Origin of the sequence: Polaromonas sp. A23 (assembly GCF_002001015.1) — a bacterium.
Classification (GTDB): Bacteria; Pseudomonadota; Gammaproteobacteria; order Burkholderiales; family Burkholderiaceae_C; genus Polaromonas.
Window position 1 is genome coordinate 57,362 of the sequence record NZ_MUNO01000017.1, and the last position, 50,139, is coordinate 107,500.

The 50,139-nt window shown below is 62.0% G+C and carries 52 protein-coding genes; 28 read left to right on the forward strand and 24 right to left on the reverse strand.

Annotation, left to right across the window (positions count from 1 at the left end; genetic code table 11):
• Window positions 1-244: 244 nt before the first annotated feature.
• The 3 genes from B0B52_RS07735 to B0B52_RS07745 all read left to right on the forward strand — a co-directional run bounded on the left by B0B52_RS07735 (window position 245) and on the right by B0B52_RS07745 (window position 3,339).
• The gene (locus B0B52_RS07735; RefSeq protein WP_077593049.1) at window positions 245-1,855 is read left to right on the forward strand and encodes a B12-binding domain-containing radical SAM protein; all 1,611 of its coding nucleotides are present in this window, start codon (window positions 245-247) and stop codon (window positions 1,853-1,855) included.
• A 24-nt stretch (window positions 1,856-1,879) separates the two neighbouring features.
• Complete coding sequence (locus B0B52_RS07740) at window positions 1,880-2,719, forward strand: creatininase family protein (protein ID WP_077593050.1); 840 nt, start codon at window positions 1,880-1,882, stop codon at window positions 2,717-2,719.
• Window positions 2,720-2,856: 137 nt separating this feature from the next.
• Entirely contained in the window at window positions 2,857-3,339 is a 483-nt protein-coding gene (locus B0B52_RS07745) for a cupin domain-containing protein (RefSeq protein WP_077593051.1), read from the forward strand.
• Between the two features lie 88 nt (window positions 3,340-3,427).
• Here B0B52_RS07745 and B0B52_RS07750 read toward each other — a convergent pair whose 3' ends face one another.
• Both B0B52_RS07750 and B0B52_RS07755 read right to left on the reverse strand, forming a co-directional pair.
• On the reverse strand, window positions 3,428-4,852 hold the full coding sequence (locus B0B52_RS07750; RefSeq protein ID WP_077593052.1) for a hypothetical protein: 1,425 nt from the start codon (window positions 4,850-4,852) through the stop codon (window positions 3,428-3,430).
• Window positions 4,852-6,111, reverse strand: a complete 1,260-nt coding sequence (locus tag B0B52_RS07755) for an SPFH domain-containing protein (RefSeq protein WP_077593053.1) — start codon at window positions 6,109-6,111, stop codon at window positions 4,852-4,854. Before B0B52_RS07755 ends, B0B52_RS07750 begins: the two co-directional genes overlap by 1 nt.
• Window positions 6,112-6,319: 208 nt before the next feature.
• Here B0B52_RS07755 and B0B52_RS07760 point away from each other — a divergent pair, with 208 nt between their 5' ends.
• The 5 genes from B0B52_RS07760 to B0B52_RS22555 all read left to right on the forward strand — a co-directional run bounded on the left by B0B52_RS07760 (window position 6,320) and on the right by B0B52_RS22555 (window position 10,473).
• Complete coding sequence (locus tag B0B52_RS07760; protein ID WP_077593054.1) at window positions 6,320-7,042, forward strand: response regulator; 723 nt, start codon at window positions 6,320-6,322, stop codon at window positions 7,040-7,042.
• Window positions 7,039-9,168: a HAMP domain-containing sensor histidine kinase gene (locus B0B52_RS07765; RefSeq protein WP_077593055.1), complete on the forward strand. Its 2,130-nt coding sequence runs from the start codon at window positions 7,039-7,041 to the stop codon at window positions 9,166-9,168. Before B0B52_RS07760 ends, B0B52_RS07765 begins: the two co-directional genes overlap by 4 nt.
• 84 nt (window positions 9,169-9,252) lie before the next feature.
• Window positions 9,253-9,537 carry a hypothetical protein gene (locus B0B52_RS07770; protein ID WP_077593056.1) on the forward strand — a complete coding sequence of 95 codons (285 nt, stop codon included), beginning with the start codon at window positions 9,253-9,255 and terminating at the stop codon, window positions 9,535-9,537.
• Between the two features lie 132 nt (window positions 9,538-9,669).
• Complete coding sequence (locus tag B0B52_RS07775; protein WP_077593057.1) at window positions 9,670-10,065, forward strand: GFA family protein; 396 nt, start codon at window positions 9,670-9,672, stop codon at window positions 10,063-10,065.
• Between the two features lie 126 nt (window positions 10,066-10,191).
• Window positions 10,192-10,473: a hypothetical protein gene (locus B0B52_RS22555; RefSeq protein WP_077593058.1), complete on the forward strand. Its 282-nt coding sequence runs from the start codon at window positions 10,192-10,194 to the stop codon at window positions 10,471-10,473.
• 40 nt (window positions 10,474-10,513) lie between these two features.
• Here the strand turns inward: B0B52_RS22555 and B0B52_RS07785 are convergent, their stop codons facing one another.
• Window positions 10,514-11,182, reverse strand: a complete 669-nt coding sequence (locus B0B52_RS07785; protein ID WP_077593059.1) for a histidine phosphatase family protein — start codon at window positions 11,180-11,182, stop codon at window positions 10,514-10,516.
• 158 nt (window positions 11,183-11,340) lie between these two features.
• Between B0B52_RS07785 and B0B52_RS07790 the strand changes: the two genes are divergently transcribed.
• Window positions 11,341-12,201 (forward strand): cupin-like domain-containing protein, encoded by an 861-nt coding sequence (locus B0B52_RS07790; RefSeq protein ID WP_139351858.1) that lies wholly within the window; start codon window positions 11,341-11,343, stop codon window positions 12,199-12,201.
• Between the two features lie 46 nt (window positions 12,202-12,247).
• Window positions 12,248-13,027, forward strand: coding sequence for a hypothetical protein (locus tag B0B52_RS07795; RefSeq protein ID WP_077593061.1), 780 nt, complete (start codon window positions 12,248-12,250; stop codon window positions 13,025-13,027).
• Window positions 13,028-13,076: 49 nt separating this feature from the next.
• On the opposite strand, the gene B0B52_RS07800 is transcribed toward B0B52_RS07795, so the two are convergent.
• The 3 genes from B0B52_RS07800 to B0B52_RS07810 all read right to left on the reverse strand — a co-directional run bounded on the left by B0B52_RS07800 (window position 13,077) and on the right by B0B52_RS07810 (window position 16,598).
• A complete protein-coding gene (locus tag B0B52_RS07800) occupies window positions 13,077-14,021 on the reverse strand; it encodes a TAXI family TRAP transporter solute-binding subunit (RefSeq protein WP_168173499.1) in 945 nt (314 codons plus the stop codon).
• 124 nt (window positions 14,022-14,145) lie between these two features.
• Window positions 14,146-15,600 (reverse strand): amidohydrolase family protein, encoded by a 1,455-nt coding sequence (locus tag B0B52_RS07805; protein ID WP_077593063.1) that lies wholly within the window; start codon window positions 15,598-15,600, stop codon window positions 14,146-14,148.
• Window positions 15,597-16,598, reverse strand: a complete 1,002-nt coding sequence (locus tag B0B52_RS07810; RefSeq protein WP_077593064.1) for a tripartite tricarboxylate transporter substrate binding protein — start codon at window positions 16,596-16,598, stop codon at window positions 15,597-15,599. The genes B0B52_RS07805 and B0B52_RS07810 overlap by 4 nt, the downstream gene beginning before the upstream one ends.
• Window positions 16,599-16,696: 98 nt before the next feature.
• On the opposite strand from B0B52_RS07810, the gene B0B52_RS07815 reads away from it, so the two are divergent.
• Window positions 16,697-17,599, forward strand: coding sequence for a LysR substrate-binding domain-containing protein (locus B0B52_RS07815; protein WP_077593065.1), 903 nt, complete (start codon window positions 16,697-16,699; stop codon window positions 17,597-17,599).
• Here the strand turns inward: B0B52_RS07815 and B0B52_RS07820 are convergent.
• The 14 genes from B0B52_RS07820 to B0B52_RS07885 form a co-directional block, all read right to left on the reverse strand.
• Window positions 17,575-18,612 carry a threonine dehydratase gene (locus B0B52_RS07820; RefSeq protein ID WP_077593066.1) on the reverse strand — a complete coding sequence of 346 codons (1,038 nt, stop codon included), beginning with the start codon at window positions 18,610-18,612 and terminating at the stop codon, window positions 17,575-17,577. The two genes, B0B52_RS07815 and B0B52_RS07820, sit on opposite strands and share 25 nt — an antisense overlap.
• Window positions 18,609-19,247: a LysE family translocator gene (locus B0B52_RS07825; RefSeq protein ID WP_077593067.1), complete on the reverse strand. Its 639-nt coding sequence runs from the start codon at window positions 19,245-19,247 to the stop codon at window positions 18,609-18,611. Before B0B52_RS07825 ends, B0B52_RS07820 begins: the two co-directional genes overlap by 4 nt.
• Complete coding sequence (locus B0B52_RS07830; protein WP_077593068.1) at window positions 19,248-19,964, reverse strand: VOC family protein; 717 nt, start codon at window positions 19,962-19,964, stop codon at window positions 19,248-19,250.
• A complete protein-coding gene (locus B0B52_RS07835; protein ID WP_077593069.1) occupies window positions 19,961-20,884 on the reverse strand; it encodes a PhzF family phenazine biosynthesis protein in 924 nt (307 codons plus the stop codon). Before B0B52_RS07835 ends, B0B52_RS07830 begins: the two co-directional genes overlap by 4 nt.
• Before the next feature lie 25 nt (window positions 20,885-20,909).
• Entirely contained in the window at window positions 20,910-21,530 is a 621-nt protein-coding gene (locus tag B0B52_RS07840; RefSeq protein ID WP_077593070.1) for a glutathione S-transferase family protein, read from the reverse strand.
• A complete protein-coding gene (locus B0B52_RS07845; protein WP_077593257.1) occupies window positions 21,531-22,739 on the reverse strand; it encodes a PLP-dependent aminotransferase family protein in 1,209 nt (402 codons plus the stop codon). It lies immediately after the preceding gene.
• Between the two features lie 123 nt (window positions 22,740-22,862).
• On the reverse strand, window positions 22,863-23,324 hold the full coding sequence (locus B0B52_RS07850; protein WP_217349788.1) for a DUF6196 family protein: 462 nt from the start codon (window positions 23,322-23,324) through the stop codon (window positions 22,863-22,865).
• Window positions 23,325-23,343: 19 nt separating this feature from the next.
• Complete coding sequence (locus B0B52_RS07855; protein WP_077593072.1) at window positions 23,344-23,988, reverse strand: DJ-1/PfpI family protein; 645 nt, start codon at window positions 23,986-23,988, stop codon at window positions 23,344-23,346.
• Between the two features lie 49 nt (window positions 23,989-24,037).
• The gene (locus B0B52_RS07860; RefSeq protein ID WP_077593073.1) at window positions 24,038-24,367 is read right to left on the reverse strand and encodes a DHCW motif cupin fold protein; all 330 of its coding nucleotides are present in this window, start codon (window positions 24,365-24,367) and stop codon (window positions 24,038-24,040) included.
• A gap of 5 nt (window positions 24,368-24,372) precedes the next feature.
• Window positions 24,373-24,840, reverse strand: coding sequence for a RidA family protein (locus B0B52_RS07865; protein WP_077593074.1), 468 nt, complete (start codon window positions 24,838-24,840; stop codon window positions 24,373-24,375).
• Entirely contained in the window at window positions 24,837-25,169 is a 333-nt protein-coding gene (locus B0B52_RS07870) for an antibiotic biosynthesis monooxygenase (RefSeq protein ID WP_077593075.1), read from the reverse strand. The genes B0B52_RS07865 and B0B52_RS07870 overlap by 4 nt, the downstream gene beginning before the upstream one ends.
• Window positions 25,170-25,182: 13 nt before the next feature.
• A complete protein-coding gene (locus B0B52_RS07875; RefSeq protein WP_077593076.1) occupies window positions 25,183-25,818 on the reverse strand; it encodes a LysE family translocator in 636 nt (211 codons plus the stop codon).
• Complete coding sequence (locus B0B52_RS07880; RefSeq protein ID WP_077593077.1) at window positions 25,815-26,780, reverse strand: DMT family transporter; 966 nt, start codon at window positions 26,778-26,780, stop codon at window positions 25,815-25,817. Before B0B52_RS07880 ends, B0B52_RS07875 begins: the two co-directional genes overlap by 4 nt.
• Entirely contained in the window at window positions 26,777-27,397 is a 621-nt protein-coding gene (locus tag B0B52_RS07885) for a LysE family translocator (RefSeq protein WP_077593078.1), read from the reverse strand. Before B0B52_RS07885 ends, B0B52_RS07880 begins: the two co-directional genes overlap by 4 nt.
• A 121-nt stretch (window positions 27,398-27,518) precedes the next feature.
• Here B0B52_RS07885 and B0B52_RS07890 point away from each other — a divergent pair, with 121 nt between their 5' ends.
• The 12 genes from B0B52_RS07890 (at window position 27,519) to B0B52_RS07945 (ending at window position 38,060) form a co-directional block, all read left to right on the forward strand.
• Window positions 27,519-28,979, forward strand: coding sequence for a PLP-dependent aminotransferase family protein (locus B0B52_RS07890; protein WP_077593079.1), 1,461 nt, complete (start codon window positions 27,519-27,521; stop codon window positions 28,977-28,979).
• 118 nt (window positions 28,980-29,097) lie between these two features.
• On the forward strand, window positions 29,098-30,132 hold the full coding sequence (locus B0B52_RS07895) for a LacI family DNA-binding transcriptional regulator (protein WP_077593080.1): 1,035 nt from the start codon (window positions 29,098-29,100) through the stop codon (window positions 30,130-30,132).
• Between the two features lie 152 nt (window positions 30,133-30,284).
• Complete coding sequence (locus B0B52_RS07900; RefSeq protein WP_077593081.1) at window positions 30,285-31,247, forward strand: tripartite tricarboxylate transporter substrate binding protein; 963 nt, start codon at window positions 30,285-30,287, stop codon at window positions 31,245-31,247.
• A gap of 25 nt (window positions 31,248-31,272) precedes the next feature.
• Window positions 31,273-32,607 carry a glucarate dehydratase gene (gene gudD / locus B0B52_RS07905; protein ID WP_077593082.1) on the forward strand — a complete coding sequence of 445 codons (1,335 nt, stop codon included), beginning with the start codon at window positions 31,273-31,275 and terminating at the stop codon, window positions 32,605-32,607.
• A 231-nt stretch (window positions 32,608-32,838) separates the two neighbouring features.
• Window positions 32,839-33,297, forward strand: a complete 459-nt coding sequence (locus B0B52_RS07910; protein WP_077593083.1) for a hypothetical protein — start codon at window positions 32,839-32,841, stop codon at window positions 33,295-33,297.
• 127 nt (window positions 33,298-33,424) lie between these two features.
• Entirely contained in the window at window positions 33,425-33,895 is a 471-nt protein-coding gene (locus B0B52_RS07915) for a hypothetical protein (protein ID WP_077593084.1), read from the forward strand.
• Between the two features lie 28 nt (window positions 33,896-33,923).
• Window positions 33,924-34,454, forward strand: coding sequence for a GNAT family N-acetyltransferase (locus B0B52_RS07920; protein ID WP_077593085.1), 531 nt, complete (start codon window positions 33,924-33,926; stop codon window positions 34,452-34,454).
• A gap of 14 nt (window positions 34,455-34,468) precedes the next feature.
• Window positions 34,469-34,879 carry a low affinity iron permease family protein gene (locus B0B52_RS07925; protein WP_077593086.1) on the forward strand — a complete coding sequence of 137 codons (411 nt, stop codon included), beginning with the start codon at window positions 34,469-34,471 and terminating at the stop codon, window positions 34,877-34,879.
• A gap of 199 nt (window positions 34,880-35,078) precedes the next feature.
• On the forward strand, window positions 35,079-36,233 hold the full coding sequence (locus B0B52_RS07930; protein ID WP_217349789.1) for an acyltransferase: 1,155 nt from the start codon (window positions 35,079-35,081) through the stop codon (window positions 36,231-36,233).
• Window positions 36,234-36,430: 197 nt separating this feature from the next.
• Entirely contained in the window at window positions 36,431-37,375 is a 945-nt protein-coding gene (locus B0B52_RS07935; protein WP_077593088.1) for a PHB depolymerase family esterase, read from the forward strand.
• 48 nt (window positions 37,376-37,423) lie between these two features.
• Window positions 37,424-37,750 (forward strand): type II toxin-antitoxin system RelE/ParE family toxin, encoded by a 327-nt coding sequence (locus B0B52_RS07940; protein ID WP_077593089.1) that lies wholly within the window; start codon window positions 37,424-37,426, stop codon window positions 37,748-37,750.
• A complete protein-coding gene (locus B0B52_RS07945) occupies window positions 37,743-38,060 on the forward strand; it encodes a helix-turn-helix domain-containing protein (RefSeq protein WP_077593090.1) in 318 nt (105 codons plus the stop codon). Before B0B52_RS07940 ends, B0B52_RS07945 begins: the two co-directional genes overlap by 8 nt.
• Window positions 38,061-38,214: 154 nt before the next feature.
• Here the strand turns inward: B0B52_RS07945 and B0B52_RS07950 are convergent, their stop codons facing one another.
• Window positions 38,215-39,006, reverse strand: coding sequence for a DUF3800 domain-containing protein (locus B0B52_RS07950; RefSeq protein ID WP_077593091.1), 792 nt, complete (start codon window positions 39,004-39,006; stop codon window positions 38,215-38,217).
• 62 nt (window positions 39,007-39,068) lie between these two features.
• The gene (locus B0B52_RS07955) at window positions 39,069-39,956 is read right to left on the reverse strand and encodes a LysR family transcriptional regulator (protein ID WP_077593092.1); all 888 of its coding nucleotides are present in this window, start codon (window positions 39,954-39,956) and stop codon (window positions 39,069-39,071) included.
• A 95-nt stretch (window positions 39,957-40,051) separates the two neighbouring features.
• Here B0B52_RS07955 and B0B52_RS07960 point away from each other — a divergent pair, with 95 nt between their 5' ends.
• The 3 genes from B0B52_RS07960 to B0B52_RS07970 are packed head-to-tail and all read left to right on the forward strand — an operon-like array spanning window position 40,052 to window position 42,789.
• A complete protein-coding gene (locus tag B0B52_RS07960) occupies window positions 40,052-41,416 on the forward strand; it encodes an acyclic terpene utilization AtuA family protein (RefSeq protein WP_077593093.1) in 1,365 nt (454 codons plus the stop codon).
• The gene (locus B0B52_RS07965; RefSeq protein ID WP_077593094.1) at window positions 41,413-41,781 is read left to right on the forward strand and encodes a hypothetical protein; all 369 of its coding nucleotides are present in this window, start codon (window positions 41,413-41,415) and stop codon (window positions 41,779-41,781) included. Before B0B52_RS07960 ends, B0B52_RS07965 begins: the two co-directional genes overlap by 4 nt.
• A 24-nt stretch (window positions 41,782-41,805) precedes the next feature.
• Entirely contained in the window at window positions 41,806-42,789 is a 984-nt protein-coding gene (locus B0B52_RS07970; protein WP_077593095.1) for a tripartite tricarboxylate transporter substrate binding protein, read from the forward strand.
• Between the two features lie 328 nt (window positions 42,790-43,117).
• Here B0B52_RS07970 and B0B52_RS07975 read toward each other — a convergent pair whose 3' ends face one another.
• Both B0B52_RS07975 and B0B52_RS07980 read right to left on the reverse strand, forming a co-directional pair.
• Window positions 43,118-44,713: a phosphatidylserine/phosphatidylglycerophosphate/cardiolipin synthase family protein gene (locus B0B52_RS07975; protein ID WP_254425668.1), complete on the reverse strand. Its 1,596-nt coding sequence runs from the start codon at window positions 44,711-44,713 to the stop codon at window positions 43,118-43,120.
• Window positions 44,714-45,080: 367 nt separating this feature from the next.
• Window positions 45,081-47,009 (reverse strand): ATP-binding cassette domain-containing protein, encoded by a 1,929-nt coding sequence (locus tag B0B52_RS07980; protein ID WP_077593096.1) that lies wholly within the window; start codon window positions 47,007-47,009, stop codon window positions 45,081-45,083.
• 141 nt (window positions 47,010-47,150) lie between these two features.
• On the opposite strand from B0B52_RS07980, the gene B0B52_RS07985 reads away from it, so the two are divergent.
• Entirely contained in the window at window positions 47,151-47,720 is a 570-nt protein-coding gene (locus tag B0B52_RS07985; protein ID WP_077593258.1) for a (2Fe-2S)-binding protein, read from the forward strand.
• Entirely contained in the window at window positions 47,717-49,981 is a 2,265-nt protein-coding gene (locus B0B52_RS07990; protein ID WP_077593097.1) for a molybdopterin cofactor-binding domain-containing protein, read from the forward strand. Before B0B52_RS07985 ends, B0B52_RS07990 begins: the two co-directional genes overlap by 4 nt.
• The last annotated feature ends 158 nt before the right edge of the window (window positions 49,982-50,139 follow it).

Below are 50,139 nucleotides of genomic sequence, written 5' to 3' on the forward strand. Positions count from 1 at the left end.
CTGCCAACTATTTTGCCAACATTGTTGCTGACTAAAGCGCTTTCCCGTTAGTGTTCTGTCCCGCAAATAAGGTGATGAAATGAAATTGTCCAGTCAGCTGTCAGGCAAGGCGCGAGGAGGCGACATAGCCGTAGCTATGGCAACGACGAGCAACGCCGCATGGCGGCTGAATGGGCGATTTCATATCGCCTTTATTTTCGGGACAGGACACTAGCTGCCGTTGCATGCTATTGATAATGGAGAGATGGATTCCTCCCGCGTTGCCCGCTCATCCGCCATTGTCCTGGCCACGCTCAACGCCAAATACATTCACGCCTCGCTGGGCCTGCGTTACCTGCTGGCCAACATGGACAAGCATGGCGGCGCCGGCCTGCGGGCGCAGACGCAGCTGCGTGAATTTGTGATCGGCCAGCCAGCCACGCGCATGGTTGAAGAGTTGCTGGCGCTGCAGCCCGAGGTGATTGGGCTGGGTGTGTACATCTGGAACGTGGTCGAGACCACCCAGTTGGTGCGCTTGTTGAAGACGCTGAAGCCGGAAATCAAAATTGTGCTGGGCGGCCCCGAGGTCAGCCACGAGGTGGAGCAGCAGGAAATCTGCCGCCTGGCCGACCATGTGGTGACCGGCTGGGGCGACGTGAGTTTCCCCAAGCTCTGCCGCTCCTTGCTCGACGGCCCGAAGCCGTTGATGAAAGTGATTCCCGGTGAGCAACCCGCGCTTGACGAACTGGCACTGCCCTACGCCGAGTACACCAGCGAAGACCTGGCCAAGCGCCTGCTGTATGTCGAGGCCTCGCGCGGCTGTCCTTTCAAGTGCGAGTTCTGCCTGAGTTCGCTCGACAAAACCGCCTGGGCTTTTGATCTGGACCTGTTCATGGCAGAGATGGAGGCGCTGTACCGCCGGGGCGCGCGCAACTTCAAGTTCGTGGACCGCACCTTCAACCTGAAGATTGACAACTCGGTGCGCATTCTGCAGTTTTTCCTGGATCGCATTCAGGAAACGCCCGATGTGTTTGTGCATTTCGAAGTGGTGCCCGACAGCCTGCCTGACCGCCTGAAGGAATTGATTGCGCGGTTTCCGGACGGCTCGCTCCAGTTCGAGGTGGGTATCCAGAGCTTCAACCCCGAGGTGCAGCAGCGCATCTCACGCAAGCAGGACAATGGCAAAACTGCCGACAACCTGCGCTGGCTGGTCAGCCAAAGCCGGGCCCATGTCCATGCCGACCTGATCTTCGGCCTGCCCGGCGAGACGCTGCAGAGTTTCGCCGAGGGCTTTGACCGCTTGTACGAACTCGCGCCGCACGAGATCCAGTTCGGCGTGCTGAAACGACTGCGCGGCACGCCGATCACCCGGCACACGCAGGACTTTGCGATGGTCTACGACCCGCAAACGCCGTACACCATTCTGCAAAACTCCACAGTGGACTTTGCGGCCATGCAGCGTATCAAACGGTTTGCACGTTATTGGGAGATGGTTGCCAACTCCGGGCGTTTTGCCCTGGGCCTGAGGCTGTTACTGGCGCCGGGCTCGGCCTTCCATCATTTCCTCAACTTCAGCGACTGGCTTTGGGAGACGACGGCCAAGACACACGAATTTGCGCTGGAAAAACTGGTTGACCTGCTGTTTGATCACCTGACGCAGGTGCGTGGGCTCAACGAGCAGGATGTGCGTGCCGCCTTGCTGACGGACTACCAAGCCAGCGGCGCACGAGCCCGGCCTCGCTGCCTGGCAGGTTTGCTCGGCAGCGGGCAAAAGCCGCAATCAGCCGGAAAGGGCCTGAGCGAACGGCAAAACCGTCATCTGAGCCAGCAGAAAAACCTGCGCGAAGACATCCGCCAGGCCGCTGCGGCTGCCTGATACCGCAAGCGGCACAATACGGCCATGACAACGCCAAGCCAGCACCGTTACTTTTGGGCCGATCTCAAAAGCCCCGACTTCGCCCGGCTGGACCTGGCGCGCACCATCGCCGTGTTGCCGGTGGCCGCCATCGAGCAGCATGGCCCGCATTTGCCGCTCAATGTAGACGCGACACTGGTCGACGGCGTGATTGCCTCCACCTTGCCGCACCTACCGCCAGCGCTGCCGGTGCTGTTTTTGCCCACCCAATCAGTGGGCATGAGCCCGGAGCATGGCCGTTTTGGCGGCACGCTCACACTCAAGGCCGAAACCGTGATCCACCTCTGGACCGAGATTGCCGAGTCCGTGGCGTGCAGCGGCGTCAGGAAACTGGTGCTGCTTAACTCCCACGGCGGCCAGGTCGGTTTGCTGGATGTGGTGGCGCGCGACCTGCGGGCGCGGCTCGATATGTTGGTCTACAGCGTGAACTGGTTCAACCTGCCACTTGTTGATGCGCAAGGCGGTTCGGTGGCAGATTTGTTCAGCGCTGACGAGCATCGCTTTGGCATTCACGCCGGCGAAATTGAAACGTCCATGATGCTGGCCCTCAAACCGGAGCAGGTGGACATGGCGCAGGCGCAGAATTTCCATTCCACCTCGCAGGACAGGGCGCAAAAGTTCAGCATCCTGGGTGACGGCCGCAGCGCAAAGTTGGGTTGGCAAATGCAGGACTACAACCCGCAAGGCGCGGTGGGTAACGCAGCTGCAGCTACTGCCGACAAGGGTCGCGCGTTGCTGGATGCAGCAGGCCGCAGCCTGGCGCAATTGCTGACCGAAATTGACCAGCTGCCCGGTGACACGCTGAGCAATAAAACGGGGTTTTGAACAGCGGGTGCGCAGGTCTTCGCGCTATAGCTCACTTATTGATAGCGAACTATTGCCGTAACTAAAGGGCGGAGTGCCAATTTGATCTTATGTCTTGGCCGCCGACTGATATCACCACAGATCCTATCTCCATACCCATGTCAAGCCTCACTCCCAAGCCGCCCCTGAAAGCCCTCGACATCCTGCTGCACGAAAAGCAGACGAATTACCCCGAGCCGTTCGCGGCCATGGTCCGTGGCCGCGAGAAGCGGCGTTTGGGTGAAGCCTTTGGTTTGACGAACTTTGGCGTCAACCTTACGCGCCTCAAGCCTGGCGCTGTTTCATCTGTCCGTCATAGCCACTCCCGTCAGGATGAGTTTGTCTACATTGTTGAGGGCTTCCCGACACTGGTCACCGATGCCGGTCCCACGCGGCTTGAGCCTGGCATGTGTGCCGGATTCAAAGCGGGCACGGGCGATGCACATCAACTCAGAAACGACACGGCGGGCGACGTCTTGTACCTCGAAGTGGGTGACAGGACGGCGGATGACCGCGTTACCTATCCTGACGACGACCTTGCAGTTTCGGGGGCGGTAGGCAGCTTCATTTTTGCGCGCAAGGACGGCACTCCGTACAAGTAGCGTGCTGAGCTGATCGGTCCGTCTGCGTTGTGCCAGCATGGATCCCGGATCGAGTCCGGGATGACAGCAGGGCTAGCACACAGGGCGCTCAACGCAAGCTCACCGTCTGCCGCTTCCACGCAGCATCTTGCCCTTTGCCAAAAGCTGCCAGCATGCCCGGTTGACTGGCCTGCTTCTCGGTGGTGAGCGTGTCCATGCGCGCCACTTCAAAGCTGCGCTTGATTCGGCCAGCAATCCTTGTTTCGCGGACAAGCAGCATGTTCGGTGTGCCTCGCGCCCAGCCTGCGAACTCGATGTAGCCCAGCTCGGGGCCGCTGCTCGATGGCGGCAACACGTCGATGCTCCATTGGCCCGCGGTTTTGCGAAACACCCACAGCTCGCGCCAGCTGTCCAGCGGTTGCACTGCTAACGCCAGGGCCTGGCCGTTGGGGTGTGCACTGGCTGAGGCTGTCCACACAATGCCGTAGGTGCAGCGTTTGGCTGCGGCGTCTTTGCCGGGTTTGCCGTCGGCCTTGTTTTCAAACAGCGCTACACAGGTTTCGCCGGCCTGACCTGCTTCGGCAAGCACCGTCAGCTTGGCAAGCTTGGGGCGCGCAGTTTCAGCGGCCCAGCGTGATGCACCCACGCGGATGGCGGCGTCGCTGTACTCCTGCTGATCGTTGTCGGTCAGCTCGGTCTTGTTGACGCCCGCCAGTTCAGCCAGTGAGCGTTGCGCCGCTGCCGTGGGCAGTTCCGCGCGGCGGGCCTGCTGAAATGCCAGACTGGCGTGCACGCCTGCGCGGCGCAGCCGCAGGCGGTTTTTGCTGATCTCTGGCAGTTGCGCAAACTGCGTGTCGCTGACCTTGTCCAGCACCTCGGCGCGCCACTGGTCGTGCACCAGGCGGTCTTGCGGGTGCATGTCTGCGCGCATGCAGTCGTGGCGGGTCAGGCTCAGCGCGGCACGCGCCCGCTGCTCGGCGTCAGAAGGCAAGGCCAGCACGCGGCGGAAGGCCTCGCCGTTGTAGCAAAGCTGCATGGCGCCTTCGCGCTCATAACCCTTGAAAGTCACGCCATAAGAAGCGGCCACTTCCATGTGGGCCGAGATCACATCGCTGACTGCCTTGGCATGCTTCATGGACGCGCGCCGTGCCAGGCGGTCGGCCATGGTGCCCAGCGCATCGAAAGGTTCCGCGCCAATGGCTTCTGCTGGCGCGGCCTTGAGGTAGGCGGCGGTGTAGGCCATGCCCAGCGCCTCGGCGCCGGGGCGGTCGCGCAGAAAGCGCACCACTGACAGAAGCTCTGACGCATCGGCTGGTTTCAGCGAAACGGTTTGCACCTGGCTGATGTGCACAAAACCTGCGCGTTCACGCCTGTGGTCGTACACCTGCAGGTAATCCATGCGCTGGCCGCGAATTTCCAGCGCGTCGCCCTGCCACAGGGCGGCTTGCTGGGGCGCTGCGTCGCGCGGCGCAGCGCGCAGGGTGGCCTGGTCCTGGGTCACGATGGCCAGTGTGAGCAAAGTGGCGGCAATCATTATTCGGCCTCTTTGCCGTTGGTTTCTTCGGCAGGGCGGCCGGCTTTGGCCTGGGTCGAACCACCCAGCAACCCGGCAGCGATGAAGCCGCCGCTGGTTGAAGGCGGGGCAATGATCACCGTGATCTTGTCGCTGAGCTTGTCAGCCATGGTTTTCTGGATCAACAGCGGGTGGCGGCTGATTAGCACGCCTTCGCGGGCCATTTGTTCGCTGTTGATCTTGCCCACGCGGTCCAGACGGTAGGCCTCGGCGTCGGCCAGCTTTTGGCGGGAGTCAGCCTCGCCCACGGCTTCAATGCGGCGCGCCTGGGCGTTGCCTTCAGCAGAGCGGATGTGCGCCTGCTTTTGCGCCTCGGCTTCCAGCAGGCGTTGCTCGATCTGCTTTTGTTTGAATGGCAACACATGCTTCATCGCTTCTTCCTGCGCCTTGGCGGCAATCACCTGCTCGCTGGCCGCCGCTTGCGCGTTGGTTTCGCGGCGCACTTTCTCTGCCTGGGCGTCGAGTTCGGTTTCCTTCACACGCTTTTCTTTCAGTGCCAAGGTGTAGCGCATCTTCTCGGTGGCCAGCTCTTCCGACAGCAGGTTGTCCATGCCGCGGCGATAGTCCTCGGGCAGGTCCACCTTGCCCATCTGCACGGCGCGCAGCAAGATGCCATCTGCGGCCAGTTTTGTTTTCAGCTCCGCTTCAATGATTTGCTGAATTTCAGCGCGCTTGCTGGAAAAAATCTCGCGCACGGTGTAGCGGGTAAACACCTTGTAGATCACGCCCTGCACAGCAGGCTGCAACACCTGGCCGGCAATGTCGTCGGGCAGGGTTTTCGACAGCGCGGTGATTTTGCTGGGGTCCAGCGCATAACGCACGGTCAGGTCCACCCCCAGTGACATGCCTTCGATGGACTGAAACGGAGCCGGGCCGTTGGCTTTGCTGCTGTCGGTAGGTTGGTAGACCTGGTCGCGCAGCGAGAAGGCGCGCACTTCATGCAGGCCGGGCAGCGCCATCAAGGTACCGTCGCGAAACTCCCCCACGCTGCCTGTGAGCTGGTTGGTGCGAATCGCCACGTCTCCGCGTGCAACGTTTTGCACGGGCGGGTGGGTCCACAGAAAGTACCCGACGGCGCCTACCGCAGCCGTGGCGATCAGCAGGCCGCGCGCGCTGCCGGCACGGCCGGCGGCTTGGGTGCCTATGTTTTGAGCGCCGTGCAAGGCGCTTGAGAAAGCGGCGGAAATGCTTTGTGCGATGTCGGTCAAACGTGGGTTCATGTGAGGCTCCTGGGTTGTGTCAGTGAGAGCCACGGCGTGTGTTCTCTCTGACCTCTATTGTTCGAATGACGCCGGGAGCGTTCAATGCCGGCACGCGGTGTCTTCGCTCGTTTGGGCGGCAGCTACCCTCCGCCAACGGAAGAAAAACTCACAGCCCCGCCAATAGCCAGCGCCCATAATGGCAACACCTCATTTCCCAGCGTCTGCCATGACAAAAATCGCCGTGATCGAAGACGACCTGCCCATGAGCAACCAGCTCAAGGGCTGGATCCTGTCGGCCAGGCCAGGCATACAGGTGGACCAGTGGTTCAACCGCGACGATGCCGAGGCCGCCATTGCCCGTGAAGACTACGACGCCGTGGTGCTGGACATCGAACTTGGCCGTGAACGCCATGCGGGTGTGGCCATCATCAACGCCATCAACAAGCAGCGCGCCACCCCGGTGTTGGTGGTGTCGGCCATGCCGGCCGCCATTTACCGCAGCATCATGAAGGCGCTGGACGCTTGGGACTACCTGCAAAAGACCACGTTCGAAGAAAACGACTTCATTGAGACTTTTCTGGACATCCTGCGCACGGCCAAGCCCAAACCCGAGGGCAAAGCCCCGGTGGTGGGTGGTGATGAGTTGCAGTTGGATCCGTTGCGCCAGAACACGGCCCTCTGGCGCGGCCAGCGGGTGAACCTGCCGCTGACGGCGCAGCGCATTCTTGCCGCGCTCTATGCGCACCGCGGTGAGGTGGTGAGCTACGAGGACCTGTACAAGGTGGTCAAAAGCGGACGCAACCGTGACAACATCCGCAAGCATGTGAGCACCATTCGCGATGCGTTCAAGGAAATGGACGCGCAGTTTGACAGCATAGAAAACGTGCCCATGCGCGGCTTTCGCTGGGCCGGCACGGTGAGCGCCCCGCCCGCCAAAGGCAAGGCGTGAAGCTCCCCACCGGACTGGACGTGAACCGCCTGCTGCCGGCACGGGTGCCGTTTCGGCTACGGGTGTTTTTTCGCGGGGCATTCCTGCTGCTGGCGCTGGCCACCTTGGGTCTGGCGGTGGCCGTGCTGCAGGATGAAAAAGAGCGCAGCTACCGCAATTACCAGGATGGTTTCAAAAAGAACCAGGCGCAGATTGCAGCCAAGCTGCGCCACCCCACCGGCCAGCTGGTGTTGCTCAACCCCAGCACCTATGACCATGCCGTGACGCCGCTGCGTCCACTGGTCCTGCCGTTTTCGGCGATTGACTTTGACGACAAAAACAAAGCGCAGCAAGCTGTGGAAATGGCCGGCTGCCTGGTGCAGTACCCCGACGCCGCATCCATGTGCGTGGCTGTTGGCAGCAATCCTTTTGTCGGTGGCTTTATTTATGCGGTGGGCAGCTTCAACAGCACAGCGCTGGCGTCGCACACCTCGGGCGAGCTGGACTTGAGCTTGGCGCACCGCGCCCGCATCACAGTGGACATGCGCGGGCAAAGCTACCGCTGGATTGCGCCCTACCAGGCCATGGACGACGGCGCCAGGGCCACAGGCCCGCGCAATGCAAGAGGTCGCCTGGTGGGCTTTGTGGACAACGGAGCAGTTACGCCCGCTACCCGCCCCGTGCGGGATTTTCGCGGCTGGCTGTGGCAAGACGGCCGCTGTGTGGACGGCCCGTCTGCACCGCAGGAAAGTTGCGCGCGGCGCGCCTTTCTCAGCGTGCGTTTGCCGGTCGACCTGTTTCGAGAAGCCCTGTTTGAAAAGTCTCCCAACGCCATCGTCTGGCCGCCCGCCGACCTCGACCAGATCAAGGTTCGTGTGGAGCTGCTGGCGCCGGGCGACGGCACCGTGGTGTTTGACAGCAACACCGCCGGCGCGACCGCGCCATTTTCATGGGCTGAACTCACGCCCTTGCTCTTGCCCGGCGAAAAAATGCACGTGCGCAAAGTAGGCGCACCGGCTTCCGTTGCAGATATCGTCAATCTGTCGGGCGCTGAAAGCACCGAGCAGTCCTCACCGTTGCTCGGCTACCTGATCCGCCGGCTGAAGGTGGAGGGGTATGACGCGCCCATCAGCAACTCGGAAGTCATCAGCACGCCGTTGGGCCGGTATGAGCTCACGTTGACAGGCGACATTCGCACGGTGAACAAAGTCCTGACCGCCGTAGCCACGCGTGTATCGTGGTTTGTGGGGGGCATGCTGCTGGCTATTTTTGTGACCTGGCTGGCCATTGAGCTGCGCATCATCCGCCGCATCACTGAGCTCACACGCCGCGCCGCCACTGTTTCCAAAGGCGTGCGTGCCAGCGACAGCCTAGCCACGGTTGATCTGGCCGACCTGCGCGGCGGTGACGAGTTGGGTGTGTTGGCCGGCGGCCTGCAAGACCTGCTGCAGCGCGTCAACGAAGACGTGCGCCGCGAGCAGATTCGCATCGCGCAAGAAAAAGACACCTGGCACGCCGTGGGCCATGAGATCATGTCGCCCCTGCAGTCGCTGATGGTGTTGCACGGCAGTACGGACGATCCGGCGCACCGCTACATCGGCCGCATGCAGCAGGCGGTGCGCGTGTTGTATGGCAGCGCCTCGCCAAGCGAGGCTTTTGAATCCACGGCGCTCAATGTGCAAACGCTGGATGCCAACGAATTTTTGAATCATGTGGCGCTGAACGCGGAGGCGGCAGGCATCCCCGGTGTGGTGTTCACGCCCGGCCCCCTGCCCGTGATGGTGCGCGCCGACGAGTATTCGCTGGAAGACGTGGTGTCCCACGTGCTGCGCAATGCCCAGCGCTACCGCCTGCCCGAAACACCGATTCGCATGACGCTGACCGTGTCCACCGACGAGGGAGCGGCGCCAGAAGCCGTGGTGACCATCAGCAACCAGGGCGCGCAGATAGAGTCCGGCATGTTGGACAAGATATTCGAGTACGGCGTTTCCGACCAGCCCGACACCGGCGCACTGGGCCACCGCGGCCAGGGCCTGTTTGTGGCCAAAACCTACATGGCCAAAATGGGCGGCACGATCACTGCGCGTAACGTCGCAGACGGCGTGTGCTTCGAGTTGCGCTTGCAGTACGCGGGCAGGGCGGTGTGAGTGGTCGCTCATAAAAACCAAATGCATCAGTTGATTCGCTGTAAGCGCATATAACGTTCCAGCATTCAACAGTTAGGGGAGAGAATGATTAATCCGCTCGTGGTTGCCGTTGTCTATGCGGTTGTGGGAACAGTTGTCGTTTCGGTGGTGCTGTCGATTTGGGGGGAGCCGCAGAAGCTCCTGGATGTCGGGATCGCTTCGACAGGAGCCGCTCTCGTGTCGCTGGTTCCGACAATCGGTGGGCCGCTCTCTCTGCTGGTAATGCTGGGCTTGCTCTATTGGCGGTGCAGCACAAATGTGGCAGCCATCGCCGCATCCGTAGCGCTCGCGCGGCTCGCCATGGTTCCCGTTCTATTTCTGTTCAGGTAGTTCGCGATGCATAACTGGTCCGTCGCAGCCCCTGCATGGGGTGACAACTTTTTCTACTTGCACAAATAACTGTATTTATGTACAGTATTTCGATCAGGCGCAGGGTTGCGCTCAATCGAAAGGAAGAAATCCATGTTCAAGGGAAGTTGCTGTTGCGGTGCCATCCGCTTTACCCTGATGACGCCGCCCACCATGATGGGCACTTGCCACTGCACGCGTTGCCGAAAGGTCGGGGCCAGCACCTTTGTTTTTGTGAAGCGCGAGGGATTTACTCTGGATGCCGGGGCGGACTGTGTGGCCACCTATGCGCCCGAATTGCCCTACAAATACAACCGGTGTTTCTGCAGGAAGTGCGGCACCGCGCTTGGCGAGATCAATTCCTCCAGCGAGTCTTTTCCGGTTGCGGCCCATTGTTTTGATGATGAACTCCCTGTGAAAAATCTGTTCCATGAGTTCGTGAGCGAGAAACCAGGTTGGTACAACATTTGTGACGACGCGAAGCAGTTTTCTGATCATCCGCACAAGTAACAGGCTGCTCATCTTCGAGCCTGCCGTGCGCTGACACACACTGAAGCGTCTGGCTGACATATGGCCGTGTTAGCCGTGACTCGGTGACAGGGTGGCTCTTTGTGGCGCGACCCAAGGAGTCACTTCATGGCAGTGGCAAAACATTTGATTTCCGGCCACCCCCTGCCGGCGACGGCGACTCTGGCCATGCTGCTAGCCGCAAGCCTGACGGCCTGCGGCGACACGTCCAGGCTGACCCCCGGCGCCGATGTCGGCGCCACTCCCACCCTGATGTCGCCGTTTGGGATGGCACTGGTCGGCAAGGCGCTGTTCATTGCCAACGCCTACGCGCCGGTGAAGGTGCCTTACGAAGAAGGCCAGACTTCCATCAGTGCCACACCGGTCGAGGTGGTGATAGCAAAAACCTGACGCGGTGTGACAAGGTGGGGCACCAGGCCGCGCGACTTCTTTATGAGTAGGTGATCCAGTCCGCGTGTTCCGGCGCATCCAGATGAGGCAGCGTGTTGTAGGTGACCAGCATGTGCCGCTTGGGCGTGAAGGCGAATTCGGTGACCGAGCAGTTGCGTATGCGCAGATTGAGTTCGATGGTGGCTTCCGGGCTGGTACCCAGTACATGGCCGACCGCAGTGGAAATCGGCCCGCCGCTGGAAACAATCAACACGTTGCCGGTATAGCTTTTCTTGATGTGGTCCAACACGCCGGTGATGCCCGCCACGAAGTCGGTATAGCTGGGCATGCCGTGCGGGCTGACCACACCCGCCATCCATTGCGTCAGGCCGTCCTTGAGCAGGCGGAAGTGGCTGCGGTACATCTCGGGCGAGGTCGGCTTTTCAAGCTTGTGCGGGTGGATGGCGCTGATGACGGCTTCGCTGTCATATTCATTGAGCCCCGGTCTTGCAACGGCTGGAAGCGGGCTGTCCATGCCTTCGCAGATGCCTGCAAAAGTTTTGATCTGCCGCTGCAGCGTACCGGTGAAGGCTGCCTCGAAAGTCATGCCCTTGTATTTGAAGTACTCACCCAGGCGCACGCTTTGCCGGTAGCCCATTTCACTGAGCACGTCATAGTCATCAGCGCCAAAGGAGGCTTGGCCGTGACGCACGAGGTAGAGGGTTCCCATGCGCAAATTGTGACGAGTCACAGGCCGCATGCCAGTCGCCCGGGTGACCGGTGAAGTTCTGCGCAGTGGTTGATCTTCAACTCACCGAAAAAATCGATCGCAACGAATCGAAATTTCGATCTGTGCAAAGCCAGCTTGTCACCAGCGTGACATGAGGGGTGCCTACGCTTGTCGTCAATCACACGCGAATTCCAATGACGCTACACATTGACCATAGCTTTCTGACCCCGGTTGCTGAACACCGGGGGCCGCACACCATCAACCGACATGCGAGGGTTCCCTGCGTTATTCGCGGCGCCGCTTTGCAATGGCCGGCGACGCGTAACTGGACATTTGACTACCTCGCGAAATTGGGTGAAAACCGGCCGGTGAAGCTTGTCGTCGGCAATCGGGAGCTGGGTGAAACAGGGTTCACCCAGTCGACGTTCAGCGAGTGCGTTGGCAGCCTGGAGTCAAACGGATCAATCTGGGGAGGCGGGGCCAGGGTCGCGCACCTGAAAGAGTTTGATCTGCTCAACGAATTCCCCGAGTTGCGAAAAGACGTGCGTGCAGACGCGTTGTTTCCCCCGCGCCAACACGTCTCCAGCAGCGCATGGATCGGGCCGGAAGGCGCTCACACCGGCCTGCACTATGACCTCCTGGACAACCTTGCTGTCTTGCTCCGGGGATCAAAGCGGTTTTATCTGGCGCGGCCTGGTGTCGTTGAGTCGCAAGGGGCTGTGTCTTCAAAGTACGACCGCTGGGCACGCCTGGCCGATATCGGAATTCAGGGCCTCGCCGAACGCAAGCTGCCAGAAGCATCCCTCTTTGTCGCCGACCTTCACCCTGGCGATGCCATTTATGTTCCCAAAGGCTGGTGGCATGAGGTCGTCAATCTGAAAAGCAGCATCTTCCTCAGCGGGTTCTTTGGACCGATGCCGTATGTCGTTGGCCTGTGGCTTTTGACAGGCACGCGCCAGCTCATCCACGACGCGATGCCTTTGCATGGCCGGCGGTGCACTTGCCACGCGGTCACCTGAATGTGCGTCTCTGTCTTCACCCTCACTCAATGCAAGGAAAACCATTTTGATCAAGGCTTTGACACAAAAAAAACGCAGCTTCATGACCCGCTTCCTGCGAGTGGGCGACATCCCCGCACTGCTGGATCTGGAGCGCAGGCAATGGACCGCTGAACAGGCGGCAGACAGCGCGGACTTCCGCGCGAGAATCGAAGCGCATCCCGACCTTTGCGGTGGCGCATTCTGCACTCGAACCGGCGAACTGCTGGCCTCTGTTTTTGCGAAACCCACCGATGATGCCGAGTGGACTGCCCCCGGAAGTTGGGCGCAAAGCGCAAGCCTGGAGGGACGGGTTGCAGAAAGGTTGCCGCGACAACGGCGGGCGCGATGCATGTTTGGCATCAGTCTGACCAGTGTCGATCCGGGCGCGGCCGTGCAGCTTCTTGCGTTCTACTACCTCTATCTGCTCAAGCGCGGATACAGCGAAATCTTCCTGGGCTCACCCATGCCCGGTTTGAAGCGTTACCTGGCGCGTCATCCCGATGCATCTGTTGAGACCTATGCGCGGACCACAAGGTCAGGGCTGCCTATTGATCCCCAGTTGCGCTACTACCATGGCAAAGGATGGAAAGAGATTGTTGCTGTGAAGGAAAACTATTTCCCGCACGAGGCCTCCTGCGATTACGGCGCGATCCTGAAAGCACGCGTGCCGTTCCGGCATCTTGCTCTTCTGTTCAGGTTTGTTCCGGTTCCCCTGTTGCGAACGGTGTCGGCTCTGGCGCCCCGTTTTACGCTACCCACGGAAGAGACCCGTTCAACATCCGACGCACCTGCCGGAGCGACCTGAGAAAGGCCGGTTCAGGGTGCGGTCAGTGCCGCTCAGATGGGCATTTTACTCAGGGATTGAGTAGCACGCCGAGCTCACGCAGTGCGGCCAGTGCGCCGGGGTGAAAGGGCATCACACCATTGGCCTGCGCGTTGCCCGCCTGGGTCGCAAATGCGGGCCCAAACAGGGCGGCCATCTCTTTGTGGTTTTTCATGGCTGCGAGCGCGATGGCTTTCACCTCGCGCTCCGGTAAATCAGCGCGGCCCACTACAAAGTTCCAGATCGCCACTGTCTGCACGGGCGTGGTTTGCCCGCGGTAGGTCAGGGCGCCGATGGTGTTGGGTGCCGCATAGGGAAAGCGTTTGCGAAAGGCGCTGACCTCCTGTGCCGTCAAGCCAAAAACCGTGGCGTCGTGCTGGTCTGCAATGCCCTTGATCACCGGCACCGGCGTTCCGGCGCCTATCCACAAGGCGTCAATCTCCCGTGCGAGCAACTGCCTGCCGTGGTCGGCGGGATCCCCGTTCACCAATGTTGCCGACACGCCGGTTTCAGCCAGCAAACCGGCCAGAAAGATCTCGCCTGGTCCGCCCTTGGGTCCCGCGCCCACCCGCTTGCCGGCCAGGCCGCCGAGTGTGCTGATGCCGCTGCTGCGCAGGGCGACCAGGTGGAACGGCGTTTCATACATGGGCGCAATAGCACGCAGGCCGGTGACTGGTTTGCTGCTCCAGGCGCCCTTGCCAGTCATCGCATCCAGGGCCGGCCCCAGGTTGACCAGGCCTAGCGCTGTGGTGCCGGCCACCATCAGATCAATGTTCTCGTTCGATCCTTTGGTAACGCGGGGCTTGATGTCGACATGGCTGTTGGTTGCCACCACTTTGGCAAAAGCCTCGCCGTAGGGAGAGAACGCGCCCCCGGCGCCGGCGGTGCCCATCTCCATGGCAACCCTCGGCGTGGACGGGGTGGCGCAGGATGCCAGCAGCGTGACCAACAAGGTCATGATGAATCGGTTGAGCATGTTGTTCCTCATCGGGATGTGGCGATTCGCTGACCGTAGCAGGCCCGCACCACCGCGACAAGTGATCGATGGGAATGAAATCAGTCCGGGCCGGAATGAGGCGAGTCGGTATAAAAGTGGGGGTTCATGGGGCCCGGGACGGGATAAGGCGCCGACCCGCGTGCGAAGCCATGGGCTGGCCGCGCCACAAGGCCAGCTGGCCGTTGACGTACACGGCGTGGATGCCGGTGGAAGGCCGCTCGGGTGTTTCATAGTTCGCGTTGTCGCGCACCTCCAGCGGGTCCAGTAGAACCAGGTCTGCATGGTGGCCCGGTGCAATGACTCCCCGGCCTGCCAGGCCAAAGCGCTGCGCCGGCAAGCCGGTCATTTTGTGGATGGCACTCTCCAGCGAGAACAGTTTTTTGTCGCGGCTGTAGTGGCCCAGAACACGGGGAAAGGTCCCCCACAGCCGCGGGTGGGGCAGGCGGTCATGGGGCAGGCCGTCAGAGCCGATCATGGTCAAGGGGTGCTGCAGCACGCGTTCAACATCCTCCGCAGCCATCGCAAAATAAATGGCACCGCCGGGCATCAATCGCTCGGCCGCCTCGTGCAGGCTGAGGCCCCAGCCCTGCGCAATACGCTTGAGGTCTTTGCCACTGTGCTCGGGGTGCGGCTGCGACCAGGTGATCAGCACTTCCTGTGCACGGCTGGCCTTTTCGGCGATGAGCATGGTGGACGACGCTTCGTACGGATAGCAGTCCAGGCAAACCGATTGGCCAAGTGCCGCCTGTTCAATGGCCTGCAAGGTGTGCCGCGTGCGGCCGTGGTTCTGCGGGTCCACCACCTTGTGGTGCGAGATGACCAGGTCCGCCTCGCTGGCGGCGCCCACATCGAGCGCTTCCTTCAGCGCGGCGTCAATGTTGTCGCCTTCGTCGCGCAGGTGCATGGCCAGCATGGCGCTGCGCCCTTTGAGCGCGGCGCAGACGCCCAGCAGCTCTTCGGTGCTGGCCGCTTTGGCGGGCGGGTAGTACACGCCGGTGGACAAACCGAACGCGCCCGCGTCCAGCGCCTGGGTGAGCTCGCCGGCCATGGCGCTCACTTCCGCGGCAGTCGCTGGGCGCTTGAGGTCGGCCACATGCCGCACGCGCAGCGTGATGTGGCCGATCAGCGGGACCACGTTGACGCAGGGCTGCTCCCGATCGAGCGCGGCCAGGTAGTCGCGAAAGGTCTTGTAAATAAAAGCGTCCGCGCCCAACAGGTCCAGCGGGGCCGGCGGCGTGCGGGTGACCAGTGGCGCCAGGCTGATGCCGCAGTTGCCGGTGACCACGGTGCAGACGCCTTGCGTCAGCTTGGGATGCGGCAGCGTGGGCTGGAGCAGCAACTGGTCGTCATGCGTGTGGGTGTCTATGAAGCCGGGGCACAGCACCAGTCCCGTTGCGTCCACCACTTCGCGCGCTTCGCCTTGGCCCGGCGGAGTGATCGCCGAAACCAGGCCGTTGGCAACCACCACGTCGGCGTTGAAACGCGCGCTGCCCGTGCCATCAATGACATCGGCCCCACGGATTACGAAATGCTGCGGGGCAGAGCTGCTGTCGTTCATTCCACTTTGGCGCCGGACCGCCTGACCACCTCGGCCCAGCGTGGCGATTCGATCTTGGCCATGGTCATCAGCAGGTTGGGCGGAGAGGCCATGGTTTCAAAGGCCATCTGGGCGTACTTTTCCCGCATGGCTGGTGTCGACAGGATGCGGTTGATCTCGACATTGAGTCGCTCGACCATCTCTGGCGGCAGGCCTTTGGGCCCGACGATGCCGCCCCACGCGGTGGTTTCATAACCCTTGACGCCAGCTTCGTCGAGGGTGGGCAACTGGGGAAAGAGCGGCGAGCGGCGTTTGCCGCTGACCCCCAAGGCGCGCACCCGGCCATTCTTGATGTGCGGGCCTATGGACGACAGGTTGTCAAACATCATGTCGATCTGGCCGCCAATCAGGTCCTGAATGGCTGTGGGGCTGCCGCGATAAGGCACGTGCGTGATGAAGGTACCGGTGAGCGACTTGAACAGCTCTCCGCCCAGGTGGCCGGTGGTGCCGTTGCCTGCAGAACCCATGTTGAGCCGGCCGGGCCGGGCTTTGGCATAGTCGATCAGTTCCCGCACTGTTTTGACGGGGAGCTCGTTGCGCACCACCAGGGCGTTTTGCACCGTGCCCATCAGGGCAATGCTGGTCAGCGCGTCAGGGTCGTAGGGGAGCTTGCTGTAGAGCGATTTGTTGATCGCCAGCGTGACCACGTTGCCATAACCCAGCGTGTAGCCGTCAGGCGCTGCGCGGGCAATCTCGCTCATGCCCAGCGCGCCGCCTGCGCCGGGTTTATTGTCGATGACGACAGGTTGGCCCAGTGCGACGCTGAGCTCGTTGCCGAGCAGGCGGCAAATGACGTCGGGTGAGCCGCCTGCGGCGGATGGCACGACGAGGCGTATCGGCTTGCTGGGGTAGCTTTGGGCAAAGACCGGGCTTGCCACCATGGCAGAGCCCATGGCTGCAGCCGCGTCACGAAGAATATCCCGCCTGCGCAGTGCTGAAGTATTATTGATAATGCTCATGCCTGATCCTTGTGTATTGAAGGTGAAGCGAATTTATTACAGTAAAGCCGACCAGACAAACGAATAGTTTTATCTGTTGCAATAGTTTTATTAATGCAATGACCACACTTCCTTCCTTGATGGCGCTGCGCTGCTTTGATGCCAGTGCGCGCCATGAAAGCTTCACCAAGGCTGCGGCGGAGATTCATCTCACCCAGGGGGCGGTGAGCCACCAGGTGCTGGGGCTGGAGGCGCATCTGGGTGTGTCGCTGTTTGTGCGCAAGCGCGCGGGTCTCAAACTGACGAACGTTGGCAATGCCTATTTGGCGGAAGTTTCAATCGCATTGCGCCAACTGGAGCGGGCGACACAAAATGTCATGACGCACAAGGGCGCGGGAGGCGCTCTTGATCTCTGTGTGGCATCCACTTTCGCCACGTACTGGCTCATCCCTCGTCTGAGCGGCTTTGTTGCGGCCCACCCTGAAGTCACGCTGAACCTGTCCACGCACATCGGGCCGGTGGATTTTTCCAGCGCCCCGCATGACGCCGCCATCGAGTTTTGCAGTGGCGCAACCGCCGGCCTGCGCGCCGAACTCGTGCTGCCTCTGTCGCTGCGGCCCTATGTCGCTCCCCGGTTATTGAAAGGCTTGTCGCGCGCGAGCGGGCCCCAAGCGCTGAAAAACGCGTTGTTGGCCTACCCGCTGATTCGCCACACCACGGTGCCTCACGCCTGGGCAAGCTGGCTGGCGCAGGCGGGGTTGAGCGATCTGCTGCCGGCGCAACGCCTGGACGCCGGTCCCCAGTACGACTTGCTGTCCATGGCCTTGAACGGCGTGATTGCCGGGCTTGGCGTGGCGCTTCTTCCCGAGTATGCTGCTGCCGGGGCGGTGGCGAGCGGCCAGGTCAAACAACTGTCGCCCATGGCCTGGAAGGCGGAAAAGGCCTACTACCTGCGCTACCCCGAGTGGAAGTCAGAAATGATGGTGCTGCGGCGATTTCAGGACTGGCTCAAATCGGCCTGATCGCCGGCTTCAAGTACCCTGGCAAAAACACTGCTGTCGACATTGCCGCCGCACAGGGTCACGCCCACCACCTGGTTCTTGAGCTGCGCGCGCTCCTGCATGGCTGCGGCAAAGCTCGCTGCGCCTGCACCCTCGGCCACATTGTGGGTGTCGGCATACAGGTCGCGCATGGCTTTAGCCACCTCGGCATCGGTGACTTTCACGATGCGGTCCAGTTGGGGCAGCAGAATGTCCAGCGCTTTCTGGTCTGCAATACGGCAGGCCATGCCGTCGGCCAGTTGTGTGGTCACCGGTGCCTCGACAACACGGCCTGCGGCCAGTGAGTCGGCGTAGGTGGTGGCGTGGGCGCTGACGACGCCGACAACGCGCAGGTTGCGTTTCAAGGCCAGTTTGGCGGCAATCGCCGAGCATGCGCCGGAACCCTGGCCAATTGGCACATAAACCACGTCAAGCTGCGGAACGGCCAGCATGAACTCCCACCAGTAGGTGCTGACACCGCTAAGCAGGTTGGCGTGAAAACTAGGCACCATGTGGGCGCCGCGTTCGGTGGCCAGCCGCATGGCGAACTCGCGGCTTTCCTGGAAGTCGTCGCCGTGCTCGATCAACGTCACGCCGAGTGCGCGCATGGAGTTATTTTTCTCCAGCGAATTACCGCGCGGGACCACGATGGTGCAGGCCACGCCGTGCGCGCGCGCTGCCCAGCCCATGCTCTGGCCGTGGTTGCCGCGCGTGGCGCTGATCACCTCGGACGGCAAGTCACCGGCTTGTTTCAGTGCGTCGAAATACGTCAACCCGCCGCGTATCTTGAAAGCGCCGACCGGCGTGTGATTCTCATGCTTGATCCAGCAGTCGGTGCCCAGGCGCTGGCTGGACAGACCCCAGTGATATTGCGGCGTGGCCTGGAACTCGCGATACACCACGCGCGCGGCGTGTTCGATGTCCTGCAGCCTGGGCAAGCCGGGGAGCAGGCGCGGCGCCAAGGCCACCTCTTCTTCGCGCAATACCGCACTCATGCTGCCGCCCGTTTTTCAGTGAGCATGCGCAAGGCCAGCAGGCCCAGCACGGTGCCCATGACATAACGCTGCACGCGCATCCAGCCCATGCTGCGGGTCAAAAAGACGGACAAGCCGGCCGCAAAACAGATCAGCAGTGTGTTGACGCCCACACTTACACCAATCTGCACGGCGCCCAGGCTCAGGCTTTGCAACAGCAGGTCGCCGCGTTCCGGGTGCAGAAACTGGGGAAAAAAAGACAGATAGAACATTGCTACTTTCGGGTTGAGGAGATTGGTCATGAAACCCATCAGGAACAGCTTGCGCGGAGGGTCATGCGGCAGTTCGCGGGTTTCAAAGGGGGACAGCCCGCCGGGCCTGATCGCTTGCCAGGCCAGCCACAACAGGTACAGAGCGCCAGTGACCTTGATCGCGGTGAACGCCATGGGCACAGCCAGCAGCACGGCCGTGAGGCCAAAAGACGCTGCCAGCAGATGCACGACAAAGCCCAGCGCAACGCCGGCGAGCGACACCATGCCAGCGCCGCGGCCCTGGCACAAGGTGCGCGAGATACAGTAAATCATGTTGGGCCCGGGTGTCAGCACGAGGGCCAGCGCAACCAGCGCAAACCAGGCAATTTCTTGTGGCGTCAGCATTCAGATTCCTTTCGATTCAAGCGTGACCGGCCCGCGCGGCGTCTGCAGCGTGGCGGCAATATTGGGTGCCCCCGGCGTCACGGTGACCCCGGCCAGGCCGATGGCGGCGTGGCCAGCCAACAGCTTTTCATGACGCGGGTGGCTCACCCGCAGCGACCGCAAGGTGACGCCTGAGGGCGGCATGGTGTCCAGCGGATGCGCGGAGGTGGACGGGTCTTCGCTGGCGTCACCCCACTGGATCAGCGTGGGCAGCGCGCCGTAGAAAAGCCGTTGGCCATCGTCGCGCACGGTGATGCGCCACTTCAGCAATCCGTTGGCGGTCTGGCGGGAGACTTCCAGTGCGTGGCCCCGGTCCAGTCCCTGCGCCGCCAGGGCCTTGATGCCGGAAACCACGCCGGAGATGCTGGCCACGAAATGCACCAGCTGCGGGCCGTGTTGCGACACGCGTGCCTGCAGCAAGGCATCGTCCATGTCGAACCAGCGGTGTGTGCCGGCCGCCCGCAGTGGGGTGACGCCGGGCTGGATGGCGATGATCTCGAAGTAGGTGCGCGGATAGGCCGGGTTGGCTACGCTGAACAGCCGGTTATGTGTGCCCATCAGGGGGTGTTCACCGCCGGGGCCGGGGCTGATGCCCAGCGTTTCTTCACACCAGGCCACGCCCTGCGCCAGGCTGCCGGCCACGACGACAAGATGATCGACCTGTGCCCGGAGGTTCATAGCGTCACCGAACCTTCGATGCAGGTGACGGATTGCCCACCGACCCAGACCTGGCCTGTGGCGTCGCGTTCAATATGCACCTGTCCGGCGCGGCCAAGGCAGACGCCTTGAGAGGCCAGATAACGCTCGGGTGCGTGGCCCTCGGCAATCAACCACTGGGCCAGGCTGGCGTTGAGACTGCCGGTGACCGGGTCTTCCTCAATGCCCATGGGTGCAGCGAAGGCGCGTATTTCAAAATCTGCAGCAACAGACTCGGCCACCGCTGCAGGTGCACTGGCGGCAAAGGCGCGGGCTTCCCGGTTTTTGCGCGCTATCAAAACAGAAGCATCTGGTGCCCGGTACGCGCCGGCTACGCCCACTTTGACCCCATGCTTTTTAAGTGCGAGGTGGTCGGGTTCGATTTGCAACACGGTCTCGGCGCCGTCCAGCAGCAGGCCGAGCCAGACCGGGCCGTTGTCCAGCAGCTGCGCCGCCAGGATCTGTTGTGCCTTCAGGCCGAGTGCGGCGGCCACCTGTGCGAGGACGACCGGGCTGGGGGCCGAGCGTTTAAGTGCCGGCGCGGCAAAGGCCTGGCGGGTACCTTCGCGGCGGATGTTGATCAGGCCTACCCGACATTCCTGCACGATGAAGTCCTTGCGCTTGGGCTGGCCGCCGGCTTGCAGCCAGGCGTGGCAGCTGCCCAGCGTGGGATGTCCGGCGAAAGGCAATTCACCGCCGGGCGTGAAGATGCGGACCCGGTAGTCGGCCGCAGGGTCCGCAGGCGGCAACAGGAAAGTGGTTTCCGAGAGGTTGGTCCAGCGGGCAAACCGCTGCATGGCCTCATCATCCAGTCCGCTGCCGTCCAGCACCACGGCCAGAGGGTTGCCGAAATAAGGCTGGGAAGTGAAGACGTCGACTTGCTTGAATGGCCTGTTTTTCATGGGTGGAATTTCGTCGGTGAAAGGGTCAAGACAAGGCCAGGTCCAGCACGCCTTTGCTGGCCTGTCGTGCACGGATGCTGTCGTACCAGCGTTCAATGTGGGGCCGGCTCTGGCGGGGCTGCGGCAAGCCAAACCAGCGATGGACTTCGCAGGCCAGCGGTATATCGGCCATGGTGAAGCGCTCACCGATCATGAAATAGCGCTGCGCCAGATGGGCATCCAGCGTCGCCATCAAGGCTTCGACGGCAGCATTGGAGTCGGCAACCAGCGCGGCATCGCGTTGCTCGGGTGGTGTGCGAATCAGCTGCACAAAGCCGGGCCGGCTGGCCGGGTTCAATGTGGTCTGCTGCCAGTCCATCCAGCGCTCGGCATCAAAACGCTCGTGCAGGTCTGTCGGGTACATCTCGCCGGCCGAATGCCGGGCACACAGGTAACGCACGATGACGTTGGACTCCCAGAGCACAAAACCTTCGTCCTCGATCATCGGCACCAGCGAATTGGGGTTGAGCTGCATGTACTCGGGCGTTTTGACCACGCCGAACTGGCCGCCGGCCTCGGTGCGCTGAAAATCCAGGCCGAGCTCCTGCGCGGTCCAGACCACCTTCTTGACGTTGATGGAGCTCATCCGTCCCCAGATTTTCAGCATCTATTTCGCCCCGATCAGTTGTGCGGTGTTCGCAGTTTCCGACTGTGCGGGCCGGCTTTCCCGGATCGCTGCTGCCAGTGCCGCCACGCCGGTGTTGATCTGTTCGATGCTGGCCGTGACAAACGATAGCCGCAGGCTGCGTTCGTCGGCGTTGTCGGCGTAAAAAGCAGCACCGGGCACAAACGCCACATTCTTCTCGACAGCTTTGGGCAACAGCGCCACTGCGCTCATGCCCTCGGGAAGGCGAGCCCACAGGAACATGCCGCCGTCAGGTGTGTTCCAGCTCACGTCATCCGGCATTTCGCGTTTCAGCGCGGCCAGCATGGCGTCACGTTGCGATTTGTACAGGGCGCGAATGGTCGGCACGTGGCGGTCGAGGAAGTGGTCCTTCATGGTCTCAACGACCATGCGCTGGTTGAAACCCGGCGTGTGCAGGTCGGCCGCCTGCTTAGCCTGCAGCAGCTTGGGGTAAAGCGACTTGGGCGCCACCAGAAAGCCCAGACGCAAACCGGGCGCCAGGATCTTGGAGAAAGAGCCCATGTAGACGCAGCCTTCCGGGTTGCGTGCAGTTAGCGGCAGCGGCGGCGGGACATCAAACCACAGGTCGCCATAAGGGTTGTCTTCCACAATGGGCAGGCCCAGGCGCGCGGCTTCGGCACTGAGCGCCGCGCGGCGTGCTTCGGACATGGTGCGGCCGGTCGGGTTCTGAAAATTTGGCAGCACATAAAAGAAGCGTGCACCGGCGGCTTTGTTGGCCAGGTCGGCAATGTCCACCCCTTCGGCGTCACTGCCCACACCCACGATCTCGGGTTCCATTGGCGTGAAGGCCTGCAGGGCGCCCAGGTAGGTGGGCGTTTCAACCAGTACGCGGCTGCCCGCGTCGATCAGGATTTTGGCAACCAGGTCCAGGCCTTGCTGCGAGCCGGTGGTGATCAGCACCTGCGCCGGATCAACATCCCAGGGCAGCATGTCGGCCACCATTTCGCGCAGCGGGCCATAACCTTCACTTGCCGCGTATTGCAGTGCGGCGTGGCCATCTTCGCGCAACACTTTGTCGCAGGCTTCGCGAAATGCGGCGACGGGGAAAGTCCTGGGCGAAGGAAGCCCTCCGGCAAAACTGATGATGCCGGGCTTCTCTGTGACCTTCAGGATTTCGCGAATCACCGAGGGGTTCATTTTGGTGGCGCGTCGCGCCTGGGTCCAATGCATGTCGCTCATTTCACTCTCCTCCTTGTGGGTCGTTAAAGACAACCCGGGTCACAAAAATTTTCTGCAAAGTTTCAAAAGATGCAGCCCCGGCCACTGCCAAAAGCAGGGATGGGTCTGCCGCTTTCATTCTGCACCTCTTCCCCGCGCTTGCATGGCGTGAATCAGGCTGACAGCCTGCTGAGCCACGCTTTCCGGAATTCCCCAGTAATCAAATACGCCGCCGTCGGCCGCATGATGTCCGCAGATGACAAACACGCCCGTTCCCAACTGCTGCTTGAACTCGCTGGCGAGCCAGCCTACAAAGCCGCTGTTGGGAATATCAGGCGCGAAATGCAAGCACGCCACGACATAGCGGTCCTCGGCTTTTGTTGATGCGGATGCGGGCACCAGCGCGCTCCAGACAGCGTGGTCACGTACCAAAGCGAGCGCTTCGCATGCAGTGTTTGTCACCAGATGCGCGGGAAACTGCGCCAAGGGAAATTCGACGAAGGTGTAGCCACCCGGCAGCAGGTCAACGCGTGCGTGCGCCATCACGCGCAAAAGCCGTTTGCGTGTTTGTTCGGGGGATTCCGGCGTCACGTCCATCAGCTTGGTTCCGTAATCGTCACGACGCGCCGGACGTTTCCGGCGTCATCCGCTGTTCCTCTAAATTCGCTTCCAGGTGTGCAAGTCCCCGCGTGACGTATTCTTCCTTTTCACCAACCGGGGCAAAGTAGTGCAGCACTTCCCGGGCGTCGTCTATGCCCTTCAGCCGGGCAATCAGCCATGCAGAAATATATTGAGCGGACATGCAACCGCCCGCGGTTGCCAGGTTGCCCTTGGCGAAGAAGGCCTGGTTCAGGATGCTCACCCCTGCCGCCTGCACCCAGGGCTTGCTGGTCAGGTCCGTGCATGCCGGCATCTGGCCGACAAGCCCCAGCTTGGCGAGCAAAAAAGTGCCGGAGCACTGCGCTGCTATGAGCTGTCTTTCCGGATTGAGCTGCAGCTGGCCAAGGATGGCTGCGTCGTTGGCAACCTCACGCGTTTTCATGCCACTGCCGATTAATACGGCATCGGCCTGGTTGGCTTCTTTCAGGCTGATGTGCGCATCGATGGTGAGGCCGTTCATGGACGTCACCCGCGCGGTGGGGCTGGCAATGCTGACTCTCCAGTCGGCATCACCCCGCAGCGAAATGCGGCTCAGCATTCCGTAGGCAATCAAGGAATCCAGTTCGTTGAATCCGTCGAAGGTAAGGATGGCGATGTGCATGAAAGCTTTCCTGGTGCGGGTTGGCGGTGTGGCGGTGGCTCGTGCCGGGTCAGTCCACGATAAACAGTTTGGCCCCCGAAGGCGAGGTCGATCGGTGAGCCTCGGCGCCGTCTGCCACCTGGTAACTCATGCCGGGCAGCAACACGTGCACTTCACCGTTGTCCAGTTCCGTCTGCAACTCGCCTTCCAGACAAAGCAGGATGTGGCCCTTGCTGCACCAGTGGTCGGAAACATAGCCGGGCGTGTACTCCACCATGCGCACTCGAACATCGCCAAACTTGCGGGTGCGCCAGAAGGCTTTGCCTTCCAGGGCGGAATGTTCGGTGCGCTCCACGTTGGACCAGTCGGTGGTGCCGAAGGGGATGTCGTTCATTTGCATGTTGTTTACTCCGTGATCGAAACGATGGCTTCAATTTCCACCGCAAAACCGCGGGGCAGGGAGCCCACGCCTATGGCCGAACGTGCATGGCGGCCGGCGTCGCCGAAAACCTGCACCAGCAGATCAGAACAGCCGTTGATGACTTCGGTATGCCCGGTGAAATCGGGTGCCGCATTGACCATGCCCAGTACCTTGACGATACGGCGCACACGCGAGAGATCACCCAGGGCCGCTTTCATGGTGGCGATGAGGTTCAGGCCGACCTCATGCGCATGGCTGCGCGCTTCATCCGCACTGATCTCGCGATCGACCTTGGGCACCAGCGCCAGATCTTCCCGCATGGGCGACCCCTTGCCTGACAGATAGAGCGTGGAGCCGTCCAGCACCCAGGCGTCGAAATTGCCGCGGGGCGTGGTGACCGGCGGAAGCGTCAGGCCCAGTTGCTCCAGGCGTTGTTCGGGGGTGCTTGTCATGCGCGTTTCCTCTGGTTGGGCGTGATGTGGGCGATCGTGCCGTCGCCGTAAGAGCGCAGCACCTGCGAGATAACGATGTGGAAGCCCTTGTACCAGCGGGTGTACTGGCTTTTTGCTTCCAGGTGCCGGGGGTGTGCTGAAAACGCGCGCAGCGATTCTTCGCTTTCCCAGAAATAGGTGGCGTTCACCCGCGCACCGTCCGCCGAACGCCAGGTCTCCGCTCCCAGGTAACCGGGCGTGGCCAGAGCAGCTTCTTCAATGAGCGCGTCCAGGGCATGAAAGCGCTGGTCGTAAGTACCGGGTTCAAAAATAAAGGCGGCTGAATACATGTTTGTTTTCCGGTCAGTCAGGGGTTTTGAGTCGCAGCAGACTCAGCCCCAGCAGGCCAAACGAGCCGCCGCAGATGCGGTTGAAGATGCTGGCGCGGCGTGGCGTGCCAAACCAACGGTGGGTGCGGTGCGCCAGCAGCGCATAAGTTACATGGGAAATCAGTACGCAGGCGGCGACGACGCTGGTCAACACCAGAAACTGCGGCAGCATCGGGGCTGCGGGCTGAATGAACTGTGGGAACAGCGCGGTAAAAAAAAGAATGCTCTTCGGGTTGGTCAGCGCCACCAGCAGGCCCTGGCGGAACAGCGCGACACGGCTTTTTTCCGGAGACGACTCAGTGGCCAAAGGGCTGGCGAACAATGATGCTTTGCTTGTCCATTGGCACCAGCCGAGATACATGAGGTAGATTGCGCCCACGGTTTTGAGCATCGAAAACAGCCAGACCGAGGTGTGCAGCAAGGTGCCCAGGCCCGCCATTGCCGCAGCCGAGACGGTGAACACGCCCAGCACATTGCCGGCAGAACTCCACAGCGTCTTGCGCGGTCCCCGGGCGACGGCATTGGACACCGCCAGCAAAACACCCGGCCCGGGGCTGAGCGCGGTGACGAGCGAAATGGTGATGAAGAGCAACCAGGCGGAAGTCGTCATGGCGTATGTTGATTAAGAAGTTCTTGCGCCACCGGCGGTGCTGGCGTTCGACTTCGAGGTGTGGGGTGCACCGACATCTTTTTGCCGATGAAGACGGTGGCGATCACCGCCAGGCCAAAACCCACGGTGATGGCATCCAGCCGCTCACCGAGCAGCGGCACGGCAAACAGCATGGACAGGAAAGGTTGTACCAGCTGAACCTGGCTGACGCGCACCGTGCCGCCCAGCGCCAGGCCGCGGTACCAGGCAAAAAATCCAAGCCAGGCTGAAAACACCGCCACATAGGCAAAGCCGGCCCAAGCGCTCGTCTTCACCGGTGCTGTGGGCCAGCTCAGGAGGGACAGCGGCAGGGTCAGGGGGAGCGAGAGCACCAGTGCCCAGCAGATCACATGTTCGCCCCGCATGTGCTGCGACAGCCGCGCACCGTAACCGTAACCAACGGCCGCGCACAACATGGCCGCCAGCAACAGCAGGTCGGCAAAATGGATGGACAGTCCGCCCGTACTGCCCGAACGCAGCATGGCAAACAGAACCACCAGCGTGCTGCCCAGCGCCGCGCACAGCCAGAAACCGGCAGATGGACGCTGGCGGTGCAACAGCGCGCCCACTGCCGCAGTGGCCAGCGGCAGCACCCCGACGATGACGCTTGCATGCACGGCTTCCACGTAGCGCATGGCAATCGAGGTGAACAGCGGAAAACCAAACACCACGCCGCCCGCGGTGATGGCCAGCGGCAGCCAGTCCTTGCGCTGCGGCAGCGGTGCGCGGGTAGCCAGCAGGAACACCGCCGACAGCGCAGCCGCCACCACGGCCCGCCCCATCCCGATGAAAACGCCGGACATCTGCGGCGCATCGGGTGTGCCCACAGCCAGGCGCGTCATTGGCAGCGTGACTGCAAAAATCACGATGCCCAGCAAGCCGAGCCAGAGCCCTTTGTTGATGTTGGCGGATGTGGGTGTCATAGGAAGAGCATCCAGACCGCAGTGGCCACGAGCACCAGCGCCATGGCTCGGTTAAACCAGAGCAAGCGACGGGCTGTGCCTTCAGGCCCGGCCAGCCATTCGCGCAGCAGCGAACCGGCCAGCGCATAGGCCAGGTTGCTCACAAAGGCGAAAGCCAGCATCACGGGCAGCACCACGGCCATGCGCATGGCGGGGTCGCTGCGTCCGGCAATCCAGCCGCTGACAATCGCCAGCGCCAGCATCCAGGCTTTGATGTTGACGAACTGCAGCGCTGCGCCTTGCCAGAAGCCGACATTCATTTTTTCTGCGTCGGCTTCGCTGAGCTGGCCCATCTGCCGGGTGCGCGCGATTTTGGAAGCCAGCCAGAGCAGGTAAGCCACGCCTATGACTTTGACGGCAAGGCCCATCAACGGCACGGCCAGCAACAGTGCGCCAAGGCCCAACGCGCACAGGCTCAACAGCACGCCCCAGCCGACAGGCACCGCGCAGACGAAAGGCATGGCCCGGCGCAGGCCGTGGTTGGCCGCCAGCGCCGTGGAGAGCGTGGTGTTGGGGCCGGGCGAAAAGCTCATCGCCGTCGCCAACACCAGCAAAGCCGTAAATTCTTGCCAATTCATGCTTCAGACTTTATAGTCTTGTACCAGCACACCACCAGTACAGTTGTGGCTACAAATTCCTAAACTGTATTGCCCGGTTTATCAGCACAGTCACTTCACCGTCACTCATCTGGATTCACACATGTTGATGAAAACCGCCTCGCAATCGCTGACCGAGCAGTTGTGCGCGCGATTTGCCGACCGTATCCGCAACCGCCTGCTGGCGCCGGGTGCACGGCTTCCGTCGGTCCGGCTGTGTGCCGAACAGCAGGGGGTCAGCGTTTCCACCGTTGTTGCCGCCTATGACCAGTTGCTGGCACAAGGGCTGGTTGAAGCGCGCAAGAACCGCGGTTTTTTCGTCCGTGAGGTTTCCGCGCCCCCCGTCGTCGCGCGCCCACCGGCCAGTGCGAAGGGCCGCTCTGCCGAGGCGCAGGCACCTGCGGTCTGGAGCACGTCGGCCTGGATGGCCACACGGCAGGCGCCGATCGACGCCACCGCGTTGATCCGCGGCATGTTCCACAAGGTCAGCAACAAGCCGCAGCCGGGCATGGGGGTGTTTCCCCCCGAGTGGCTGGAAACCAGTTTCATGCCGGCAGCGGTGCGCAAGGTCACCAGCTCCAGCGCCTTGCGTGAGTTTTCGCTCAGCTACGGTGAGCCCATGGGCGACAGCGGCCTGCGGCGGGCGCTGGCGCAAAAACTCAATGCGCTCAATGTGCATGCGGTGCCTGAGCAGATCATCACCAGCGTGGGCGCCACCCACGCGCTGGACATCGTGAGTCGCACCTTGCTGCGGGCCGGCGACTGCGTGATGGTCGAGGAACCTGGCTGGGCCGTGGAGTTTGCCCGGCTGGACGCGCTGGGCATGCGCATTCTTCCGGTGCCGCGCCGAGCCGACGGCCCCGACCTGGACGTCATGGCCCAGTACTGCGCGTTGCACAAACCCAAGCTGTTTGTCAGCGTCAGCGTGTTCCACAACCCCACCGGTTACTGCCTCACCCCGGGCAGTGCGCATCGCGTGCTGCAACTGGCCAATGAGCACGACTTCTATATTGCAGAAGACGACACCTATAGTCACCTGGCGCCCGAACACGCCACGCGCCTGTGCGCACTCGACGGCTTGCAGCGCACCATTTACGTCAGCGGTTTCGCCAAAATCCTGGCGCCCGGCTGGCGCGTGGGTTTCATGGCCGCGCCACCCGACCTGGTGGAGCGGCTGCTGGACACCAAGCTGTTGGGCACGCTGACCACACCGGCGCTGCTCGAAAAAGCGCTGGCCTGGTGCATTGACCAGGGCCAGCTGCGCCGCCATGCCGAGCGCATACGCACCCGGCTGGACGCAGCCCGCGCGCGCAGCGTCAAGCTGGCGCTGGCGCACGGTTGCAGCTTTGCGGCAGAACCTGCCGGTCTATTTGGATGGGTGGAAACCGGTGTGGACACCGATGCGCTGGCGCAGCGCATGTTGGACGAGGGTTACCTGATCGCGCCCGGCGCGCTGTTTCATGCGGTCCGTAAGCCCAGTACCCTGATGCGCATCAACTTCGCGACCACACAGGAAGCGGCCTTCTGGAAGGTGTTCGCGCGTTTGCGCGACGCGGTGTTGTGATGGTTCTGCATTTCTTCAAGGATTTTTGGCCTCTAGCCCCCGTCGCGCGAGTGTGGATAGCTATTAAATTAATAGCGCGAGACGCCGCCCCCAGCGCGGTGGCAAGCGGGGGCGCCGCATGAGCGAGGAAGCCATTCCTCCCGCACGGCGCAGCCGCCGCGGCAGCGGCGCCGTTACGCTGCACGATGTGGCGCGTATTGCCGGTGTCGCGCCCATCACGGCCTCGCGTGCGCTCAACACGCCGGGCCAGGTCTCGGCCGAGCTGGTGCGGCGCGTTACCGAAGCCGTGGCCAGCACCGGCTATGTGCCGAATCGCGTGGCAGGCGGCCTTGCCTCGGCGCGCAGCCGGTTGGTGGCGGCGCTGGTGCCGACGATTTCGGGGCCGGTGTTCCTCGGCACCATCCGCGCGCTTAACGAAGCACTGGTGGCCCAGGGCTACCAGCTGATGCTGGGCCAGAGCGGTTATGCCGATTCGCGCGAGGACGATTTGCTGGACGCCCTGATCAGCCGCCGGCCCGACGGCATTGTGCTGACCGGCATCATGCATTCACCACTGGGCCGCCAGCGCCTGCTGGCTTCCGGTATTCCGGTCGTCGAAACCTGGGATTTGACGCCCACGCCCATCGACATGCTGGTCGGTTTTTCGCACGTTGATGTGGGCCGCTCGGTGGTGGATTTTCTCTACGCCAAAGGCCGGCGCCACTTGGCCATGATTGCTGGCGATGACGAGCGCTCGAGGCGGCGCCAACAGGCCTTTCAGGCTGCGGCGCAGGCGGCCGGACTGCAGGCGGTGCCCGTGATCACCGTGCCAGCGCCGACCACGCTCAAGAGCGGGCGGGCTGCCCTGGCGGAGTTGCTGCAAACTTCGCCGGACATTGACGCGGTATTCTGCAGCTCCGACCTGCTGGCCCTGGGGGTGATGACCGAGGCCCAGGTGCGCGGCGTTTCCGTGCCCGGGCGGCTGGCAGTGGTCGGCTTTGGCGACCTCGAATTTGCCGCCGACCTGCATCCGGCGCTGACCACGGTGCGCATCGACAGCATGGCCATAGGTCGCCAGGCCGCGCAGTTCATCGTCGACCGCGCCGAGGGCCGGGAGGTCGAACAGCGCGTGGTGGACGTCGGGTTTTCCATCGTGGACCGCGACAGCGCCTGAGTAGGCAGTGACCCGCCAAGGACAGGGTTTTCTGGCTTGACAAGTATTTAGGTAGCGCTACCATCGGTATTTGGTAGCGCTACCTTTTGCGTTTTGTCAGTGCGACTGTCCTCACATTCCCGCGCGCTTCAGCGCTTTTCAGGAGACATCTTGTGAAAAAAGTATTCCTTACCCTTGCCATCGGCCTGCTTGCCAGCGCTGGTATTCATGCCCAAGCCTGGCCGTCGAAAACCACGGGCATCGTGGTTCCTTTTCCGCCCGGCGGCTCCACCGACACCGTGGCCCGCGCGATCGCCACCCAGTTGAGCAGCAAATTGGGCCAGTCCTTTGTGGTCGAGAACAAGGCCGGTGCCACCGGCACGATTGGCGCCACCCAGGTCAAGCGCGCCGCACCCGATGGCTACACCTTTCTGGTGACTTCACTGGGCCCGCTGGTGATTGCGCCGCACCTGATCCGCGGCGTGCAATACGACGCGCTGAAGGACTTCGACACCATCACGGTGGCGGTGCAGGCGCCCAATGTGCTGGTGGTGCCAGCCACATCCCCGTACAAGACGTTGGGCTCGGTTGTGGCCTATCAAAAGATCAACCCGGGCAAGATGAGTTTTGCGTCCTCGGGCAATGGCTCCAGCGACCATCTGACGGCCGAACTGTTCTGGCAGCAAACCGGCACCAGCGGCACCCATGTGCCCTACAAGGGCGGCGCACCAGCCATCACTGACTTGCTGGGCGGCCAGGTTGATGCTTCCTTCCAGAACATCAACGCGGTGATCCCGCACATCAAGTCCGGCAAGCTGCGGGCGCTGGCTATCACCTCTGAAAAGCGCTCGACCCTGCTGCCGGATGTGCCGACGCTGGGTGAATCGGGGCTGAAAGGTCTGGTGGTCTATTCCTGGCAAGCCGTGGTCGCGCCCAAGGGCCTGCCCGCTGACGTGCGCAGCAAGGCCCATGCCGCCATCGTCGCCGCGTTGAACGACCCGCAGCTCAGGCAGCAGTTCACATCGGTCGGCTTCGAGATCGTGGCCAATACCCCGGCACAATTTGCCAGCTTCCAGCAGCAGGAATTTGCGCGCTGGAAAAAAGTGATCGAGACCGGAAAAATAAGCATCGACTGATCTGAATTGAACTGAACTGAACGACATGCCCCAGACCTCCACCCCCCGCATCACCGACCTGCGCGTGATCCCCGTCGCCGGCCGCGACGGCATGCTGCTGAACCTCAGCGGCGCACACGGCCCTTTCTTCACCCGCAACATCCTGATCCTGACCGACAGTGCCGGCCGCACCGGCGTTGGCGAAGTGCCCGGTGGCGAGAAAATCCGCCAAACCCTGGAGGATGCGCGTCCGCTGGTAGTGGGCCAGGCGATCGGCTCGCACCAGCAGGTACTGCAAAGTGTGCAGCGCCAGTTTGCCGACCGCGATGCCGGAGGCCGCGGCCTGCAGACCTTTGACCTGCGCACCACCATCCATGCCGTCACGGCCATCGAGTCGGCGTTGCTTGATCTGCTGGGCCAGCACCTGGAGGTGCCGGTGGCGGCGCTGCTCGGCGAAGGCCAGCAGCGCGAGGCGGTCGAGATGCTGGGCTATCTGTTTTTTGTCGGCGACAAGTCCAAAACAAGGCTGCCCTATGCTAGCGAGCCGGATGCGGCTGACGCCTGGTCGCGCGTGCGCCACGAGGAAGCTGTGACGCCGGAGGCCATCGTGCGCCAGGCCGAAGCGGCGCATGAACGTTACGGCTTCAACGACTTCAAGCTCAAGGGAGGCGTGCTGCGCGGCGAGGAGGAGGTAGCGGCGATTCGCGCCTTGCATGAGCGCTTCCCGAAAGCGCGCGTCACGCTGGACCCGAACGGCGGCTGGCTGCTGAAGGATGCGATCCGCCTCATGCGCGACATGCGCGGTGTGGTTGCCTATGCCGAAGACCCCTGCGGTGCGGAAGAAGGCTTTTCCGGTCGCGAAGTCATGGCCGAGTTTCGGCGCGCCACCGGCCTGCCGACCGCGACCAACATGATTGCCACCGATTGGCGGCAACTGAGCCATGCGCTGTCGCTGCAGTCGGTGGACATCCCGCTGGCCGACCCGCATTTCTGGACCATGGCCGGCTCGGTGCGCGTTGCGCAAACATGTCGCGACTGGGGGCTGACCTGGGGTTCGCATTCGAACAACCATTTCGATGTGTCGCTGGCGATGTTCACCCAAGTCGGTGCCGCCGCGCCCGGCCGCGTCACCGCCATCGACACGCACTGGATCTGGCAGGACGGCCAACGCCTGACAAAAGAGCCTTTAAAAATCGAAGGCGGCCTGGTGCAGGTGCCAAAGAAGCCGGGTCTCGGTGTCGAACTCGACATGGCTGAAGTCGAAAAAGCGCACCAGCTCTACAAGCAGCACGGCCTCGGCGCGCGTGATGACGCGGTGGCGATGCAGGCCCTGATCCCTGGGTGGAAGTTTGATCCGAAACGGCCAGCGTTTGATCGCTGAGCGTGTTGGTGCAGTTCGAAATCGCTATCGATTTAATAGCTGATTGTGCCCGTGAATAAAGGGGGCGTGGCCGATTTTCCTTAAAGAAATAGCTTCGAACTGGGTGGAGGCCCGTGCGCAACTTGATGTGCCTGGACGGTGCGCTTGCTGCCGACGGCATTGTGGGGCAGCCGGTCGCTCGATAAAATTCCCGTCACGGTTGAATGATTTCGAACTGCCTGGAAATTTCCCATGAACCATGAGTTGTCGCGTTTGGCGACTGACCTTGGATTGCCTGACCCGACGCATGAGCCGCTTCGGCTGGCTTTTGGACTGGCCTGTGTGAGTCGCGTTCGCCATTTGCTGGAAGACCCTGGTGCGATGCGTTGCCTCGCTGCGCTTGAGAGTTTCATCGCGGGCAGGCTGGATCGACGTGCATTCGATGATGCGGCCCGGGACATTGCGGCCATCGCCAACAGCCATCGCGGCTCTCCTTCCATCGACGGGTCGGCCCACGCCGCGGTTTCTGCCACCTATGCCGTGGCCAATGCGCTGGCCGGCCGCGCACTCGATGCTGCGGGTTATGCCGCCTATGCCACGGTCTATGCCTATGGCGGGTACGCGGTGACAGATCCGTCAGCGTTCGAAAGCGAGTACGCCTGGCAGGTGGAAAAGTTCAAGGAACTGGCCTGCCTTCCGGCTGACCATTGACCCAAGGCATGCGCGGCGGCGCCTGCGCTCACGGCGGCTTCACTTTGGCGGCACTCTGGCATATGCTCGTGCGGCTGCGCACCAGGCCTGGGTGCAAGGCCGCAATTCCAACTCCGGGAGCCCTACCTTGAACCTCGCTTTTCTTCGTGTGATTTCGCTGCTTTTTGCCGCGCTGGCGATGGGCATGCACCTGGCCCATGCGCTCGAGCTTTTTCCCAAGCTGAAATGGGGGCCTGAGCTTTACCTGGCGGTGCAGTCCACGCTGTACCGGCTGTTTGGCATCATCGGGCCGATCCTGGAAGTGGGCGCGCTGGTTTTGGTTTCGTTGCTGGTGGTGAAGCTGGGAAGCGGACACCCGGCGCGCAAATTGACGCTGGGCAGTGCGGCGGCCATCGCCTTGTCACTGGCTGTCTGGGCTGCCGTGGTGCTTCCGGCCAATGGGCAATTGGCTAATTGGCAAGCCTCGGGCGTGACGCCGCCGGACTGGACGCGCTGGCGGGACCAGTGGCAGTTTGGTCAGGCTTTCATCTTCCTGCTGCATCTCGGCGGCTTTACTGTGCTGGCCAGCGCCATGCTCAAGCCTGACCGCGATGTCTGAGCAGCTAGTAACCCGGGCAGGCCATCGCATGACGCTGCGTCGACTCGACCCTTCCGATGCGCCGGTTTACCGGGCGTTGATGCTGGAGGCTTACGCACTGCATCCGGACGCGTTCACGTCCGGTGTTGAAGAAAGGGCGGCCCTGCCCCTGTCCTGGTGGGAGAGGCGGCTCAATGCCGACCCGCAAGCCGCGGAGCTGGTTTTTGCTGCCTTTCATGAAGGGCAACTGGCGGGCGTGGCCGGCCTTTCCTTCGAACGGCGCGAGAAGGTGCGCCACAAGGCCACCCTCTTCGGCATGTATGTACCCATCAGGTTTCGCCAGCGCGGGCTTGGCCGGCAGCTGGTTGATGCGGTGTTGGCCGGTGCCAGGGAGCGGCCCGGTGTCAAGCTGGTCCAGTTAACGGTCACCCAGGGAAATGCTTCTGCGCAGGCACTGTACGAAAGCTGCGGTTTCACGGCCTTTGGGGTGGAGCCCTTCGCCGTTGCCGTGGGCGAAGGTTTTGTGTCCAAGGTCCACATGTGGTGCAACATGGGCATTCCCGATCCCAGCCAACCCTAAATAGAGAGTTCTTCATGGCAAGCAACAACTGGTACTCTAATGCGGCCAAGACCGCGTCCCGCTATGCCGGACGCCCCTCGACCTTTTTGCTGGCGGTCCTGGTGATCCTGGGCTGGATCGTGACCGGACCGTTGTTCGGCTTCAGCGACACCTGGCAACTGGTCATCAATACTGGCACCACCATCGTCACCTTCCTGATGGTGTTCCTGATCCAGAACTCGCAAAACCGCGACACCGAGGCGATTCAGATTAAGCTCGATGAACTCATTCGCGCAACCCAGGGGGCGCACAATGCGCTGCTCGATCTGGAGGAGCTGAGCGAGGAAGAGCTTGACGCTTTCAGGAGCAGGTACGAGGCAATGGCTGGAGCGGCGCGCAAGGGTTTGCTGGACGGCCTGCAGGACACGGATACGCCCGAGGCCTGAAACGGTTCCCGCCCCGGTCCCCGCACGCGCCAGGCCAGGCGGGGCGCTGGCGGCACACCTTACACACTTAACAACCCTTACATCTTTGCCGACAAGACAGAGATGAAAGTGAGAGGCGCCTTCCTAAAATGAAATCAGCCGCCCTAACATGGCGACTGTCTTCGTGCTGTCCGCTGGCATGAGATGGCGCCCCATCACATTGCACCCAAACACCCGTTCATCTTTGCCCACCAATTCAGGAACGATTGCGTCGTTCGAGGGTGGGCGCGGGCTTGCCGCGTTGTTTGTAGCCCTGTTCCATTTTGGGCATGACGCCAATGCTCTTTCAGTCATCCGCAACGGCTACCTGTTTGTGGACCTGTTTTTCGTCATCAGCGGATTCGTGATCTGCTCCGCCTACTCGACGCGGCTGGAGACGGCGGGCGACTTGCGGTCTTTTCTGATTCGCCGCTTTGGCCGGCTGTTTCCCTTGCTTGTGTTTTCGACGGTGCTGTATGTGCTGGCGAAAAACCTGCTTGTCTGGGCCAAGCAGGAGGCCGTTTCGCGCGGCCTGGGCGGCCATCTCGAACGGACGGACTTCGCCGGCTACCTGGTCCCTGAGCTCGGCGAGATCGTGTCAACCCTCACGCTTACCCATGGCATGGGAATTTTCGACCGGCTGATCCTGAACCCTGTGAGCTGGAGCATCAGCACAGAGTTTTATGCCTACGTGCTGTTTGCCGCGGTATGCCTCGCGTTTCGCGGTGGCATTCGCCTTGCCGTGTACGTATTGCTGAGCGTTGCCGGTCTGGCTGCAACCATCTGGGCTGCGCTGCACGTGCATGACTGCCTGCAGGCCGGCAAGTGTTTTGACATCACTTATGACTTCGGGTTTGCACGTTGTGTGGGCTCGTTTTTCCTCGGTGCCCTCACGTACCACTTCAGCCGGCAGGTGCGGCTGAATGCCAACGCACTGCAATTTGCCGGGCTGGTCGGGCTGGTGGCTCTCTTTTTTGTGGCAGAAGCCTGGCCGATGCTGGTGTTTGCCAGCCCCCTGCTTTTTGCCTTGCTGGTTTTTTCGGTCAGCCAGGACACCGGGTTCGCGGCCACTGTGTTGAAGAGCAAACCCTTTCAAATCCTGGGGCAGCGCTCCTACTCGGTGTACATGATGCATCCGATCCTGATGATTTTTGTCGAACCGTTCGCCAGGCGCGTGCACGGGACGGTCCTGATCGCCGTGGTCGCCCTGGCCTACGTCGCCATTCTTCTGCTGGTTTCCGGGTGGACCTACAAATTCATTGAAGATCCGCTGCGCAAATGGTTTAACCGCATCGCCGGAAACAGGCGCCAGCCTCAGGTGGCCATGCAGTCCTGAGTACTGCTACAGCGTTGCGCAGGTATAGGACTTTGAGTATTTTTGGCCTTCAGCCCAGTGGATACGGGCGCAAGCAGCTATTAACTTCATAGCGCCTTGGTGGCGCGATCGCCACGTCTCGCGCGTGCCCCGGTTGAAATGCCTGGGTGTTCCCGCTGGACTTCGCCAGAATATCGCAAGGCCATAAGGGGAACGCGATGCAACTGGGGAAGCTTGAAAAACTGGTGTTGATGATGGCGCTGCTGGGCGCGCTGTCCGGCTTCTGTTCCGCAGCGAATGCGGCAGGCCCGGCTGCGGCTTCTTCCGGGCAGCAAAGCCTGGTTCACGACGGGGTGGAGCGCAGCTATGTGGTGCGCACCCCGCGTGACATGGCGCCAGGCGGCGCGTGGCTGCCACTTGTGCTGGTATTGCATGGCGGCGGCGGCAACGCCGTTAATGCCGAGGACATGACGGGCTTTACCGCGAAAGCCGCAAAAGAAGGTTTCATCGTTGTTTACCCGGAAGGCAGCAGCCGCTTCAGGGGCAAGCTGCTGACATGGAACGCAGGCCATTGCTGTGGCTACGCGATGCAGCGCCGTGTCAATGACGTGGCTTTCATCAACGCCTTGCTGGACAGGCTGATCCAGGATTACCCGGTCGATCCCAAACGCATTTACGCAACAGGCATGTCCAACGGCGGCATGATGTCGCACAGACTGGGGATCGAGCTCTCCAGCAGGTTCGCAGCCATTGCGCCCGTGGTTGCGGCGCTGTTCGGCGATGAAAAGGCGCCGGCGCATCCGGTGCCGGCCCTCATGCTCAACGGCATGCTCGACAAGTCTGTGCCCCACCAGGGCGGCGCACCTGGCGGGCGCTTCCCCGACGCCTGGGATGGCACCGCTGCAAAACCTGCGCAGGCGCAAGCGGCTTTCTGGGCCCAGGCCAACGGCTGCGGCGCCGCGCCCGACACACTGGATCGCGCGGCCTTTGTGTTGTCGCAATACCGTTGCCCCGCCGGCCGCGACGTGCAGCTCTACCTGATCAAGGACAACGGCCATTCCTGGCCGGGCGGGCGGCCGGGTAGCCGCAGGGCCGATACACCGAGTTCTTCACTTAACGGCACAGACGTCATCTGGGAGTTTTTCCGGGCGCATGCGAAATAGACAGTGGAGCGCGTTGCAAAAAGTTAGCGTATTTGATAACATCTGCTCATGGCGTTTGAAATTGAGTACTTCCACCAGCGTGTACTCACAGAAATCGAATCGTGGTCAGTGGATGTGCTTGCTGACTACGTGCGTTTGCTTGAACTCCTGGTCGAGCACGGCCCCAGCCTTCGGTTGCCGCACTCGCGCGCCTTTGGCGATGGGCTGTTTGAGCTGCGGCCTCGTGGGAGGTCAGGCATAGGTCGCACGTTTTACTGTTTCTTGCTGGGCAAGCGTGTGGTGGTGTTGCACGCGTTTATCAAGAAGACCCAGCAAACACCTGACCGCGAGTTGAAGCTGGCGCGCAAGCGCCTCAAGGAGTTGAAAGATGACTGATTTGACCTATAAACCCGTCCACCATGACCACAAGGCATTTCTCGACAAGGCGCGTACGCGCAAGGGATTTACAGAGGCCTATGACGCGTTGGCGCTGGAATATCAAGTCGCGAGCCAAATGCTCAAGGCGCGTGCTCGTGCCGGCCTCACCCAGGACGTTGTCGCGGAGCGCATGGGCACCACCAAAAGTGCCGTTTCCCGGCTTGAATCGGCAGGAAAGCATGCACCGTCATTGGCAACGCTCAAGCGTTATGCCAGCGCGGTCGGGTGTGAGATTCAAGTGAAGTTCGTGCCGCATAAAGTAGCGTGATTAAGCATTGCGAAGTTTTCGTTGTGTATCGCTCCACCGTTCGGGTTGAGCTTTTCGAAGCCAACCACGGCTTTCCACGGTACTGATGGCGTTCGAGTGAAAGTGCTAGCTATTGCACTGCTATCAACGCGATTTGAAGAAATGAATGTGGGAGCTAGCGGCGGATGACGGCGGAAAGAAGTTCAAGCGAGCTATGAACACCATTGTTCTTGGCAAGCTGCCTCTTCGCAACATCCAAAAAGATTAACCACCTCTCAATTGCTTCTTTGTCGTAGTGATGCGGATCGATTTCTAGGCCTATCAAGCTCTTAAAGTCAGCCCTGGCTTTAGTTTCTCCACGCAGGATTCTCTTGTTATGAGTGAACCAGTGCCACGCTAGCAAATCGGCGCATTGAACCGGTGTTGCTTCAGTTTTTCCAATTGACGAATAAGTGTGAAAACGAAAGTCATTCCGCGGAACCGTTTCTGACATGACCTTTTCAATTGACTTCGCGGCCTGCGCCCAATCTTCGGCTCCAGACTCAAAAAAATAGCTAGCGTCACCAGCAAACCGAGTTTCGTTAGCCCAGTTCCTAACTCCGTAAAACGCTTGACCGCACAAAAAGGAATATGGGCTGTTCCATATTCCGTTTTTGGGGATGAATGGATATGCCGACTTATCCAGCGAGATCGCGATGCCTCTGGATGCGTACCGTTTGATCAGTTCTATGGCCTCTGTGGCCGCATCAATGCACTGCTGACGGGTCAAGTGCTTGTAGATGCCAACACCGTGAGCGCACTCCGACATGTGGAAGTACGGCAACTCATACCGATTGAGCATTTCTCTCCACATGCTATCCAAAGCAGCAGCATTTTCTTTCGTAAAGATGTAGCCTGCGACGCACAGAAATGGCGATTCGTCACCAGTTCCGCTTTCATCAAAGTACGCTTCAACCATTGCCACCATATCCCCTTTCAGAGGCCGCTTGCATCCGGTCCTGTTGGATAAGACGCTAACAACCCAAGCACTTACCCCTTCATTCGCAAAACAATCAAATCATGCAAAGCCTTTGCGGCCACGGACAGGCTTCCCTCTTGCCGGCGCACCACATAAATCTTTCGCGTCAGATTGGGGATGGGCAGGGATCGCGTCACCAGCGCCTTACGCTCAAAGTGAAACAGTGTGAGCGCCGGCACCACACTGATGCCCAGGCCCGCCTCCACCATGCCGGTGACTGTTGCCAGTTGATCCACCTCCAGAAATGTATTGGTTTGCAACGGGCGCAGCGCCGCATCAAGCGCCTGGCGCACGCTGCTGTTGCGTGACATGTGGATGAAAGGGTAGGGCACCAGTTTTTTCAGTGTCAGCGCTTTTTCGCTGGCCAGCGGGTGGTCTTTGCGGCACACCAGGAAAAATCTGTCGGAGCACAGCAACTGCACGTCCAGGCCTGCCTGGCTGGTGCCGGTGGCCGCGAGGGCGAAGTCTGCCTTGTTGCTGCGCACCAGGTCGATGCAGGGGTCGGACAGGAGGTCGCTGAGGTTCAGGTCTATGCCCGGCCAGGTCTTCCTGAACTCGGCAAAAATGGCTGGCAGCCAGCCCGCAGCCAGCGAGGGCAGGGCAGCAACATGCACCCGGCCCTTGCGGCGTTCGACATGGTCGCCCAGGTCGCTGATGGCCAGGCAGAAGTCTCCCAACAGCTGGCGTGCCGAGGTTTCAAACAAGCGCCCTTCGGCGCTCAGCTGCACGCTGCGGGTGTCGCGGTCAAACAGCCGGGTGCCGAGCGATTGCTCCATCGTGCGGATCAACGCGCTGAAGGCCGGCTGCGACAAATGGCAGGCCGCAGCCGCTTTGGTGAAGCTGCGCTGGTCGGCCAGCGCGATAAAGGCGCGCAGTTGCCGGGTGGAGAGGTCGGGCATCGCCAATTGAGTTGACTTTCAGATGAATCAATACGTATTTTCTATTTTACAAATGAACAGGGCAAGCCTAGAGTTGGGCCAAATTTCCATTACCCATGACAGCGTCTTCCCTTTCCCCTCTGCTGATTGGCTGCGCTGCCGGTTTCTCCGGCGACCGTGTGGATGCGGCCGGAGCGGTGGTGGACACGCTGATTGCACGCGGCGGGCCAGCGTTCCTGATTTTTGAAACCCTGGCCGAACGCACGCTGGCATTGGCGCAATTGCGCCGCCGCGTCGACCCCGATGCCGGATATGAGCCGCTGCTCGACGACATGCTGCGCCCGGTGCTGGCGCGCTGCCTGCAGCACGGCATACGCATCGTCAGCAACTTTGGCGCGGCCAACCCTCTGGCGGCTGCACGGCATATCCAGCGCATGGCCGGCGAGCTGGGCCTGGCGCAGCCGCGGATTGCCGTGGTCGGCGGTGACGACGTCTCGGGCGAATCGCATCGTGCGTTACTGCGCGAACAGCTGGGGGGTTTGATCGACAACATCCGGATGGTCAGCGCCAACGCCTACATCGGTGCCGAGGCGATTGCTGCCGCGCTTGACGCTGGCGCGCAGATCGTGGTGGCTGGGCGCGTAGCCGACCCCTCGCTGACCGTCGGTCCGGCGATGTCGCACTTTGGCTGGCGCGCCGACGACTGGGACCAACTGGCGCGCGCGACCATGGCCGGGCATTTGCTGGAATGCGGCGCGCAGGTCTGCGGCGGCTACTTCGCCGACCCCGGTTACAAGGAGGTGCCCGACCTGCATGCTCTTGGTTACCCGATTGCCGAGATCGACGCCGACGGCCACTGCGTCATCACCAAGGCGGCGCGCACCGGCGGTCTGGTCAACCTCGCCAGCGTGAAGGAGCAACTGCTGTACGAGGTGCACGACCCGGCCGCCTACCTCACGCCCGATGTGGTGGCGGACATCAGTGCCGCGGAGATCGAGCAGTTGGGCCCGGACCGCGTGGCCCTGCGCGGGGTGCGCGGCCATGCGCGGCCGGCCAGCCTGAAGGTCAATGTCTGCCATGAAGGCGGCTGGCTCGCGGAAGGTGAAATTTCCTATGCTGGTCCGCGTGCCGAAGCGCGCGCGCGCCTGGCCGCCGATGTGTTGCGCCAGCGACTGCAGGGGCTGAACCTGCGCGTGGATTTGATAGGTGCCATGAGCATCATGGGGGGCGACGACGGCGGTTTGCTAGCGGCGACGGCGGCCGGCGATGCGCGCGACGTGCGCCTGCGCGTGGCTGCCACCCACACCGACCGAGCGCAGGCCGAACGCCTGGCGCGCGAAGTGACTGCGCTGTACTGCTGCGGTCCGGCGGGTGGTGGCGGTGTGCGCACCTCGCTGACCCCCCGGCTCAACACGCTGTCGTGCCTGGTGCCGCGCGAGGCGGTGCCAGCATATTTTGAAATGCTGGGGAACCTGGCATGAGCGCCGACATGATCACCGTTCCGCTCTACCGCGCAGCCCACGGGCGTACTGGCGACAAAGGCAACCGTTCCAACATCAGCGTGATTGCCTGGCACCCGGACCTCTACCCCGTGCTGCTGGCCCAGGTGACGGAGGCCGTCGTGGCGCAGCACTTCGCGCATCGCCGGCCCAGCCGCGTACAGCGCCATGAATTGCCGATGCTCTGGGCCATGAACTTTGTGCTGGACGACGTGCTCGATGGCGGCGTCAACGATGCGCTCAATCTCGACACTCATGGCAAGGCGCTGTCGTTCTGGCTGCTGGACTTGCCGATACAGGTTCCTGCTGCACTGGCCGCCTTGCTGGCAGGGCCAGACCCCGGCTGATTTTTTTAACTAGAAGGAGACACCATGAAAACACTCACAAATACGCGCATTCGTCCTGTCGTGCTGGCCATCACGGCTGCCTGCGCTTTGGCGCCGGTGCTCGCGCAAGCGCAGGGCTTTCCCGACAAACCGATCACCTTCGTTGTGCCTTTCGCCGCCGGCAGTGCCACTGATCAGTTGGCGCGGGCGCTGGGCCAGGCCCTCAGCAACGACAGCAAAGCCAGCGTGGTGGTGGAGAACAGGGCCGGCGCTTCCGGCATCCTGGGTGCGCAGGCAGTGGCCAAGGCCAGGCCGGATGGCTACACCGTCCTCATCGCAACCAACACCACGCAGGCCGCCAACCAGCATCTGTACAAAAAACTGCCCTACGACCCGATCAAGGATTTCACGCCGCTGACCTCCTTGGGGCGGGGTGGCCAGATCATGGTGGTCAACCCCGCCTTGCCGGTCAGCAATGTGGGTGAGTTCATTGCGCTGGCCAAGTCCAAACCCGGCAAGCTGTCTTTTGGCAGCGGCAGCTCGTCCAGCCTGGTGGCGGTCGAGCTGTTCAAACAGATGACAGGCACCTACATTCTGAACATTCCGTATAAGAGCAACCCGAACGCCGTGACTGATTTGTTGGGCGGCCAGATCGACATGATGATCACCGACATGGCCACGGGCCTGCCGCAGGTGAAGGCCGGAAAACTCAAGGCGCTCGGGGTGTCAACACGGCAGCGCTCACCGCTGGCGCCTGACGTGCCGACCATTGCCGAGGCCGGCGTGAAAGGTTATGAGATGACTTACTGGTTTGCCGCCTATGCACCGGCGGGCACACCGGCCGATGTCACTGCCAAGTTGAACGAACTGTTGGTCAAGGCCGCCCGCAGCAGCACGGCAGCGCCTTTCTTCAAAGGCAGCGGCACCGAGATTTTCACAAGCAGCCAGGACGAGTTGCGTAAATTTCAGGCGGCAGAGACGGTGAAATGGGGCAAGATCATCCAGGGGGCCGGGATTCAGCCCGAGTAACCGGGTTGAGATGCTGTGTAATTGATAGCGAACTATCGCGATTGCCAAAGGGCAAACTGCCCAAAACATCAACAAGCGTTAGTGTTCTGTCCCGCAAATAAGGTGATGAAATGAAATTGTCCAGTCAGCTGTCAGGCAAGGCGCGAGGAGGCGACATAGCCGTAGCTATGGCAACGACGAGTAACGCCGCATGGCGGCTGAATGGGCGATTTCATATCGCCTTTATTTGTGGGACAGGACACTAGCGAGGGGATCCAGGAGCCTGGGCGGTAAAAACTGTCCTCGCTGAGGCCTCTTTTCGATTCGACGCCTTCTGCCGCCCAGGCTCCTAGAGCATCTCTTCCGGCGCAAACGGCCCGATCAGCATGAGCATCAGCTTGAGGCCGAGACTCGCGTCCGGCTCCGTGCGGGAATCTTTCAGCTGCGAGCCTTGCGGTGCGCGCCAGACGAGCAGGCCGTCCTGCAGCTCCACCTTGTAAGCGCCCTTGCTCAGCGCTGGCTCGATCAGGCGCGTGGTTTCGGCCGACAGCTTGCGGCTACGGATCACGAGCGCCACCTCGCTGTTCTGCAGCTGGGAGCGCAGGTCCAGGTTCATAGAGCCGACCACCAGCAGCTGATCGTCCAGGACCACCACCTTGGAGTGCAGGCTGGCGCGCGAGCCGCCGGCCGACCCGGAACTGCCCAGGGAGTTGAAGCTGCTCAGGGTGCCTTCCTGTTCGGCGCGCATTTCATACAGCTCGATGCCCAAGTCCAGCAGTGCCTTGCGGTAGCGGGCGTAACCCACGTGGGCCGCCGGTGCGTCATTGGAGGCCAGCGAGTTGGTCAACACGCGGATACGCACGCCCTTCTGCCGAATCGCTGCGAGCTGCGCCATCATGCGTTTCCCGGGAACGAAATAAGGCGAGACGATCAGCAGATCGCTTCTGGCTTCTGCCATCAGCTGCAGCAGGCCGTCGACCGTGGTGTCCTGGGCCGCTTCCACGGCGTCAGCGTCGGCGGCAATCTTGGAGGCCTTGTCGACCAGCAGAACGGACGGTGCCCAGGTCCACTCGAGCAATGCCAGGTTGGTGCTGGCTGGCAGCGGTGCCGGGGTGTTGGCCGAAGCGTTGAGTGCGGTGGCCTTGCGCGGTGCGGGTGCAGGCGGGCCGCTAGCTTCGCCAGTGCCTGATGCTGCCGTGCCGCCTGGCTGGGCCGCGGCCGGCGGCGGTTTCAGCGCCTCTATCTCCTTGGCCGTCATCAGCGACTGCACCGGATAGGCCAGCGGATTGTTCCAGTAAAGATCGAAGCTGCGCGAGAGTTCACGCACGATGCGGCCGGCGGCCAGTACGTCGGCGTCGATGAAGTTGGTGCCCTCGCCCTGGCCGAAATAGGTTTCGCCCAGGTTGCGCCCGCCGGTGATGGCGACCGCGTTGTCGGCGACAAAAATCTTGTTGTGCATGCGGCGCTGAACGCGGTCCATGTCTTTCAGCGAGCCAAGGATGCGGAAAAATAGCGAGCGGCGTCCGCCCGGCAGCGGGTTGAACAGCCGCAACTCGATGTTTTTCTCAAAGGCCAGCTTGAGGACCTGGGCATTTTTGCCGACGGTGTTGAAGTCGTCGAGCAGGATGCGTATGCGCACTCCGCGTGCGGCAGCCGTGCGCAGGGCGTCGAACATGCGCTCGGTGGTTTCATCCATGTGGATCGCGTAATACTGGATGTCCAGTGTTTTCTGCGCCGCGTCTATCAGGGCCATGCGGCTGGTGAAAGCGAGTTCGGCACTGTTGACAAGGGCAAACCCCGAGTCGTTGCGGGTGCCCGCGCGGGCTGCCCGCTCCTGCACGGCCCGGCCCAGCCGGGTCTCCGACGGGTTGGCCAGCGCGCTCGAGACCGGCCGGTCCACTTCGCTGGGCAGAGAGGCGCAGCCGGCCAGCCAGGCGCCGAGCATCAGCGGGGCGACGCAGCGCCAGGAAGTGGAAAACAGGCGGGCATGAGACAGCGTACGTAGGTGCATGAAGCGGCTTTGGAGGATGCAGCCACTTTAGCGTGAGCGGCTGTTTCAAAGGCCGCGGCATGGCCCGACGCGGGCGCAAGATTTTGTAGGCGGTTTGCCCGACACCCGGCTGCGACCTGCGGCGGGTGCGGCAGTGCTAGGAGTCTGGGCGGCAGAAGGCGTCGAAGCGAAAAGCGGCCCCGGCGAGGACAGTTTTTGCCGGGTTTGCAGTCCCATAGCCGTAGCTATGGGACAAAAAGCCGGTGAAAAATGGACCGCCGCGGTCGCTTTGCAGCCGACGTCCCTTCTGCCGCCCAGACTCCTAGGTGGACAGGTTTTCCCAGCGCTGCAGGGCCGCCATCAGTTCTTCCTCGATCTTGGCGTTGCGGGCATTCAGCTCAGCCGCGCGCTTGGCATTGCTGGTGTAAAGCGTGCCGTCGAACAACTCCTGTGTGATGGCTTTCTGCTGCGACTCGAGCTGCTGGATCAACGCCGGCAGACCGTCGAGTTCACGCTGTTCCTTGTAGCTCAGCTTCTTTTTTGATAGCTGCTCGCGCCCGTCCTTATTGGACTCAGAGGTATTTTTGCTTGTATTTTTGGCGCTGGAGGCTGCAGCCGGGGTTTTGCCGCTGCCGGTGATTTGCGCCGCCCGTTTCGACTGGGTGAGCCAGTCCGTGACACCGCCTTCGTACTCGCGCCAGAAGCCCGGGTTCTCGGGCGTGCCTTCATAGGCAATGGTGCTGGTGACCACGTTGTCGAGAAAGCGCCGGTCATGGCTGACCAGGAACACGGTGCCTTCATAGTTCTGCAGCAGGTCTTCCAGCAGTTCCAGCGTGTCGATGTCCAGGTCGTTGGTCGGCTCGTCCAGCACCAGCACGTTGGCTGGCCTTGCAAACAGACGTGCCAGCAGCAGGCGGTTGCGCTCGCCGCCCGAGAGCGTACGCACCGGTGAATTGGCGCGTGCCGGCGAGAACAGAAAATCGGTCAGGTAACTCTTGACGTGTTTTTTCTGGCCGTTGATCTCGACCCATTCGCTGCCGGGGCTGATGAAATCTTCCAGCGTGGCGTCGAGGTCCAGGCTGTCGCGCATCTGGTCGAAGTAGGCAACCTGCAGGTTCGCGCCCTGGCGGATCTTGCCGGGTGGCGTCGTCACGTCGGGTTGCAGTTCGCCCAGGATCAGCTTGAGCAGGGTGGTTTTGCCGGCGCCGTTCGGCCCCAGCAGGCCAACCTTGTCGCCGCGCAGCAGGGTGCCGGTGAACTTGTTGACGATGATTTTTTCGGCACCCGGGTGGCCGAAGCTCTTGCTCACATCGGTCAGTTCGGCCACGATCTTGCCGCTTTTCTCGCCGCTGGAAACGTCCAGGTTGACGCGGCCGACGGCATCGCGCCGTGCCGCGCGGTTGTCGCGCAGGGCTTCGAGCCGGCCGATGCGTGCCACGCTGCGGGTGCGGCGCGCTTCCACGCCCTTGCGGATCCACACCTCTTCCTGGGCCAGCAGTTTGTCAGCCTTGGCGTTGATCACGGCTTCCTGTGCCATCTGTTCTTCTTTTTGCACCAGGTACTGCGCAAAGTTGCCGGGGTAGCTCAGCAGCTTGCCGCGGTCCAACTCCACGATGACGGTGGCGACCTGGTCCAGGAAGGCCCGGTCATGGGTAATGGTGATGATGCTGCCGTTGAAATTGACCAGCAGTTCCTCCAGCCAGGCGATCGAATCGAGGTCCAGGTGGTTGGTGGGTTCGTCCAGCAGCAGCACGTCGGGCTTGGCGACCAGCGCCTGCGCCAGCGCCACGCGTTTTTTGGTGCCGCCCGAGAGCGAGCCGACGATGGCGTCTTTGTCCAGATGCAGGCGATGCAGGGTTTCCTCGACGCGCTGCTCCCAGTTCCAGCCGTCTAGAGCCTCGATTTCCGACTGCAGTGCGTCCAGGTCGGTGTGTTCGTCGGCTGCCAGATATTGCTCAACCACGTGCCTTGTCCTTGCCAGTCCTGCGCTGGCAGCTATGAAAACAGTAGCGTGCGGGTCCAGGCTGGGCTCTTGCGGAACGTAGGCGATGCGCAGGTTCTGCTGTAGCTGCAAGGTGCCGTCGTCAGGCTTTTCCAGGCCGGCGAGGATTTTGAGCAGGGAAGATTTGCCGGTGCCGTTGCGGCCGATCAGGCCAATGCGCTGGTTGGGTTCGAGTGAAAAATCTGCGTGGTTCAGCAGTGCGACGTGCCCAAAAGCGAGTTGGGCGTCCAGAAGTGTAATTAATGCCATGTTGTCAGGGATTATCCGGGTGTGCCATTTCGCATGCTGGTTTTCGGGCTTTGGGGGATGCGGCCGGATGGCTATAGTGCAATGGACATCAGCGGCGGGAAGGCTGCCGAAGCGCTCGCTCGACATCACTGGAAGCTGTTTATGGAATTACAAATCAACGGCCAGGCTGTGCAGGTGGAGGCCGACCCGGCCATGCCTTTGCTGTGGGTACTGCGCGACCTGCTCAATATGACGGGCACCAAGTTCGGCTGTGGTGTGGCCGCCTGCGGCGCCTGCACTGTCCGGGTGGACGGGCAGGCCGTCCGGTCTTGCGTGGTGCCAGCGGCGACTCTGGTTGGCAAAACCATTCAGACCATCGAGGCGCTGGGCACACCGGCCAAACCGCATGTGCTGCAGCAGGCGTGGATTGCCGAGCAGGTGCCGCAATGCGGCTACTGCCAGTCCGGCATGCTGATGGCGGCAGCCGCTTTGCTTGAAAAGACGCCAAAACCGACCGATGCCGACATTGACGCGGCCATGACCAATATTTGTCGCTGCGGCACCTACCAGCGGATCCGGCTGGCGATCAAGCGGGCCGCGAGCGTGGCGCCCGCTGGCAAGGGCCCGACATCTAAGGCTCAATTTTCCGCCGGGCCGCCCCAAGGAAAATTAGCCCCCCGGGGGGGCAGCGCATTACGCGAAGCGAAAAGCGTGGGGGCCAAGTCATCATGAAAAGAAGAACCTGGCTGCTCAGCGCGGCGGGCGCCGCCGGCGCCCTGATCGTGGGCTGGGGCGCCTTGCCACCGCGTTCGCGCACAGGTTCCGGCCGGCTTTGGCCGCCGGCCGAAGGCCAGGTCGCCCTGAACGGCTGGATCAAGATCAAGTCTGACGGCTCGGTGGTGGTGGCCATGCCGCGCAGCGAAATGGGCCAGGGTGTGCACACGGCCTTGCCCATGCTGGTGGCTGAAGAGCTCGACATGCCGCTTGTGCGTGTTCATATAGAGCAGGCTGGTGTGGACACCATTTACGGCAATGTCGCCATGCTGATGGCCGGCCTGCCTTTTCATCCGTTTGAATTCGAAGAGCGACCGGCCAAGGTCCAGGCGGGCGAATGGGTGGTCAGCAAGCTGGCGCGTGAACTCGGGATCAACGCCACCGGGGGTTCGAGCAGTGTGGCCGATGCCTGGGTGGTGATGCGCACCGCTGCGGCCACCGCGCGCGCTTCCTTGTTGGGCGCCGCCTCGCTGCAGTGGCGCCTGCCGGTGGATGAATTGACAGTCAAGGACGGCGTGGTTTCGCATGCGTCGGGTCCATCAGCTCACTATGGGGAGCTGGCCCGCTTTGCTGCCGCCACCCCGCCCGGCACAGTCACCCTGAAGGCGCGCAAGGATTGGAAGCTTATTGGCCAGAACGAGCCGCGCAAGGATATTCCTGCCAAAGTGGACGGCACGGCGCAGTTCGGGCTGGATGTGCGTCGGCCCGGCATGTTGTACGCGGCTATTCGCCTGTGTCCCATGCTGGGCGGCGCACCCGGCACCGTGGGTGTCGGTACCGCGCTGGCCATGCCGGGGGTGGAGCGGTTTGTGCCTCTGCCTGCCTATGCCGGCTCCACCGCAGGTTTTGCCGTGGTGGCACGAAGCTGGTGGCAAGCCCAGCAGGCTGCGCAGGCCGTGCCAGTGGAATGGCAGCAGCGTCCGGCTGGCTCCCTCGATTCCCGTCAGATTGAGCGGGAGCTGGAAGATGCCCTTCAGGGAGAGGGCGACTTCACTTTCCATGAGCAAGGGTCTGTTGCGCAGGCGGAAGCCGGTGGTAACCGCAAGATAGAAGCCCTGTATCGCGCGCCCTATCTGGCGCACGCCACGCTGGAGCCCATGAATTGCACGGCCCAGGTCCGGGATGGAAAGGTGCTTGTGTGGGCGCCGACGCAGGTGCCGCAGATGGCGGCGGGGATTGCCGCTCGCGTGGCTGGCGTGCCGGTAGAGGACGTCAGCGTGACAGTCACTCTTTTAGGGGGTGGCTTCGGACGGCGACTGGAGGTGGACTACGTTGCCCAGGCGGTCAGGGTGGCGATGGATTGCGGCGGTCGTCCGGTCCAGTTGATCTGGTCGCGTGAAGAAGACACCACTCATGACTTCTACCGTCCCATGCACGTGGCCAGATTGGCTGCGACGGTGGACGCAAGCGGTCTGCCGGTCAGCTTGCGCATCAGGTCTGCCGGTGATGCCATCAGTCCGCGCTGGCTGGAGCGGGGGTTGCCTGCGCTGGCTGGCCCGGTGGATCTCCCAGACAAGACGACGGCAGAAGGGCTTTTTGACTTGCCGTATGCCTTTGACCATCAGCACATGTCGCACGTGGCCACCCGTAAAAGTGTTCCCGTGGGCTTCTGGCGATCGGTGGGGCATTCGCACAATGCGTTCTTCTCGGAGAGCTTTATTGACGAGTTGGCGTCTGAAACCGGCCAGGCCCCGCTGGGCCTGCGGCGCCAGCTGCTTAAGAATGCGCCGCGGCATCTCGCTGTTCTGGATCTCGCGGCGAGCCAGGCTGGGTGGGGAACCAGCTTGCCCGCCGGTCAGGCCCGAGGTATCGCCTTGCACGAATCTTTTGGGTCCATCGTGGCGCAAGTGGCCGAAGTGTCGCTGCTCAACGGCGAGCTGCGGGTGCATCGCGTTGTCTGCGCGATCGACTGCGGGACGGTGGTCAATCCAGGAATCGTGGCCCAACAGATGGAGAGTTCGGTTGTGTTTGCGCTGACGGCTGCTCTGTATGGGCGTGTGGATATCCACCAGGGCGTGGTGCAGCAGAAGAACTTCCCCGACTATCCGATGCTGCGGCTGGCGCAGTCGCCGAAGGTCCTCACTTATATGGTGGCAAGTACCCGGGCACCGGGCGGCGTTGGCGAACCGGGCGTGCCTCCGCTGGCACCTGCCGTTGCGAATGCCTTGTTTGCCTTGACGGGGCGGCGCCAGCGCGCGCTACCGCTGGTGCTGCTCTGAAGAGGGCGCAGGCTGTTGTGCATGACTTGCTCAAAAAGTTAGACGGTTAGTCGACTGTCGGGAAAACCCGTGCTATAGTCACTGGCTCAGCTGATGAATGACTTCCTTTCAGGAGTCGAGCATCAGCCGGAACGGCCTTCAGAGAGAAAAACAAATTT

Coding starts and splice junctions, on each gene's coding strand:
- B0B52_RS07735 (WP_077593049.1), top strand. CDS start 245: ATGGATTCCTCCCGCGTTGCCCGCTCATCCGCCATTGTCCTGGCCACG.
- B0B52_RS07740 (WP_077593050.1), top strand. CDS start 1,880: ATGACAACGCCAAGCCAGCACCGTTACTTTTGGGCCGATCTCAAAAGC.
- B0B52_RS07745 (WP_077593051.1), top strand. CDS start 2,857: ATGTCAAGCCTCACTCCCAAGCCGCCCCTGAAAGCCCTCGACATCCTG.
- B0B52_RS07750 (WP_077593052.1), bottom strand. CDS start 4,852: ATGATTGCCGCCACTTTGCTCACACTGGCCATCGTGACCCAGGACCAG.
- B0B52_RS07755 (WP_077593053.1), bottom strand. CDS start 6,111: ATGAACCCACGTTTGACCGACATCGCACAAAGCATTTCCGCCGCTTTC.
- B0B52_RS07760 (WP_077593054.1), top strand. CDS start 6,320: ATGACAAAAATCGCCGTGATCGAAGACGACCTGCCCATGAGCAACCAG.
- B0B52_RS07770 (WP_077593056.1), top strand. CDS start 9,253: ATGATTAATCCGCTCGTGGTTGCCGTTGTCTATGCGGTTGTGGGAACA.
- B0B52_RS07775 (WP_077593057.1), top strand. CDS start 9,670: ATGTTCAAGGGAAGTTGCTGTTGCGGTGCCATCCGCTTTACCCTGATG.
- B0B52_RS22555 (WP_077593058.1), top strand. CDS start 10,192: ATGGCAGTGGCAAAACATTTGATTTCCGGCCACCCCCTGCCGGCGACG.
- B0B52_RS07785 (WP_077593059.1), bottom strand. CDS start 11,182: ATGGGAACCCTCTACCTCGTGCGTCACGGCCAAGCCTCCTTTGGCGCT.
- B0B52_RS07800 (WP_168173499.1), bottom strand. CDS start 14,021: ATGCTCAACCGATTCATCATGACCTTGTTGGTCACGCTGCTGGCATCC.
- B0B52_RS07805 (WP_077593063.1), bottom strand. CDS start 15,600: ATGAACGACAGCAGCTCTGCCCCGCAGCATTTCGTAATCCGTGGGGCC.
- B0B52_RS07810 (WP_077593064.1), bottom strand. CDS start 16,598: ATGAGCATTATCAATAATACTTCAGCACTGCGCAGGCGGGATATTCTT.
- B0B52_RS07815 (WP_077593065.1), top strand. CDS start 16,697: ATGACCACACTTCCTTCCTTGATGGCGCTGCGCTGCTTTGATGCCAGT.
- B0B52_RS07820 (WP_077593066.1), bottom strand. CDS start 18,612: ATGAGTGCGGTATTGCGCGAAGAAGAGGTGGCCTTGGCGCCGCGCCTG.
- B0B52_RS07825 (WP_077593067.1), bottom strand. CDS start 19,247: ATGCTGACGCCACAAGAAATTGCCTGGTTTGCGCTGGTTGCGCTGGCC.
- B0B52_RS07830 (WP_077593068.1), bottom strand. CDS start 19,964: ATGAACCTCCGGGCACAGGTCGATCATCTTGTCGTCGTGGCCGGCAGC.
- B0B52_RS07835 (WP_077593069.1), bottom strand. CDS start 20,884: ATGAAAAACAGGCCATTCAAGCAAGTCGACGTCTTCACTTCCCAGCCT.
- B0B52_RS07840 (WP_077593070.1), bottom strand. CDS start 21,530: ATGCTGAAAATCTGGGGACGGATGAGCTCCATCAACGTCAAGAAGGTG.
- B0B52_RS07845 (WP_077593257.1), bottom strand. CDS start 22,739: ATGCATTGGACCCAGGCGCGACGCGCCACCAAAATGAACCCCTCGGTG.
- B0B52_RS07850 (WP_217349788.1), bottom strand. CDS start 23,324: ATGGACGTGACGCCGGAATCCCCCGAACAAACACGCAAACGGCTTTTG.
- B0B52_RS07855 (WP_077593072.1), bottom strand. CDS start 23,988: ATGCACATCGCCATCCTTACCTTCGACGGATTCAACGAACTGGATTCC.
- B0B52_RS07860 (WP_077593073.1), bottom strand. CDS start 24,367: ATGCAAATGAACGACATCCCCTTCGGCACCACCGACTGGTCCAACGTG.
- B0B52_RS07865 (WP_077593074.1), bottom strand. CDS start 24,840: ATGACAAGCACCCCCGAACAACGCCTGGAGCAACTGGGCCTGACGCTT.
- B0B52_RS07870 (WP_077593075.1), bottom strand. CDS start 25,169: ATGTATTCAGCCGCCTTTATTTTTGAACCCGGTACTTACGACCAGCGC.
- B0B52_RS07875 (WP_077593076.1), bottom strand. CDS start 25,818: ATGACGACTTCCGCCTGGTTGCTCTTCATCACCATTTCGCTCGTCACC.
- B0B52_RS07880 (WP_077593077.1), bottom strand. CDS start 26,780: ATGACACCCACATCCGCCAACATCAACAAAGGGCTCTGGCTCGGCTTG.
- B0B52_RS07885 (WP_077593078.1), bottom strand. CDS start 27,397: ATGAATTGGCAAGAATTTACGGCTTTGCTGGTGTTGGCGACGGCGATG.
- B0B52_RS07890 (WP_077593079.1), top strand. CDS start 27,519: ATGTTGATGAAAACCGCCTCGCAATCGCTGACCGAGCAGTTGTGCGCG.
- B0B52_RS07895 (WP_077593080.1), top strand. CDS start 29,098: ATGAGCGAGGAAGCCATTCCTCCCGCACGGCGCAGCCGCCGCGGCAGC.
- gudD (WP_077593082.1), top strand. CDS start 31,273: ATGCCCCAGACCTCCACCCCCCGCATCACCGACCTGCGCGTGATCCCC.
- B0B52_RS07910 (WP_077593083.1), top strand. CDS start 32,839: ATGAACCATGAGTTGTCGCGTTTGGCGACTGACCTTGGATTGCCTGAC.
- B0B52_RS07920 (WP_077593085.1), top strand. CDS start 33,924: ATGACGCTGCGTCGACTCGACCCTTCCGATGCGCCGGTTTACCGGGCG.
- B0B52_RS07925 (WP_077593086.1), top strand. CDS start 34,469: ATGGCAAGCAACAACTGGTACTCTAATGCGGCCAAGACCGCGTCCCGC.
- B0B52_RS07935 (WP_077593088.1), top strand. CDS start 36,431: ATGCAACTGGGGAAGCTTGAAAAACTGGTGTTGATGATGGCGCTGCTG.
- B0B52_RS07940 (WP_077593089.1), top strand. CDS start 37,424: ATGGCGTTTGAAATTGAGTACTTCCACCAGCGTGTACTCACAGAAATC.
- B0B52_RS07945 (WP_077593090.1), top strand. CDS start 37,743: ATGACTGATTTGACCTATAAACCCGTCCACCATGACCACAAGGCATTT.
- B0B52_RS07950 (WP_077593091.1), bottom strand. CDS start 39,006: ATGGTGGCAATGGTTGAAGCGTACTTTGATGAAAGCGGAACTGGTGAC.
- B0B52_RS07955 (WP_077593092.1), bottom strand. CDS start 39,956: ATGCCCGACCTCTCCACCCGGCAACTGCGCGCCTTTATCGCGCTGGCC.
- B0B52_RS07960 (WP_077593093.1), top strand. CDS start 40,052: ATGACAGCGTCTTCCCTTTCCCCTCTGCTGATTGGCTGCGCTGCCGGT.
- B0B52_RS07965 (WP_077593094.1), top strand. CDS start 41,413: ATGAGCGCCGACATGATCACCGTTCCGCTCTACCGCGCAGCCCACGGG.
- B0B52_RS07970 (WP_077593095.1), top strand. CDS start 41,806: ATGAAAACACTCACAAATACGCGCATTCGTCCTGTCGTGCTGGCCATC.
- B0B52_RS07975 (WP_254425668.1), bottom strand. CDS start 44,713: ATGCTCGGCGCCTGGCTGGCCGGCTGCGCCTCTCTGCCCAGCGAAGTG.
- B0B52_RS07980 (WP_077593096.1), bottom strand. CDS start 47,009: ATGGCATTAATTACACTTCTGGACGCCCAACTCGCTTTTGGGCACGTC.
- B0B52_RS07985 (WP_077593258.1), top strand. CDS start 47,151: ATGGAATTACAAATCAACGGCCAGGCTGTGCAGGTGGAGGCCGACCCG.
- B0B52_RS07990 (WP_077593097.1), top strand. CDS start 47,717: ATGAAAAGAAGAACCTGGCTGCTCAGCGCGGCGGGCGCCGCCGGCGCC.